The following is a 56782-nucleotide window of genomic DNA, read 5'->3' as shown; positions in this document are numbered from 1 at the left end:
TTCCAGGAGGACGGGCCGCGGCTCGCGCCCGTTGTGCAGGGCGCGGCGCAGGGGGAGGACGACGCCGCGGTGGAAGTCGGCCGGGTGGCCGTCGCGACTGTCATGGAGGCTGTCGCAGAGCGGCGCGGTGGAACGCAGGAGCTCCGTGTCGATCCGGTGCAGGCGGGCGAGCAGGGCGCGGAACGCCTCTGCGGCCGGCCGCTGAGCCGGATGTGCGAGCACGGTGGCGCGGACCAGCGCGGACGACGCGGACCGTACCCGGTAACCGTCGGCGCCCGCGCGCGGCTGCGGCATGGTGGTTGCGGTCCTCTCGTGGTGGCGTACGGACCTCCCGCCGCACGCGAGGTGCGGCGGGAGAGTCCGGCGTGCGGATGGTGGGCCTACATCGTCGGAGTGTCCGTCGTCGGCTGGGCGCAGGACGAGGAGCCTTGGCAGGAACAGGAGCCGTAGGACGCCCCGCCCTCGGGCAGCGCGACCGTGTCGCGCAACGAGGTCACGGTGAGGTCGCCGAGGTCCAGCTCCAAGTCCTGGAGGCCGAATTCGGGGGTGCGCGTTGTGTCGGACATACGTGTCTCCCGGGAGTGGAATAGAAAACCGAATGTGCACCGAACGAAACACCGCGTTCCACGGCGCCGGAAAACGCACGCCCGACCGGGTCGACCTATTTCCCGGCGACTGAAAAACGTCGGCTCGGCCCTCCCGGATCGGGACTGTGTCCGGCCCGCGGCGCGGCCAGTACCCAGGATCACCCAGAGCGCTGAAGGATCGCTAGAGCGCAATCCATCGGATTTCCGCGCTTTCCCAGGACCGCTGGAGCGGGTCCATGGAAAGCAATGACCGGCTGGCCGGATATCACCCGGCGCCTGGCGGCATATGTGCTGGCTGCGGAACTTCCGGGCATTGGCTCGCCGCCTTCGCGGCGCCTCGTGGCCGAAACCACCCACACCATTCCGCGCTCGATACGTCAGCGATTCGTCAGGATCCGGGCGCCGGGCGGCTTCCACAGCAGCAGCATCTCGCCGACGGCGCCACCGGCTCGGCCGGAGCAGGGTCGCCCACCCGCAGTGCCGGCTCCACGTCCGTAAAGACCGACGCGGATAATGGCACCACCCTGGGCCGCCCTCACGCGCGCGCCCGTGGTCGCGGTCCGGCCAGGCGGACAGCACGCACCGATCTGAGGATGAAGACGCAATGACGCTGAAAGAAGGCCAGCGGGTAAAGCTGGCAGCGGACATCAGGCTGAGCGATACGGTCGCGACGACGGGCGACTCCTCGACCTCGACCGTGGTCGTCGCCGGGTTCCTGTCTCTGGGAGCGGGCACCGAGGGCACCGTCGAGCGGGTGGTCGAGAACCGGCATCAGAGCCCGGGGGTCGGCGAGTACGAGCGGCTCAAGTCGCTTCTCGATTCCTTCGGCCATGAGATGCCCACGGAGAGCAGGAGGCAGCTCGAAGAGAAGGTCAGCTCCCTGGAGCCCGAATGGCTGGCTTACCAGGAACAGAGATTGCGCGTCATGGTCCGCGTCCGCTTCCACAACGGTTTCATCCTCGACGACGCACACGAAGACACCTTCACGCCCGCCTGATCAGCCACTCCCCCGAACGGGCGCGGCCTGGTCTCGACGAGCTGCGCGCCTGCTTGTTCCACGAACTGCTCCTGCGGGGTGTCGACATGCAGTCCTCACGGCCGCTGCGCAGCCGGCCCCTGGTGCGGCCCGGCCGGCATGGGTTGTCATGGCTCCCGGTGGACCTCCGGCCGTTCGAGGCCGGTTCGCCTTTCCCGAGCCGGTCGATCAACGGCGGCGCGGGCGGAGCGTGGACGGGGCTCACCGCCGGGGGCCGCCTGGACCCGCCGACGCCCCGTACCACCGAACGCTCACCGCTGCGGGACATCGCGACCGCCGAGGTGCACGACACCATCGTCGCGGCGCCCAGCACCGGCGCTCCGCCCGCTGTCGGACATCTGGCAGATGCTCTTCAGCACCGCTCCGATGGGCGGCACGTACGGCCACGGGGCGCAGGGCGCGTTCGGCCGATGGGCGGCCTGGCGATCACTGGCGGGGCTCGGCGGCGCCCCTCTCGGCGCGAGCGCGGAGGAGGTGGAGCGCTGTGCGGTGGAGAGCACGTGGTTCCACTTCGAGTGTGACTCGGACTGGTTCCACAACGAGATCCACGACTACGGGATCGCCACCCTCTTCCCGGACCGCCGCCGGATCGCGGTGCTGGCGGCGGCGGACACCGACTAGAAGACTGATGCGGACCGTGTCCGAGGGCTGTCCGGCCGCGTCGAGCTGTGGCGGGCGTCACCGGTGCGTGAGGATGGGTGTCTCGTCGGCCGTCCAGCCCCGCGCTGACGGCAGAAGGAACCACCGAGACAGGAAGAAGGACGGACGTGTCCGGCAGCGAAAGCGAGAACCCGGCAATCCCCTCCCCGACCCCCACGCCGACTCGCCCCAGGACGAATCGGGACTGGTGGCCGAATCAACTCGACCTTCAGGTTCTCCACCAGCCCTCGCCCCGGTCCAATCCGATGGGCGAGGACTTCGACTACGCGGAAGAGTTCACGACCCTCGACCTCGACGCGCTGAAGCGGGACGTCTTCGAGGTGATGACGACGTCGCAGGACTGGTGGCCTGCCGACTACGGCCACTACGGCCCGCTCTTCATCCGGATGAGTTGGCACGCCGCGGGAACGTACCGCATCGCCGACGGCCGGGGCGGTGGCGGCAGCGGCGCCCAGCGCTTCGCCCCCCTCAACAGCTGGCCGGACAACGCGAGCCTCGACAAGGCGCGCCGTCTGCTCTGGCCGGTCAAGCAGAAGTACGGCCGGAAGATCTCCTGGGCCGACCTGCTGGTCTTCGCCGGCAACTGTGCCATGGAATCGATGGGGTTCAAGACGTTCGGGTTCGGCTTCGGCCGCCAGGACATCTGGGAACCTGAGGAAATCTTCTGGGGGCCCGAGGACACGTGGCTCGGGGACGAGCGCTACAGCGGCGACAGGGAGCTCACCGGTCCTTTCGGTGCCGTGCAGATGGGACTGATCTACGTCAATCCGGAGGGGCCCAACGGCAACCCGGATCCGATCGCCGCCGCCAGGGACATTCGCGAGACGTTCGGGCGGATGGCGATGAATGACGAGGAGACGGTCGCGCTCATCGTCGGCGGCCACACGTTCGGCAAGTGCCATGGTGCGGTCGACCCCGCGTACATCGGTCCGGAACCCGAGGCCTGCCCCATCGAGCAGCAGGGCCTCGGCTGGAAGAACACGTACGGCAGCGGCAAGGGCGCCGACACGCTCACCAGCGGGCTGGAGGGCGCATGGACCTCCGAGCCGACGAAGTGGGACAACGGGTACCTGGACAACTTGTTCAGGTACGACTGGGAGATGACGACGAGCCCCGCCGGCGCGAAGCAATGGACGCCCAAGGACCCCTCCGCCCAGGGGACCGTTCCTGATGCTCACGACCCGTCGAAGAGGCACGCTCCCATGATGCTGACGACGGACCTCGCGCTGAAGGTGGATCCGGTCTACGGGCCGATCACGAAGAGCTTCCACGAGAACCCGGACAAGCTCGCGGACGCGTTCGCCAAGGCGTGGTACAAGCTGTTGCACCGTGACATGGGACCCCTCTCGCGTTACCTCGGCCCGTGGATTCCCGAGCCGCAGCTGTGGCAGGACCCCGTCCCCGCGGTCGATCACGAGCTGGTCGCGGACGCGGACATCGCTGCCCTCAAGGGCAGGATCCTCGCCTCGGGCCTGTCCGTATCCCAGCTGGTCACCACCGCTTGGGCGTCGGCGGCAAGCTTCCGCGGCACCGACAAGCGCGGCGGGGCCAACGGGGCACGGATCCGGCTCGCGCCGCAAAGGGACTGGGAGGTCAATGACCTGCCCGAGGTGGCCGAGGTGCTGCGGACCCTCGAGCAGATCCGGCAGGACTTCAACCTCTCACAGGCCGGCGGTACGAAGGTTTCGCTCGCCGACCTGATCGTCCTCGGCGGGTGTGCGGCCGTCGAGCAAGCCGCGACTAACGCCGGGCACGACATCACGGTTCCGTTCGCACCGGGGCGCACGGACGCCTCGCAGGAGCAGACCGACGTGGAGTCGTTCGCCGTGCTCGAACCCAGGGCGGACGCGTTCCGCAACTACCTCCGGGCGGGCGAGAAGTTGTCGCCGGAGACTCTCATGCTGGACCGCGCCAACCTGTTGACACTGACATCTCCCGAGATGACGGTGCTGATCGGCGGCATGCGGGCCCTGAACGGCAACTTCGGGCGGTCCCCACACGGTGTCTTCACCCACCGGCCGGAGACGTTGACCAACGACTTCTTCGTCAACCTGCTCGACATGAGCACGGAGTGGAAGGCGTCGACCTCGGCCGAGAACGTTTTCGAAGGTCGGGACCGCGCCACGGGCGAGGTCAAGTGGACCGCCACCGCCGTCGACCTCATCTTCGGTTCGCACTCCCAGCTCCGAGCCGCCTCGGAGGTCTACGCGTCCGAGGACGCGGGAGAGAAGTTCGTGCGTGACTTCGTGGCCGCCTGGGACAAGGTCATGAATCTCGATCGGTTCGACCTCGCCTGAGTCCGACGTCCCGGTCGGCCGCCCATCGGCCGACCGGACATCCTCGGTATCTCCCCGGACCGGACTCGGCACCGAGCCGTGTGACGGCCGAGCCGATCTCAAAGACAGCATGAACGTTTCAGCGGCCGGTGAGCTGGTCGAGACCTACCGCTGCCGGTGCGGCAGCACCTGGACCAAGACCTACCGGGCCGAGGGCCGGGAGCCGGACCCGGTGACGGGCGGCTGAAGCGCCCGCCACCCGATCCTCCCGGCCCGAGCGGTCAGCGTGACGGACTACGCCACGTCCCCCGTGAGGCCTGTGGACCAACTCCGCTGGAGCAGCACGTTCCGGTTCCGCGCGCTACGGGAGCTGCCCGTCACCACCCTCCCCTGACCACCGTGCGCGCCCCCGTGCGCCGCGCAGTCCTGGGCGACGTCAGGAACTCGTGAGGATGACGAGTTGCTGGGTCGCTCTGGTCATCGCGACGTAGCGGTCGACCGCTCCTTCGATGCCCTTGCCGTACGTCTCCGGGTCGATGAGGACGACCAGGTCGAACTCGAGCCCCTTCGACAGCTCCGGGGTCAGCGACCGGACGCGGGACGTCGCCCGGAAGGTGGCGCCCTTGATCTCACCAGCGCTGATGACGCAGGCGATCCCGTCGGCATGCGCAACGAGCCAGGCGTCGAGGATCGAGTCCAGATCCGCAACGGATCCGTGTACGACGGGGACCTCGCCGCTGCGGACGGAGGTCGGCACATTGGCGTCCGGGAGCGCGGCTCGGATGACCAGCTCGGCTTCCGCCATGACCTCTTGGGGCGTCCGGTAGTTGATGCTCAGGGAGGTCACGTTGATCCGGTCGAGCCCGATCCGCTCGAGCCGCTCCTGCCACGATTCCGTGAACCCGTGCCTGGCCTGGGCACGGTCCCCGACGATGGTGAAGCTCCGGGACGGGCAGCGGAGCAGCAGCATCTGCCACTCCGCGTCGGTCAGTTCCTGCGCCTCGTCCACGACGATGTGCGCGAACGGGCCGGCGAGCAGGTCCGGCTCGGTGCCGGACCGTGCGCTCTCGTCGATCAGGCTGTCCTGCAGGTCCCGTCCACGCAGCATCGTCACCGCGCCTTCACCGTCGTCATCGGCCTCGAGCAGGTTGCCGATGACGTCCGCCCTGTGGGCGCGTTCGGCGGCGACAGAGGCGTCGTGCCGGCGCTTGCGTCGTGACGCCTCCGGGTCTCCGAGCCGCTGGCGTGCTGCGTCGAGGAGCGGCAGGTCGGACACCGTCCAGGCCCGGGCGTCCTTGCGCTGCAGCTTCGACACGTCATCGGGACTCAGCCAGGGAGCGGACATCCGCAGGTAGGCGCGTACCGACCACAGGTCTGCGACGAGGTCAGTCGCTTCGAGCAGCGGCCACGCGCGGTTGAGGGTCCCGACCAGCTCACGGTCGTGCAGCAGCGCCCTGCGGAACAGGTCGGGCGAGACGTCGCCGTCGTGCTTGTCCATCAGGATCGCGAGCAGTTCCTCCCAGATCTGGTCGCGCGCTTCGTTGTGAGGAGTGCCCGGTCCCGGCGCCGCGAACGCCTCGGCCCAATCGTCGGCGCTCAGCCAGATGTCGGACCAGGGGGTCGTCACCGTCATCCCCTGGGCGAGCGGCTCTTCGTAGAACCTGACGGCCGTCTCGATCGCCTTCACCATGTCCGCGGACGACTTCAGGAGGGCGACGTCCGGGTCCGCCTCGATCGCCGCTCGGGCTCCTTCGGGGACGAGGTCCCGCAGGGTGCAGGTCTGCACGCCCTCCTCTCCGAGGCTGGGCAGGACGTCGGCGACATAGGCCAGGTAGGGCTGGTGCGGACCGACGAACAGCACGCCGCCCCGACGGTGACCGAGGCGGGGGTCGGAGTAGAGGAGGTAGGCGGAGCGGTGCAGAGCGACGACGGTCTTGCCCGTACCCGGACCGCCGTCGACGACGAGAGCACCGCGGGATCCCGCCCGGATGACGGCGTCCTGGTCGGCCTGGATGGTGGCGAGCACGTCTCGCATCCGGGGCGACCGGTTGCTGCCCAGGCTGGCGATGAAGGCTGACTGGTCGTCGAGGGCGGCGTGCCGTTCAAGCCCGTCAGCGGTGAACACTTCGTCCCAGTAGTCGCTGATCCGGCCGCGGGTCCAGCGATACCTGCGGCGGCTTGCCAGGCCCATCGGGTTGGCGTGGGTGGCCGCGAAGAACGGCTCAGCGGCGGGAGAGCGCCAGTCGATCAGCAGCCGACGGCCCGCGCTGTCGGTGAGGCCGAGCCGTCCGACGTACAGGGGCTCGGAGTTCTCCGCGCTGACGATGTGTCCGAGACACAGGTCCAGACCGAAGCGACGCAAGGAGCGCAGCCGACCGGTCAGTCGGTGGATCTCCATGTCCCGCTCCATCGCCTCCCGGCCAATGCCGCCGGGCGCCTTGCGCTCGGCATCGAGGCGGTCGGACAGTTCGGCGATCGCCTGCTCGAGGCTCTCCGCGATGGCCGCGAAGTGCTGCTGGTCGCCGGCGATCAGCATCGGGTCGGCCTTGGGGGACAGGTGGTCGGGAAGGTCGAACACGCTGGTGGTCAGGGGGTTCATGTCACCAACTCCGATCCGAGGTCGTGCCCGCGAGGTCCGGCGGCGCGCACACCCGCACCTCAGCGCCGAGTGCCCGCGACCGCGGCGCGAGTCCCCCCGCAGGCTCGACGCCACCGCACGACCCGTAAACCGACAACAACACACGCACCTTGTGAATCTCCCGTTTCCGCAGGTTCTGGCCTTGGGCCAGTGATTCTGTGGCACGACCCGGGTCTTGCCGCAAGCCCCCCGGTGCGCTATAAGTTGAGAGTGGCAAGGGGTGGGCACTGTCCCCCGATGTCACCATCTCCCTAGTAACCGGTGCGGCCGCCGAAGGTGCCGAGGCGCGAGCAGACCGGGTACGAGGCCCTCACCGGGCGCTCGCGCAGGATCTGGCGGGCTCGGTACTCGCCCAGGCTCATCGCGTACCAGGGGACATCGCCCGCCGCGGAGATCTCGTCGTTGATCCCGAGCAGGGCGCAGGAACGTTGGGGCTCGGGCAGAGCGTCCAGGGCGGGCACGGCGTCCGCCGACAGGGACTGGAAGTAGGCCAGGTCGATCTTGCGGTCCGCCTCGAAGCGGTCCGCGTTCCGCTCGGCGACCATCCCGTCCGGGGACAGCAGGCCGAAGGCGAACACACCCGCCGCCACGCTCCCCGTGACGGCGCGCGGCAGCCAGCGTGCTCCGAACACCCCGGCCGCCATGATCAGCACGATGACCAGCCCGAGCCAGAGCTCCATCGCCGCCACCGAAACGCGCAGCCGCGTCAGCCCGTAGGCGTCCACGTAGAGGTCCATCCGGCGCAGCGCGGAGGCGACGACGACCAGCGTCAGCGCGCACAGCACTCCGAGCACGACGCGGACGAAGCGGCGGTCGCCGGCGTCGGCGCGCGGGGCCCAGCGCAAGGCGAGCGCGATCACGGCGAGGGTGAGCAGGGTGGCCCAGAGCAGCTGCCAGAAACCCTGCTGGGCGTACTCGGCATAGGTGAGGCCGGTACTGCGCAGGACCTTGTCGTAGCCGCCGAACAGCACGGCCAGCTGGACGGCGTTGAAACCGGCGAACAGCAGGTTCAGCAGGACGAGCGGAAGGGCCCATTCGACGCGGGAACGCGGCTTGCCCGGGGCCACCTTGATCCGGTCCCAGCGCAGCGGGGCCGCGGCGGTGCGGGCGGCGGCGAGCGCGAGGACGGCGCCGAGGAGGAAGAGCAGGGTCCGGACGGGGCCGTCGCCGATGGAGACGTCGGGCGTCAACCCGCCCAGCAGATCGGCGAAGGCGGCGTCGGCGGAGGCGAACAGCGTGCCGAAGAGCACGAGCAGGGCCACCGCCACCGCGACCGCCTTGGCCACGGGCAGCCAGCGGTCCTTTCGAACCCCGCCCCGCGAGCGCAGGCCGGTCCAGGCCCAGCCGACGCCGGACACGGCGGAGGCGAAGAAGCCGAGCGGGCTGAGCAGGACGCCCGGCCAGGTACGGCTGCCGTGCAGAGCCAGGGCCCCCAGCAGGACGGCGGAGAGGATCGCGAGCGTGGACGGCCACGCGGAGTCGCGCAGGGCGGGTACGACGAGCAGGGCGATACAGCCGATCGCCCAGACGACGGTCCAAGGGCGGGCCGTACGACGGGCCGTGCGGGCGGCGACGTACGCGGCGGCGACGGCGGGCGCCACCGCGAGCAGTAGACCGGGACCCATGCCGTCGCCGAGGAGCAGGGCGGAGGCGAGGCCGGCGGTGAGGGCCGCGACGAGCGTCGCGGTCCGGATCGGGGCGGCCTCGGCGGGCCGCACCCGTACGACCCAGGGCGGCGGCGCGGCGGCCTGGGCGCGGGAGGCGGCCCGTTCACGCTGCTGGTACGCATGCCAGGCGGCGGCGTCGAGGGGCGCCCCTGGTGCACCAGGCCCTCGCCCGGCGGCCCCGGGAGCCGGTGGCGAACCCGGCCCGGCGCCCCCGGCGCCGCCCCCTGCGGCGGGTCTGGCATCGGCCGCCGCCGGATTTACCGGCTCCGCAGCGCGTGCACCGGCTGCGTCCTTGGCCATGGCTTTGGCCTCGTCCTGGGCCTCAGGCCCATCCACCCCATCGGTGTTCCCGGTCATCGGGTCCCCTCCTCTGTCGGCCGCGCCCGGTGTTCCATCGGGGCGGCGAAGCGACAGAGTAGGCCGATGACAGGATGTTTTGAACAGGATCAAAAACTCCTGTGGCAGTACCGTGACAATCGGAAGGGGTATTTCCCCCTCCACTTGGACCCGCACTCAGCGCGCCACGGCCTCGGGCAGCCACTCCGGCAGGGCCTCGGTGCGCTCTCCCGCCACGCGGTCGCCGACACGCACGACGCCCATGCCTGACGGCTCGTCCGGCTCACGAGGCCGCGCAGGGCCGGATGGCGACGAATTCGGCGTAGTGGTCGCGGTAGGTCTCGGTGAACGTCAGAGGAGGGCACAGCTGCGCGCGCCGGCGCATGTCGTCGGCGTCCTCGGGCAGGATGTAGCGGGCCTTCTGGTAGGCGCGGACCTTGGCGGCGAAGGCCCGGGTGTACGCGTCGTGGGTGCTGAAGCCGAGTTGCTGCACCGACCGCACGTTCTCGTAACTGCCGACGAAGCCGGCGATGTAGCGCGCCTCTCCGAGTTCGACGAACGGCAGCCGCGGCACGCGTCGGCCGGTGCGGTCCTCGGTGATCGCGTTGCCGACGGCGTCGCGGACGATGGCGCCGTTCCGCGTGCGCAGCTGGGTGCTCGTCGGCGGGTGCGATCCCTTACGGACCCAGTCGTGGCCCTGCAGGAAATGCGCGCGAAGCGCGGGTACGAAGGAGGCCGGGGTCGTCCGCCTCACCGGGAACGGCAGATCCAGCGGCGCCTCCAGCGGATCCGGGATGTGCGGACTGCCCGCGACGACGTAGAAGCGGTAGCGGTTCCGGGCGACGCCCCGGTCGGTCAGGTTCGTGGAATCGTCGGCTTCCGAGTTCACGATGACGATCTTGCCGTCGAAGCGGCCGGCCACCAGGTCGGCCTGGGGGTCGAAGCCCTCCGTGGTGATCGGAACCGCCAGGTCGAACACGCCTGCGGCGGCGCCGGAACGGACCAGGCGGAGGATGGGGTACGAGCTGTCGGAGAAGCCCGTGACGTACGTCCGGGCGACCTTGCCGACCATTGAGCGACCGCCCGAGGAGAGCGCCTTGGCGAAGTCGGTGATGATCTCGTCGTCGACCCTCGCTCCCTCCTCCTCGACACCTCCCTCGACGAACGTGCCGGGGACGGACGGGTCGAGGATGCGGTTGCCGAGCGTGCTCCAGCCGACGCCCGCGTGGACGAATCCACGGCGGAACACGAAGTCCCTGCCGAGGTAGACGTTGAGCGTGCCGAGGCCCACCACGAAGTGCGGCGGCTCCACCAGCACGGTGCCGTTGGAACGGTGCGGTTCGGCCGGTGCGCTGATCCGGTAGGGCACCCGGAACCGCCCGGTGGAGGTCCGTCCTTCGAACACGCCGTCGTACTGGACGTAGCGGATGCCGCCGAACGATCCGAGCGGCGTGGCCCTGGGACGGCTGAGCCGGTCCCGGGTCCCGTCCTGCGGCGGGTCGGCGGCGTCGTGGGGGGCCACGAGCGGCTGAGGGTGACCGGGGGCGGCCTGGGCTCCCGTTGCCGGGAGGACCGGCATCAGCGCCGCCAGCAGCAGGGCCCACAGCCCGAGCCGCCTTCGGCGAAAGACCCCCCAACGCGTCAGCGTGACGGGGCCCGTGTATCGGAAACACTGCCTGAACATCGGGTGCTCCTCCTTCTCGCCGGGAAGCACTCATCCGGTGCTCTGGCGCTGGAGCCAGCCGACCACTCCCTGGCCCTGTCGGCCTTCCGGCTGGCCCAACGGAGCGAGCGGTCTGAGCTGTACGGGGGCGTGGCGTCCCGGGCGAGGGCCGACTCACGGCGCTGTTCCCCCCTCCGGCCGGCTACGGAAATCCGACACGGTGCCGTCGGCACGGGCCGACGGCGGCACGGCCGCCTTTCCCCCCTCCGCTCGTGCAACCGTGGGGCTCCGGCGAGTGTCTCTACAGGTGACAGCACTGTCCCCGTCTCTGGAGAATCTGGGGAAAGTCATGAACCACTCGCGTTCACGTCTACGCCGTCGGCAGGCCACAGCCCTGGCCACGGGCGCTCTTCTCACCGCCGCCATCGCGCTCGCCGCACCGGCTTCCGCCGCCGCCACCAGCACCAAAACCACCACGCAGACCCAGACCCCCCTGGTCGTCAATGCCCGCTGGGGCGGGCACTGCACCTTCGACCGCATCGTCATCGACCTGCAGGGATACGTCCCGGGGTATACCGTCACGCCCGTCTCGCAACTGGTCTACGACGGATCCGGCAAGCCCGTCCCGCTGGCCGGGTCGCACTTCCTGGAGATCCGCCTGAATCCGGCCGCCGCACACAACGAGGACGGGCAAAGCGTCTACCAGGGCCCCCACCTGCAGAAGATCTACCTGAGCAAGCTCAAGGGCCTTGCCCTGACCGGTGACTTCGAGGGGTACGTGACCTTCGGCGCCGCCTTCGACACCAAGCCGTACTACAACACCTTCGTCCTGCACTCCCCCGAGCGGCTGGTCGTGGACATCGCGCACCCGAACGTGTGCTGAGGTCCCTGGCCGCGCGCTCGGCGGTGCTCGGGATCCGCGAGCGCCGGTTTCCAGCGGACGGGCATCCCGCCCGCCCGCTGGAGGCGCGCGGCCCGGTGCCTGAGGTCAGGTGCGTGAGGTTCCACCAGGCCATCTGGCGGACAGCGAGACATACGAAGCCAAGTACAGGGAAGAGGAACTCCACACACCGAAAGCGACATGGCGGACATCGGGATGGAGTGACCACTTTGGACGGGATCGTGCTCCCGCGCGAGGACCACAGGACGGTCGAGCAGCAGGCCAAGGCCGACGCCCCTCGTGATCCGCTCGATGCCCCCAGCGCCACCGATGCGTAGGACGGGCCACGAAGAACAGCGGGACGGTGAGCACGCGTCCGTCGTATCCCTCCGTGTCAACGGGACGACGCACACGCTCGCCCTCGACAACCGCACCACCGTCCTGGACGCCCTTCGGGAACACCTGGATCTCACCGGCGCGAAGAAGGGGTGCGACCACGGGCAGTGCGGCGCGTGCACCGTCCTTGTCGGCGGCCGGCGCGCCAACAGCTGTCTCCTGCTCGCCGCCGCCTGCGACGGCGAGCGCATCACCACCGTGGAGGGCCTTCTCGACGGCGAGCGGCTCCACCCGGTTCAGGAGGCGTTCGTCGCCCGGGACGCCCTGCAGTGCGGCTATTGCACTCCGGGTCAGATCTGTTCGGCCGTCGGCATGCTCGCCGAGGCCGCCGAGGGGCATCCCTCGCACGTGACACCGCCCGACGCCGCAGACCGCGGCAGCCCTGCGGCCCTCACCCCTCGGGAGATCCGGGAGCGCATGAGCGGGAACATCTGCCGGTGCGGCGCCTACCCGAACATCGTGGACGCGATCGAGGAGGCGACACGGTGAAACCCTTCGCATATCTCCGTGCCGCACGGACCGAAGAGGCGATCGAAGCCTTCGCCGCACATCCCCGTGCCCAGTTCCTCGGCGGCGGCACCAACCTCGTGGACCTGATGAAGCTCGGGGTCGCCACCCCGGAGTTCCTCATCGACGTCAGCCGGCTCCCCCTGGACGGCATCGGCGAGACGCCCGAGGGCGGCCTGCACATCGGCGCGACCGCGCGCAACAGTGACGTGGCCGCCCACCCGGTCGTACGTACCCGCTACACAGCCCTGTCGCAGGCCCTGCTCTCCGGAGCCTCGGGACAGTTGCGCAACACGGCGACGACCGGCGGAAACCTGCTCCAGCGCACCCGTTGCCCCTACTTCCAGGACACCTCCAAGCCCTGCAACAAACGCGAGCCCGGCACCGGCTGCCCCGCCCGCGAAGGCGTCCATCGCGAGCTCGCGGTGCTCGGCCACTCCGCGCACTGCGTCGCCACCCACCCGTCGGACATGGCCGTCGCTCTGGCCGCGCTCGACGCGACGGTCCACCTGCGCGGGCCGCAGGGCGAGCGCACGGTCGCCGTCACGGACTTCCACCGGCTGCCCGGCGACCGCCCCGACCTGGACACCGTCATCCGTCCGGGGGAACTGATCACCGAAGTGGCCCTGCCGCCCTCTTCACCGGCGGCCCACAGCGGCTACCGCAAGGCTCGCGACCGCGCCTCCTTCGCATTCGCCCTCGCTTCCGTCGCCGCCGTCCTGCGCGTCGAGGACGGCGTCGTCACCGAGGCGGCGCTGGCCTTCGGCGGGCTCGCCCACAAACCCTGGCGCGCCCGCGCGGCCGAGGAGGTCCTGCGCCGTGCGCCCGCCACCGAGGAGACGTACAGGCGGGCGGCGGACGCTGAACTCGCGGCCGCCGAACCGCTGCGCGACAACGCCTTCAAGGTGGACCTCACCCGCAACCTCACCATCGGCGTGCTGACCGAACTCGCCTCCCGTGCCCGAGGAGGGGCGTCCACGACATGACCAGCACACAGACCGTGCAGCACAGCGCCGCCGCCATCCGACGTGAGGCCCGGGAGAAGGTCACGGGGGCGGCGCGCTACGCCGCCGACCACACCCCGCCCGGCCTCGCCCACGCCTCGCCCGTGCCCGCCACCGTCGCGCGGGGCAGGGTCATCGCCGTGCACGCCGACGAGGTGCTGCGGCGGCCCGGCGTGCACGCCGTGCTCAGCCATGCGAACGCACCGCGCCTGGGCGACGCCGAGGACCGGACGCTCGCCCTGCTCCAGAACGACCGCGTTCCGCACCGCGGCTGGTACGTCGCCCTCGTGGTGGCCGACACGCCGGAGAACGCCCGCGCCGCCGCCGACGACCTGCGGATCGAGTACGCGGTCGAGGAGCACGACGCGGGACTGACCGCCGACCATCCGGATCTCTACACCCCCGAGGAGGCCAACGGCGGCTATCCAGCGGTCCGGGAACGGGGTGACTTCGACACCGCCTACGCCGCGGCCGCCGTCCGCGTCGACGCGACGTACACCATGAGCGCGCTCCACAACCATCCGATGGAGCCGCACGCCTCCACCGCCTGGTGGGACGACGACCGTCTGACGGTCATCGACTCGAGTCAGGGCTCGTCCACGGTACGGGACACCCTCGCTCAGCTCTTCGGGCTGCCGGCGCGGCGCATCACGGTCGTCTCCGAGCACGTCGGCGGGGGCTTCGGCTCCAAGGGCACTCCCCGGCCGCACGTCGTCCTCGCCGCGATGGCCGCCCGGCACACCGGACGGCCGGTCAAGCTGGCGCTCCCCCGTCACCAGTTGGCCGCCACCGTCGGTCACCGCGCCCCCACCATCCAGCGCGTACGCCTCGGCGCGGGCAGCGACGGTGTCATCAGCGCGCTCGCCCACGACGTCGTCACCCAGACGTCCAAGGTCATGGAGTTCGTCGAGCAGGCCGCCGTCCCCGCCCGCATCATGTACGTCTCGCCGCACAGCCGCACCGGCCACCGGGTGGTGGCGCTGGACGTGCCGACCCCCTCGTGGATGCGTGCTCCGGGCGAAGCACCCGGCATGTACGCCTTGGAGTCGGCCATGGACGAACTCGCCGTCGCCACCGGGATCGACCCGGTGGAACTGCGGCTGCGCAACGAACCGGACACCGAACCCGACAGCGGCAGACCCTTCAGCAGCAGGCACCTCACCGACTGCCTGCTCGAGGGAGCGCGGCGCTTCGGCTGGCAGCGGCGCGACCCCAGGCCCGGCGTCCGCCGTGACGGCGACCTGCTGCTGGGTACGGGAGTGGCCGCGGCCACCTACCCCGTATACGTCAGCCCGTCCACCGCCACCGCGCACGCCGCACCGGACGGCACCTACGTCGTACGGGTCAACGCCACCGACATCGGCACCGGCGCCCGCACCGTCCTCGCGCAGATCGCCGCCGACGTGCTCGCGTGCCCCCTGGAATCGGTACGCGTGGACATCGGCAGCAGCGCGCTGCCCGAGGCCCCGCTCGCGGGCGGGTCCTCGGGCACCGCGTCCTGGGGCTGGGCCGTGCACAAGGCCTGCACGGCCCTCGACGGGCAACTGCGCGGCCACGTCGGCGTGCTGCCGCCCGAGGGCATCAGCGTCTCGGCGGACACCGCACAGGAGGCCGGGCAGAAGTCCTCCTACGCACGCCACGCGTTCGGGGCGCACTTCGCCGAGGTACAGGTGGACACCCTGACCGGGGAGGTACGCGTGCGCCGCCTCCTCGGTGTCTACGCCGCGGGCCGCATCCTGAACTCCCGTACCGCGCGCTCTCAGTTCATCGGCGGCATGACCATGGGACTCGGGATGGCCCTGACCGAGGGAAGCACCATGGACCAGGCGTTCGGCGACTACGCGGAGCACGATCTGGCCTCCTACCACGTCCCCGTCTGCGCGGACGTGCCCGCCATCGAGGCACACTGGCTCGACGAGGACGACCCTCACCTGAACCCCATGGGCAGCAAGGGAATCGGCGAGATCGGCATCGTCGGCACGGCCGCGGCGATCGCGAACGCCGTCCACCACGCGGTGGGCGCACGGCTGCGTGACCTGCCCCTGACCCCGGACCGGCTGCTGCCCCATCTCCCACGCTGAACCGGGCGCCCGGACAGCCTCATGCCGAGGGTCAGGGGTGCATCCGGGCACCCTTGAGCACCTTGTCGACCGCGTTGCGCGGCCCGTAGACGGCGAGACCCACCAGGTCCAGCCGGTCCTTCGGCACGGCCCGTACCGCAGCGCGATTGTCCCGATCGTTGCCAGTGGCGAAGAGGTCGGACGTGAACACCGCCCGCGGAAGCGAGCGGGACAGGGCGCGGCTGTGCGCTGCGGTCAGCGTCTCCATCGCCGCCTCGAAGACCAGGACGGGCTGGCGGAGCATCGGCAGGTACGCGGTGCCGTCGGCGTCGGCGTACGGTTCGCCGATCACCTCGGGCTGCTCCGAGCCTAGGCCGCTGACCAGGAACGCGGTCACGTTCAGCCGCTGCCAGGTCTCCAGGTCCTCGCGCAGCAGTACGGCGATCTTGGTGTCAAAGCGTGCGGGAGCAGTCTCGGTCGTCATGGTCCGAGACTGCCGACCGTCCTACGGCACCGTCTTGTACGTTCCTGACACGACGGAGGCGCTACGTGGGTCGCCGCGGGCGGTCATGTGGTGCCCACCCCACCGCGGGCCAGCGCGAACACGCCGGTCACGATCAGGGCCACGCCCAGCAGCTCCGGGGCCAGCCACCAGCCCGCGCGGACGTGTTCCTCGTACAGCAGGACGCCCAGCAGCAGGCTGATGCCCGCGTCCCCGAGGGTCAGGGCGGGCTGCGAGGCGATCAGCGGTCCACCCTGCATGGCGTGTTCGAACAGCAGCAGGGCGCAGATACCGGTCGCGGCGAAGGCGTACGTCTGCCAGCTGGTCAGGAACGCCCCGATGCCGCCCTCGTCGAGGATGTGCATCGCGGACTTCATGAGGGCAGCGGTCAACGCGTAGCAGACGGCGGTGCCGGCGCCCAGGCATCCGGCGCGGATCCGGCCGGGCGGCTGCCGCAGTCCCGCCACCGTCAGAGCCACCACGGCGCAGGCGCAGGCGGCGAGTGCCGCACCCCACCGGTCCAGCGGCACGTGCGTCCGGTTCCCTGTGGGCGAGGCGGCCGCCAGTGCCACGCCGAGGCCGCCCACGACCGCCGCGACGGCCCACCACAGCGGTCCGGGCAGCCGTTGCCGTGCCATCAGCGAGGCGATCAGCAGCGCCGACGGCAGTTCGAGCACGAAGAGGGGCTGCACGAGGGACAGCGCGCCGGTTGCCAGCGCCACCGCCTGCCCCACTCCGGCGGCGATCACCGCCAGGATCCCCGCGAGCCAGACGGGCCGGCGCAGCAGGTCGAGGATCAGCCCGAGCCGGAAGCCGGGGACTTGTGGCACGGTGAGCGCGGCACGGCGCTGCAGCACCGTGCCCAGCGCGTTGCTGACCGCGGCGAGGAGCGCGCAGAGGACCGGCAGGACAATGCCCATGCCCCGATCCTCGCTCCTGGACCGTCCGGGCGGCGGCGCGCCCCGCGTTCGTGACCCGTGCGGCCCCCGGTCGGGCGAAAGTCCGGCCGACCGCGTGGCAGAACCGCTCTTCTCCTGTGGTGGCGGCCGTGGTGATCGCGCTGATCGTGGTCATCGGCCAGGTCGAGGGGCACCTGCTGCATCCGCTGGTGATGAGCTGGGCGGTACGGCTGCATCCGCTGGTAGTGGCGATCGCGGGGGCCACCGCGGCGGGCATCGTGGGCGCGGTGGTCGCGGTACCGCTGGTGTCGGTGGTGTGGTCGGTGCACACGTCGCTGGGCGAGGCCCGCCGCGCCACCGAAGCGGTCGCGGAGAACGCCTAGCTGTCGTTCTGCGCCCGGTGGCGCGAAGCCCGGCCACAGTTGCTTCGGAATCTAGGGCCTGCGGCCCGTAGCCGAGGCGAAGCCGAGCCACGTGTGCCGGTTGCCCGCCCAGCACCAGCCGACCTTGGGCGCGTTGCGTCGCTCGCGGCCGTCCCGCCCCGTTCCGTTGCTGATCCAGATCGCCGGGGTACGGGCGTCCAGGGCGCCGTTCGCCTTGCGCAGCCGGGAGCCGATGGTCATGAAGCAGTGATTGCGCTCCAGGACCGCGGGCTGCTGGAGCACCCAGTGGATGCCCTCGGTGAGCAGCAGCGGGGTGCGGTCCTTCTCGGTGAGGGCGGTCAATGCCTCCTCCGGGCTCCAGTCGGCCATGAGGTCGCCGCGGTCGAGGCCGGTGACGAGGTAGAAGGGGGCGTCGGGCAGGTCGACGGTGTCGAGCGGGGCGAAGCGGTCGACGTCGGGCATGTCGATGACGACGAAGCCGGGCTTGCCGTCGTGGCGGAGCAGCGGTGCGAGGGCGGAGGCGGGGGCGCGGTCCGGGTGGACGGCGAGCAGGACGTCGCCGTCGCCGGCGCCGGCGCCGGCGCCCGCGGCGAAGGCGCGCAGCTCGGTGGCGGTCAGCCCCGCGAGCTCGTGCACGCCGAGCTCGATCAGGCGTTCGGCCTGGGTGGTGAGCGGCGGGAGAGTGGTCGCGGTGGCGGTGGGCTGCGTTTTTTCGGGCACGGCACTTCCCTCGGTTCGCGGTTCGCGGTTCGCGGTTCGCAGGAGCGGGCCCGGGATCAAACGAGGCGGCCTGCCGAAATGTTCCCGGGACGGCGCCGGGCCCGCGCCGACTCCGGCTCGTCGCTTCCCGGCCCGCCGCCCGGGCGCCCCTGGACCGAGGCCGGCCGGCGGCACCGGTCGGTGGTGAGGAGTTCACGGCCCGGGAGGCCGGCGGTGAAGTTGCCGCCGCGCTGGACTGGAGCGACTGCGCCGTGGCGGGCGGTACGAGGGGCCGCCACGGCGGTGCGGGGCTCCGGCCGGCGGTAGCGGTCACCGAGTCCGCAGCCCAGAGTAAGCCAGTGGAGTCAGTGGCCGGAAGCCTCCGCCATCACTTCTTGCACAGGGCGGTGTCGAGGAGGGCATCGGCGTTTGTGAAGCCCCTCGCGCTGGGTGCCGGGTCGGCGGTGACGGCGATCGTGGCGGCGCGGCCGTCATCGGTGACACCGGGGACCGTGTGGTAACCGGGAGTGTCCCCGCCGTGCCCCCACATCACGCCGCCGCAGCTCAGCGGCGTGCTCCACAGCCCCAGCCCGGCCCGGATCCCGGATGCCGTAGCGGGACTGTCGGGGATCTCGACGGTGGTGCGCATCTGGGCGAGCTGGGCGGGCTCCAGGAGCTTGCCGCCGACGAGGGCCGAGAAGAAGCGGTTCAGGTCGCCGGGGGTGGAGATCAGCTGCCCGGCGGCCCACCCCCAGGAGGGGTCCAACTCCGTGACGTCCTCCAGGGGTTCTCCGGGCTTCGGCGCGTGGTAGCCCTTGGGATGGGCTTCGCGGATGCCCTCCTCTCCCACACCGGGGAAGTAGGTGTGGCGCAGCCCGATGCGGTCGATGATCCGCTTCGTGATCTGCTCCGCGACCGGGCGGCCCGTGACCTTCTCGATGAGCAGACCGGCCAGGACGTAATTGGTGTTGCTGTACGACCAGCCGGTCCCGGGAGCGAAGAGGGCCTTGCGCGACAGCCCCAGGTCGAGCAGCTCGCGGGGCTGGTAGTAGGTGTGGCGGCTCTTGCCGAAGACGGCATCGATCAGGGAGTCGGTGTAATTGGGCAGTCCGCTGGTGTGCTGGAGGAGCTGGCGCACCTTGATCTGGCGCCCGTCGATGCCCTCGCCCCGCACCAGGTTGGGCAGGTACTCCTCGATGGGGGCGTCGAGAGCTATCTTGCCCTCGCCGACCAGTTGAAGGACGACGGTGGCGGTGAACGTCTTGGTGTTGCTGCCGGCCCGCACCTGTCCGTCGACGGGGACTTTCGCCCCGGTCCGCAAGTCCGCGACGCCGGCGGTGTAGTTGCGGGTGCGCCCGTCACGGCCGACGGTGGCTGCCAGAGCGGCGGGGAACCAGTCGTCGTTCACGAGCCGCTCCAGTCCCCTGCCTACGGCATCACGCGGGCCGTGGGACTGCGCCGCCGACGCGGGCAGCGTGCCGGCCACGGCCAGGGCGGCGGCCATCATTGCCACCGCCGCGACTGCCCGCCGCCGCCCGGACCGTGATGTCGCGCGAACACGCCGAAGTCGGCGGGAAAAACGATCGGCCATGGAAGACGCTCCTTGTGCACTGTGCCGCGAGGGGCCGGGACGGACGGATCGAGGCGGACTCACGGCGTCTCGCAACGCGGGTGAACCCTGTGATCGCATGCCCCGAGACTAGGAAGCGGACCTGCTCCGGAGCATCGCCCGTGGGCACGAGGACCCGGGTCCCGCCCCGCACCCACGACCAGTACCCCGGTCCTCCTTCCGGTCACAGCACTAGGGGCCCGCGTGGACCTGGCAGGCCCACAGGCTCGGGGTCCGGGGGTACTTGTCGCGCAGCGCGCACACGGTGGAGTGCAGGGCCTCGGCTGTCCGGTCGACGTCCAGCGTGCCGTCGCCCGTACTCAGGGCCTCGTACACGCCCTGGGCGACACCGGCTCCGATCGTGTCGTCGACGTGCCAGAGCGAGCCGACGACATGGGGGAAGCCCGCGATCTGGAGGGCGCTGACGATGTGGACGGCCTCGTCGGCGAGTTCGGGGCTGGTCCGCAGGGTGTCGCAGGCGGAGAGGTAGGCGAGCCGGACCGACGGCAGCCGGAGCCGGGCGAGGTCGCGGACGGTCAGCGGACGTTCGGTGTGATCGTGCAGGACGAGCCGGCTGCCGGACGGCCGCTCCAGATCTCCCAGGGCGTGGCAGGCGAAGTGCGCGTACGCGTGCCGGGGCAGGGCGGAGACCACCGCGGAGTGGGTGGCGGACGCGCCGGTCAGCACCTCGGAGCGGGGCAGTAGCCGGGCAAGGTGTTCGGCCTCACGGCGCGCGGCGGGCAGTGGTGCGAGGCCGGCGGCCTCGCTGACGGAGACGACGAGCGCACCGGTGCCCGCCGGGCGGGCAGCGCGTTGTCTGGCGTGGTGCAGCGCCCGCAGAGTGGGTGTGTACGAGGAGACCACCCGGTCCAGCGCGCCGGACGCGCCGTCGGCGGGGGCCGCCGCGTGCAGCGGCAGCGTGCCCAGGGCTCCGGCGGGCGACCACCACACGCGGGGCCGCGGTCCGGCGGATGCGGCCGGGACGGCCAGGTGGTCGAGGACGGGGCCGGTGACCGCCTGCCACAGCCAGACGAGCGTTTCCCGCACGACCTGCTGGGCACGCTGCGACTGCTTGCGGGAGGTTCCGGGCGCCTCGATGCGCAGCAACGCGTCCTGAAAGGTCTGCCGGCGCGCTGCCGTCGTCTCCGGATCGAGCTCCGGGAGCGGCACGGCGTCGATCGAGCGCTCGGTGACGACGAGTGCGCTGCTGCCGTACGGGGAGACGATGACCAGGACCACGGGGCCCGCCGCGGCCGTCGCGAGCAGTTCCCGCTCGTGCCACTCCCGCACCGGACGCAGCAGGCCGAGCCCGGGATGCTCGGCGCGGATCCGGTCCGTGAGTTCGCGCCATTCGGTGGCCAGTCGCTGGCGTCGGTCGGCTCGGGCGTCGGACGCCTGCGATGTGTTCCAGGCGCCGCCTTCGCCATGGAACTCCGCACTCGACGGATCCTGGCTGTCCGTCGCCGTGTCGAGAGCCTCGCGTAGTTCCTCGAAGCGGACGGCGAGGTGCGGGGCGGTCTCCCGGAGCCGGGCCAGGTCGCTGTCGGCGTCGAAGGCGTGGGACAGCAGCACACCTCTGGCCTGTTCGAGGAGCCCCACGGCCAGCTCTGGCCGGCCGCAGCGCACCGCGCAGGCCGCTGCGGCGGCACCCAGACCGACGGTCCGGCTCAGCAGGAACTCCTGGTCGTCGCGGACGAGATGGCGGGGCGCGACGGAGTGCAGTAGGTCGACCGCCGTCACGTAGCCGTCCAGGGCGCGGTCCCAGACGCCGAGTTCCGCCCAGGTGTCGCCCCAGGCCCGTGCGGCGTCCAGGCGCTCGGAGGGCGCGCACTGCTGCTCCAGGGCAGCGGCCCGGAACAGGTCGGCTGCCTCGGCCAGATCGGCTCGGCGGCCGCGACCGCGGCCACGGGCGGTGCCCGGGTCCCGCAGGATGTCGCCGAGGAGCGTCAGGCGCGACGTGCGCCTCGCGTGGCCGGGCGGGGTGACGTCGACGGCCCGGCGGGACAACGCGATCGCCTCGTTCCGGACCGCCGACGACCATACGGCGCCGAAGCTCGCCATGCGGGCGCCGGCGGCCACCACCAGCGCGCCGGGCAGCTCGGGCGAGTCCGCGGGCAGCGCCGCGACCACCGCGTCGGCCAGCTCGCGTGCCTCGCGCGCGTCACCGAGTCGTTGCGTCGCCCCACAGCGGACGAGAAGGGCCATGGCCAGGTTGTGGCGCCGACGCGGCAACAGTGGGTCGTCCGCCGGGGTGAGGGCGAGGGCTTCCCTGAAGTGCCGGATCGCTTCGCCGAGTTGGGCGACCGGGTCGGCGGCACGCTCGAATCCGCTCATGTGGCTGATCGCCGTCGAGCCGAGCATCATCGCATGGTGCGCGCGGCCGAGACCGGGCAGTTCCGCGGCCCGGCGCCGGCACTCCTGGGCCTCCCGCAGGTCCTCGCCGTCCTCGGTCAGTCGGTGGCGCAGGCCCAAGGCCATCCCGAGGTTGAGCAGCCGCACGCCGAGGATCTCGTGCCCTTCGGAGGTGAGCGCCACCGCCTCCCGAAGAGCCAGGATCGCCTCGTTCAACTCCTCAGCGTCTCCCGTGTGTTGGAAACTGGTGCTCAGCACCATCCCGAGATCGCTGAGCGTCACGGGCCTCCCGGGGCTGCCCGGCGGCAGGAGCGGCTCGGCCTGCCGGAGGAGCCGCAGGGCCTCGGGCAGGTCCGCGCCGTTCCCTTCCGGATCGAGGCCGTACCGGGCGTGCAGGGCCATCGCGGGGCCGAGCAGCCGCGTCGCGGTGCGGGACGTCGGTTCCGCGGACGCGGCGAGCACGGCGGACAGGTGGGTGATCGCCGCGTCCAGATCGGCCGGATCGCCGGTCATTGCGAAGCGGGCGCGCAGCGCGTTGCCCAGGACATTGCGGACGCCGGTGCGCTGCTCCGGGTCCTGGGACGCGTCCAGTGCCTCGGTCAGTACGCCGATCGCCTCGTGCAGATCGTGTGGCCGGCCGGTGCGTTGGTGCCGCAGGGTGAGCCCGAGCGCCAGGTTGAGACCCGCCGCCGTCGGACCGTTCGGATCGTCGGGAGCGGCCCGGCGGAGCAGGTCCACCACCTCGTCGCACTCCTCGGGCGTGCCGCCGTCCCGCTGCCGCAGCGCCAGCAGCGCGCTGGCCAGGGTGCCGAGGTAGTGAGCCGGATACGGGCCTTGTGCGGGCACTTGGGCCAGTACGTCGCGGGCGATGCTGACCGCCTCGTACAGGTCGTCCGGGTCGTACGACTGCCGGAACCGATCCAGCAACTGGATGCTCAGGTTGCTGAGCGTGAGAAGCCGGTCGGGGGAGTCGGCGGGAATGCGTTTGAGGGTGCGGTGGGTGAGATGGAGTTCGGCATCCGAGCCTCCGTCGGCGCTCGGCCCGTGCTGCCCGGCGAGGGACAGCACGTGGGTCAGAACGGTGGTCCGGGTCGCGTACGCCGGGTCGTGCTCCGGCGTCGCGAGGACGGCGAGGTTGCCCAGCGCCACCGCCACCCCCAGCAGTGCCTCACGCGTGGGAAGGGCGGCACTGGCCCGCACGGTCGCCTCGTACAGCCTGAGAACGTCTTCGGGGGCGTCCCGCGGCGGATGGTCCTGTGGGTCCTGCGCTGCGATCACGATCGCGGCACACTCGGACAACCACTCGGCGGGACCGTCCGCGTGCGCCGGGTCGGGGCGGTCCGCGGGGTCGGTGACCTCGTAGCCGGCCGCCAACTCCGGCGGTACCGCCCCGGGATAGGCCATCCATACGGGGAAGAGCAATGTTCCGGCCATGGCTCTGTGGACGCCGCCTTGCGCACCGGGGGCGGCCGCCGCGCGAGCGAGGCAGAGCCAGCCGGCCGCATGCCGGGCCTCCAGGTCGGTCCTGGTGTCGGCGGTCCGGAGCAGTGCCCGGAGTTCGGCATCCGCCTCGGGGCCGAACACCACGTCCCCGTGCGGAACGCCGTCCGCGGCCCCGGCCCGTATGAGGCGTGCACGGATCGTCCGCACCAGCCGGTCCCGGTCATCCCTCACCTCGTCGCCCACCTCGTCCCTCACCTCGTCGCTCCCTGTTGTCGACTCCGGCAGTACGGCGACTCACTGTCAACTCTGCCGCCCTCCGCCATACTTGGAGCATGACCGTATCGCCTGATCGCTCCGAACTCGCCCACCACACAGCGGCGTTGTGCTCCCTGCTCGGCTCGCCGGACGACATGCGGCAAACCGGGATCCGGGAGACCGCCGAGCGCGCGCGGGACCTGCTGCGGTCCGGTGCGGGCGCCGACGAGCTCGTGGAGTGCTACGACGCCCTCGACGACGCGTTGCGCCGGGCCGGGGCCGCGGGCGGGCTGGTCAACGGGTCCCGAAGCGCCACGACCCCCGGTGTCGCGACGCACGTCAAGGTGGCCGTGTGCCCGGGACTGGTCCGCTGCAGCCGGCTCGAACGGGCCCGCGACCTGCTGCCCGCCCCCCACTGCGCAGTCAACGGCGCACGTATGCACAAGACCCGACTGGCGCCCGGTCAGTGACCGCCTTCGGCCTGTTCGCGGTGGCGGTGCGTCCCACCTCATGAACCCACTCCTCGCCACTCTGGGCAGCAAACTCACCGAACGCTGGCTGAACCTGTTGGTGCTGCCCGGCGCCCTCTTCCTCGCCGCCACAGCCGTCGGCACCACCCTGGGCCACCGCCACTGGCACGACATCGGCCGGCTGCGCGCCACCCTGGTCGACCTCGCCGCGCGCCCCGCACTCGGCCAGACCGGCACCGCCGTACTCCTGGTGGCGCTCATCCTGCTCACCGCGACCGCGGCCTCACTCGCCGCGCAGTCCCTCGGCGGTGCGATCGAGCGGTACTGGCTGCGCTTCGGCCGGGACCCGTTCTCGCGCGCCCTCACCGCACGGCGCGAGCGCCGATGGAAGGTAAGGGACGGGAAGGTCGAGGACGCCGTCGCGCACGCCGACCCGACCGGTGTCGGAGCCAACGGTGCGGTGACGATCCCGCGAAGCGCATGGGCGCGTATCCAAGCCCGCATCGCGGCCCGCGACCGCATCGCGCTGCGCGCACCGACACGCCCCGCCTGGTACGGCGACCGAATGCAGGCGACGGCGGACCGCGTCGAGGCCACCTACGGCGTGGACCTCGCCGCCCTGTGGCCGCGACTGTGGCTGATCCTCCCCGAACCCGCCGTGCGGCAGATCCAGTCGGCCCGCACCTCCTTCGGCGCCGCGGCCCGCCTCGCCGCCTGGGCCGTGGGCTATGCCCTGCTCGCCTACTGGTGGTGGCCGGCCGCGCTGGTCGCCGTCGGCTGCGCGGCCGTGGCCCGTTCCCGCGCCCGGACCGCGCTGGACTCGCTCGCGGGCCTCATCGAGGCGGCCGTCGACGTACACGGGCGGGAACTGGCCACTCGCATCGGCCTGATCGCGCCGGACGCGACGGGGCTGCTGGCCCATGACACGGGGGACGGGATGTCGGAGGTGTTCAGGAAGTCCGACTGATGCCCGCGTACGTCACGGTGCCGTCACGTGCCGACGCGAGGGGGGACGCGTCGGCCCACGGGGTCGAGGACGTGCGGAGCCCTTCGCCGAAAGCCGGTCGAGGCTCGGGCGCTGTTTCGCCGGCGACTCGGTGAGGGCGGGAGCGTCGGGCCGTGGCGCGGGCCTGTGGTCTGGGCAGCGGTGCGGCCTGGCGGTGTGGTTGGCTACGCCGTATGGGTCTCAGGCGAGTGTTTCCCGGGTGCACGTGGGTGCGGACGAGCTGTTCCAGCGGGGATGCCGGGCGGTATCCCGCCGTCCGACCGGGGGGTGGGTCATGAGTGTCCGCCGCGCGCGGTCGGAGTCCGGTCGTGTCCCGACACCGAGGGCAGCGCCCCCCTTCGACCCCGAACTGAGCGTCGTACTGGCCGCCATGGGCAAGGAGTCGAGGGAGCCGGTCACCCCGGACAATCTCGAAGCCCGGCAACAGCGGGACGCCGCGACCCGGCCGAGGCCGACGGCCGGGGACCTTCGCGCCGACGGCCGTTTCGAGGTGACGGAGTTGTGTGTGCCGGGACCGCCGGACGGACCGGACGTCACGCTCGTGAGCGCGCGGCCTTCCGGGCTCGTCGGGCCGCTGCCCCTGCTGTACTACATGCACGGCGGCGCGATGATCATGGGCAACGCGTGGTCCGTGCTTCCGCGGATCCTTCGCGAGTGGGCCCTGCCGCTGGAAATGGCCGTGATCTCGGTCGAGTACCGGTTGGCGCCGCGGGCGCGGTACCCGGGACCGCTGGAGGACTGCTACGCCGGACTCGCCTGGGCGGCCGGGCACGCGGCCGAACTCGGCATCGACGCGGACCGCATCATCATCGGAGGGAAGAGCGCCGGCGGCGGGCTCGCCGCGGCCCTCGCGCTGCTGGCCCGTGACCGCGGCGGTCCCGGGGCACTGGGGCAGCTGCTGCTGTGCCCGATGCTCGACGACCGCGACAGCACCTTCTCCAGTCACCAGATGACAGGCCTCGGCGTGTGGGACCTCATCTCCAACGCGACCGCGTGGAAGGCACTGCTCGGTGACCGCTACGGTGCCGCGGACCTGCCGCCCTACGCGGCCCCCTCACGCGCCACCGACCTTTCCGGACTGCCCCCGGCCTACATCGAGGTCGGGTCGGCCGAGATGTTCCGGGACGAGGACGTGGCCTACGCGAACGCGATCTGGCAGGCCGGCGGCCAGGCCGAACTGCACGTATGGCCCGGTGCCTACCACGGCTTCGACGGCTCGGCCCCCCGGGCGGCCCTCAGCCAGGACGCACGCGACGCCCGTACCCGCTGGCTCCGACGCCTCCTCGCGCAGTCCCGTACGAGCAACCGGCCCCGCATCGACACCCCCGCCGCACACGCCGCCGAGCGCGATCCGGCCGCCCCGCCGCCGTAGGTGAACCCGTGACCGCGCTCGACCCAAAGCGGTGTTGGCCAGCGCCTCGATCGCGGAGGTGGCGCTCGGTGCCAGGACGCGTGGCCGGTCAGCGCGAAAACTCAACCGACAGGTACGGGGTCAGCGCCCGGAGGAAGTCCGCCGCGTCGAACATCGCGCCGGCCGAGGCTACGCCCGTCGTCCGCGTGTGCCCGGCAAGGATGCGCTGGACGGCCTCCACCACCAGTGGTGCGGTGACCGCGTAGATGTCCTGGCCACGGGCCGTGGAACGTCGCTCGACGCCACCGGCGCGGACCAGGACGTCGACGACGAATGTCTGGTTCGACCGCCCCAGAGCGTCGACCGGTTCCGGCGCCGGCGTGTCCTCCTTGGCCAGGTCCCCCGCGGCTTCGACGGTCATGTAGGTGCGGACCGAGGGCACGGTCAAGTGGCTGGGAACGGTGATGACATCGGTCATGGTGAACTCCGCGATCACCGCTCGGCGGCCCAGTGGCTCCGGAAAGTGCCATTCCTGCTCCGACGGCTTGTCGTCGTGGTACTGCAGCGCGCCGTCCGCGAACCGCACGCGTCGGCCCGCGCGACGCTGGTGGGACACCTGACCGGCCGCCCGGGTGCCCGGTGTGGGATGCCAGCTGTTCAACCCGTACGCGACGTGCGCCTCCTCCGCGGCAGTCCACTCCCCCATCGCCGCGGTCACCAACAGGTCGCCCAGTCCACCGTAGAAAGCCATCGCCGGCACCACGGGTACGTCTGCCTTCCGGGCCGCTTCCGCATAGTCGGCGAACATCGCGGCATTCGCCTCGATCTCCGCCGCGACGTCGACGTACGGGATCCCCGCGCGCAACGCGGCCTCGACGACCGGGCCTCCCGTCACCGCGAACGGTCCGGCGCAGTTGACGACGGCCGCCGCGCCGGCGAGAGCACGGTCCAGTGAGCTCGCGTCGTCCACCGTGGCGGGCCGCGCGACCACGTCCGGCCACTCGGCCGCCAGCGTCTCCAACTGGGCCGCGTTGCGGCCGGAGATGACAGTGGCGATGCCGCGCCTTCGTAGTTCGGCGACGACGAAGCGACCGGTGTGCCCTGTCGCCCCGTACACCACCACTGCGGCTGTCGTGTTCATCGTTCCCCGATCCCGATCCGATCTCGATGCGCTGATGAGTCCCAGTCTCGCCGCGGGCGGAACCCGACCGTGATGGTCCGCAAGGACATCACCCGTACACTTTCGGACATGCCCACTGTCGCGCTGCTGGCAGCCGGTCACCTGCTGCATTTCGAGCTGGCGGTGGCCTACGAGATCTTCGGCAATCCCCCGCGCGAAGCCGCGGAGGGCTGGTACGACGTACTGCTCTGCGGGCCGGGTCCGGTGCGGGTCGGTCCGTTCATGGTCGAGCCCGACCACGGGCTGGAGCGCGCGGTCGGCGCCGACACCGTGATCGTGCCCGCGTGCGCCGACATCGACGATCCGCCGCCGCCGGAGCTGATCGAGGCCGTGCGTGCGGCCCACGAGTCGGGTGCCCGGGTCGCCTCCCTCTGCACCGGGGCGTTCGTGCTCGGCGCCGCGGGCCTGCTGGACGGCCGGCGGGCCACCACCCACTGGGCTCATGCCGCGGAGTTGAGCGCACGCCATCCACGGGCCGTGGTCGACCCGGACGTGCTGTACACGGACAACGGCAGCGTGCTCACGGCTGCGGGCAAGGCCGCCGCCGTGGATCTCTGCCTCCACCTGATCCACCTCGACCACGGCGCCACCATCGCCAACTCCGTCGCGCGTCGCCTCGTCATGCCGCCGCATCGGCCCGGCGGTCAGGCCCAGTTCGTGGCTACGCCGATGCAGGTCACGGGCGACCACATGCTTGCCCACGTGCTCGCCTGGGTCCAGCAGCGGCTGGACCAGCCGCTGACCGTGACCGACATGGCCAGGAGGGCGAACACGAGCCCGCGCAATCTCGGACGGCAGTTCCGGGCGGTGATCGGGCAGACGCCGATCCAGTGGCTCCTGACCCAGCGCGTACGTCGCGCCCAGGAGCTGCTGGAGGCCACCGACGAGAGCATCGAGGCGGTCGCCCTCGCTTCCGGCATGGGTACCGCCACGACGCTTCGGCGCCAGTTCAAACGGATCGTAGGGGTCCCGCCCGACAGCTACCGGCGCTCGTTTCGCAGCGCGAAGATCTGACGTGCTGACTCAGCGGTCGGTCCGCCGGGACAGCCCTCGGCTCAGGCACTCGGTGAGGCGGGCCGCCATGGTGCCTTCGCGGTCGAGGCGGGGGTTGAAGATCGTGACGTCGAGTCCCAGGGCTCGGTCGTCCGACAGTGCCGTCTCCAGCACGCTCTCGAGTTCTGGCCAGGTCAGTCCGCCAGGAAGTCGGTAGTCGACGGCCGGCATGATGGCATCGTCCAGAACATCGACGTCGAGGTGGACCCAGAACCCGGCGCTCGGAGCGACGCTGAGCCGGTCGACCGCCTGGCGTGCGGCCGCGGCAGCGCCGAGTGAGCGTACGCCGTCGAGGTCGATCGCGTGCAGCCACGGCGGCAGGGGCTGCATCCCCGCGGCGGCGGACTCGGCGGAATCGCGAAAGGCGAAGGCGACGATGTCCTCGTCGCGCAACAGGGGCCCCCGGCCTTCGAGGTCGGTCAGCAGGCGAGGGCCACGGCCCGTGGCCAGGGCGAGTTCCATCGAGGCGGCCTCACCGGTGGGCTCCGCCGACGGCTGGTAGAAGTCGGTGTGACCGTCGATGAACAGCAACCCATGGCGTCCCCGACGGCGCAGGGCGAGCAGGTTTCCGAGCAGGATGCTGCAGTCACCGCCGAGGACGACAGGGAAGTCGCCTCGGTCGAGGACGCCGCCGACCGCGTCTGCCAGCCTGATGGAGTACTGGGCGATACCGAGCGGGTTGAGGATTCCCGTGTCGCCGTCCCGCCTCGGATCGTACTCCGGCGCCTCGACGCGGCCGGCCCACACCGCCTCGAGATGGACCAGCAGACCGGCGTCGAGGAGCGCCGCCGGCAAGTCCTGCACGCCGGAGGGCCGCAGCCCGAGTACCGAAGGCGCCTCGATCACGGCCAATCGCCGCACGTCCGGACCTCTTTCCTACCACGAGGGCGCCTGAGGGTGCCGCCGTACCGGAAGGCCATAGTGCCGCGTTCCGGGGCGCGGAGCGCGCAGCGCCGTGGATCTCCCCTACGGGGCGACGGGCAGACGGCGCTTGTGGTCGGTGAGGCGGTAGCGGCGGACGATCGTTTCGAAGGCCCGCTCGTCCACCGGCTTGCCCTCGAGGAAGTCGTCGATGTCGTCGTAGGTGACCCCGAGCGCGTCCTCGTCGGCCTTGCCCGGGTCGAGGGTCTCCAGGTCGGCCGTCGGGGTCTTCCACACCAGCTCGGCGGGCGCGCCCAGCGCGTCCGCGACGGCGCGCACCCGGCGCTTGGTCAGGCCGGTCAGCGGGACCAGGTCGGCGGCGCCGTCGCCGAACTTGGTGAAGAAGCCGGAGACCGCCTCGGCGGCGTGGTCGGTGCCGACGACCAGGCCGTCGCGCGCGCCGGCCACCGCGTACTGGGCGATCATGCGCTGCCGGGCCTTGATGTTGCCGTGCACGAAGTCCTGGTGGTGGGCGTCGCGGAAGCTCACGACGGCGGCCAGCGAGGCCTCGAGCGCGGCGTCGCTCGCGGGCTTGATGTCCACGGTCAGCACGTGGTCGGCCCGGATGAAGGAGAGCGCGAGCTGGGCGTCGTGCTCGTCGGCCTGGACCCCGTAGGGCAGCCGCATCGCGTAGAACCGCGCCTCGTGCCCGGCGGCCCGGGCCCGCTCGACGGCGAGCTGGCACAGCCGGCCGGTGGCGGTGGAGTCGACGCCCCCGCTGATGCCGAGCACGAGGGAGCGCAGACCGGTGGAGGTCAGCCGCTCGGCGAGGAAGGCCACCCGGCGTTCGATCTCCCGCTCGGCCTCGAAGGTCTCGGCGACCTGGAGTTCCCGGGCGATCTCCTGCTGCAGGGCGATGGACGCCGGCTCTCTCACGTCTGCTCCTTGTTCCGCTTCACGATGTGCTGTCGAGCGAACCCTACCCAGTCGTGCTTTGTGCGAGGTGGCGCCGTGAGTCCATCGCGCAGCACACCACCGCCGCGGCGTGTGGCCGTCCTTCGCCGTGTTCGTGGGCGCGAGTTCCTGACCGGCCGGCGGGTGAAGGGCGCCGCAGTGGTTCTTGACCTCAACCGCACTTGATGGTTGAGGCTCAGGGCACGGCCATTGGAGAGTCCGTTGGCCCGACCGGAGGATGAGTGCCATGCGCGCGACACAGGTGATCGGGTTCGGCGGTCCGGAGGTACTGGTTCCGGTGGAGGTGTCGGAGCCGGTAGTGGGGCCGGGTCAGGTGCTGGTCGCCGTAGCCGCTGTGGACACGATCTATGTGGAGACCCAGGTGCGCAGGGGCTGGGGCCGGGCGTTCTTCCCGGTCACTCCGCCCTACGTGCCGGGCGGCGGCATCGCCGGTACCGTCCTCGCGACCGGCGAGGGCGTGGACCCGGCGTGGACCGCCCTGCGGGTCGTCGCCTCCATCGGCTTCACCGGCGGCTACGCGGAGCTGGCCGTGGCCCCGGCCGAGGCGCTGGCCGTGGTGCCGGACGAGGTCTCCTTCACCGACGCCGCGGCCCTGGTGCACGACGGCGCGACGGCGGCCAAGCTGCTGGCCACCACGGGCGTCCGGCCCGGCGAGCAGGTGCTGATCGTCGGCGCGTCGGGCGGCATGGGCACCGTGCTCGTCCAGTTGGCGAAGGCCGCGGGCGCAAGGGTCGTCGGCGTGGCGCGCGGCGACCGCAAGACCGCTCTGGTCCGGGAGTTGGGCGCGGATGCCGTCATCGACGCGGCCCACCCCGCCTGGGTGGATCAGGCCCGCGAGGCACTCGGCGGCGCGGGCGCGGATGTCGTTCTGGACGGGGTGGGCGGCGAGGTCGGCCTGGCCGCGTTCGCCCTGGTCGCGAACGGCGGCCGGTTCTCGGCCCACGGCGCGCCGACGGGCGGCTTCGCTGCGGTGGATCCGGTGGATGCGGCGGCCCGGGGAGTCCGCCTGCTCGGTATCGGAGACATCCAGCTGACGGACTCCGAGCACGCCGAACTCGCCACGCAGGCCCTCCACGCGGCAGCGAAGGGCACCCTGCGCCCGGTGATCGGCGGCACGTTTCCCCTGGAGCGCGCGGCATCGGCGCACGAGGCGATCGAGTCCCGGGAGCTGCTGGGCAAGACGGTGATCACCATCTGACGTGCGAGAGGCCGACTCGATCGACCTGGCCGACTCGGTCGAGGAAACACGGGTACGGGGTCGGAGGGGACCCCCTTCCACCCAACGGGCACGGACGCAGCGAGCCGCCACCTGCGGCATCGGCGTGCTCCCAGCGCCGGCCCGCGAGTCCCTTTCCGGCTCCCCGGAGCCGTGCTGTCGTGCGCGACCGTCCCCCTGTCTGTCAGGCACCGCAAATGAACGTCCGGGAGGGAGCTCGCGCTGGGGACCTGGCTGCGGCTCGCCCGGACGGCCCGCAGGCGCGGCCGCAGCCTCTCGGCGATGCGTTCGGAGCCCGTTGGGATGTCCGGGCCGTGCCGTGTGCGAGACGCGGGAGGGCTGGGGAATGAGCGAATCCGCGGCGGCGTCGTCCCGTGATCGGCAGGATGGGGGCATGGACCGTGGGGATGTGGGGCCGGGCAGGTCGCGGCCGATGGTAGTGCGGGTGCCGGTGGAGCCGGTGGAAGCCGCGGTGGAAGCCGACGCGGTCGACGCCGTGGCGCGGGCGGGCGATGTGGTGGTGCGCGGCCCGTTGTTCGGGGTGGCGGCGCAGAGCGCCGGGGACGGGCAACGGTGGCGGGTGGTGGCCGCGGTGACGGCCGGCTGCCCGCAGCAGGCGCGCGACGAGCTGAACTCGCGGTTGTGGTTCCGCGCGAAGGACGAGGCGCACGACAGGGCCGAACGGCGCACACTGCTGGCGGCGGTCGCCCGGCTGGAGAGCGAGCGGGTCGACGAACTGGCCGTGGCCGGGACCCGGTACCGGGTCGTGCGCGCCGAGGAGTACGCGGGCGCGGGCCCGGACGGCATGGAACAGCCGCGCCCGACCGATCCGGAGCCGCCCGTCCCCGACTGGGACCGCGCCGCCAAGGGACCGGAGATCGATGACGGCCTGGTCCTGGACCCTGACGCGCCGGTCACCCCCACCCAGGCCCTTGAACAGCTGGCGCTGCGCGGCCTGTGCTACACCGGTGAACGGTTCCCCGAGGACGTGCGCGCCGACGCGCGGCGGGCACTCGACACCCACCCGGACGTCCTGCTCCTGCCCCCGACGTTCGGGGTCGTGGAACGGACCGCGAGCGGCTGGAAGCCGATCAGCGGCCCGCACGCGACCGCACACGCCGCCCGCAAGTCGCTGGACTTCGCCCTGACGTGGATGTGGCCGCGTATGCAGGGCCACATCCCCCACGACGCCGACCCGCACACCGACGCCCGCACCTGGACAGCGGGCGACGGGGCGTCGGCCGGCCCGCGGGGCACGGAGCTGGCCGCGTACGCCGAGGCCGCCGACGCGCTCCGGGCCGGGCGCGTCAACCGGCTGGAGTTCCAAGGCGCCGTGTACCAGATCGTCCGCACCCGCCGCCTGCTGCGCTGGGGCCCCGACGGGCCCGAGGGCCCGCGCCCGTCCGACGTCAACAGCCAGGACCCCACACGAATCCACCTCACGCTCGACGAGGACGGCCGCGTCCTCCCCGAAGACTGACCCGGGACAGTGACGCCCGTGGTCGAACGCGACAGGCCGAGCCGCCGACCGATCACGAGGGCGGCCGGGCGCTGGGTGGAGGCGGCGTGAGAGGTGGCAGGCGAGGGTGTCGGCCCCGGCCGTCAGGATTGTCCAAGGGGACGTTCGTCGAAGATGCGTGAGGAAGATGCGTGAGAGCGTGGCTGACATGGCGTCGTAGCTGCCGTCGCACGGGCGGTGCAGCACGCGTACGCCGAACTCGCGGGCGCGTCGGCGCAGCCCGTGCTCGGCGAATCCGGTGTGCCGCTCGTACACCGCGGCTGCCTCCCCGACCACCGCGACCTCCCGGTGCCCCAGCTCCGCGAGGTGCTCCACGCACAGCGCACCCGTCGCGGTGAAGTCGAGATCGATGCGGGTCAGTCCGGTGGCGTCGGCCGGGAGGCCGATGAGGACGGCGGGCCGGCCGGTCTCACGGATCAACGGCAACCGCTCGTCGTGGAGTTCCACGTCCATGAGGATCATCGCGTCGGCGAGCGCGCGGGCACCGGCGTTCGGGTGATAGCCGAGCTGCCGGATGGAGCCCAGCACCCGCTCCCGGGTGGAAGCGGAGATCGACCTCTTGCCGCTGAGGACGTAACTCACCGTGCTGGCCGAGACTCCGGCGTGCTTCGCGACCTCGGCGAGAGTGACCATTCGGCTCTCCGGAACAGGCTCTTGGCAGCGTGGTGAAGCGCTTCGACTCCTTTGCTTTTGACCTTGGACATCCTGCCAGGAAGGTATCCATAAGTCCGTCGAAGCGCTTCGACACACCCGCCCCAGGTCGGCCGCTCGACGCCACGGTACGGCAGGGGAAGGCGCGGGGCGGACCGTTCGTCCGGGGGAGCCCGGAAGCGCCGTCGTGGTCCGGGCCGCCGCGCGGCGGGTGCGCCCGGGTGTGGCGACACGCCCCTCATCCGACCAATGGCGGCCATTGAGGCAACGGCAGGGGTGTGATCGTGGTCCGTCCCGCCTCAACACCTGGGAGAGACATGCGCATCCGTATCGCCATCGCCGCAACGCTTCTGGCCGTCGGCACCCTCGCGGCCACCGGTGTAGCCGCCGCCGACTCCGATGCCCTGGGCGTCGTCGCCAACTCGCCCGGCGTCCTCTCCGGCAACCTCGTCCAAGTCCCCGTCCACGTTCCCGTCAACGCCTGCGGAAACAGCATCAACGTCATCGGCCTCGTCAACCCGGCTGCCGGTACCTGCGTCAACGCCTGAACGCCCCGCGCAACCGCCTGAGCCCGCCCTCGAATCGCGCCTCGGGCAGTGCCATCCGCCCGCGCCGACTGCCACGGGCTCGGCACACTCCGGCCTCCGCGCATACCCGCGCGGGGGCCGGCCTGTGTGACCTCCCGGCCGGTGCCCGCGCGTCAAATCCACGATGCACACCGCGATTGATCACCTGATCAGCCCAATTGAATCTAATCTTCTTCCATGTCGGTCAACATCGAATTCAGCCTTACCGTCACCGGACTCAGGGACGACGACGAGGCGCACGAGGTCCTGCACACCCTCGTCGAGGTCATGCACGACGAGCGGATCCACGACCAGGTCAACCTGGGCATCGCATGGGAGGACGGCCAGCCCTTCGTGGCCGGGGAGACCGGCTTCCCGCTGAGCATCTCCCGCTTCCACCTCTGGCAGCCCGAGTTCGAAGGCATGGTCGTCTACGCCGTGAAGGAGGTGGCGCGGACCGCGAACGTCGCGCTGGACTGGGGTTACCCGGACGAGCGGGGTCCGGAGTGCTGACGACGTGTACAACCGCGGTAGTGGACGGGGAGCCGGACCCCGTCTGAGCGCACCGTCCGGCAGGGTGGCGGACGCCTGCCCCGGATCAGCCGATCGGGCGCCGGACCTCCTCACGTACCTTGAGAGTCGTCTTGGCGGCTTCGTCGAGGTCGACGGACCGTGGGTCCTGCAGCGAGGTCTCGGGCGTGATGATCGCGACCGAAGCCCCCGTGTTCTCGTCGGCCCAGGAACACATCGGCAGGGTGGCCGTGGCGCCCTCCTGTGCCGAGGTCAGCACTTGGCAGGTCAACGTCATGCCGGAGCCGGCAGGCGTGATGTCCCTGGCGGGGACCGCCAGAGTGGCGCCGTCGGCGTCGGCGGCGCCGGCCATCATCTTGCGGCGGACACTCGCGGGGTCCTTGAACTGGCCGTACATTCCCGAGAAGACAAGGACGCTCGTTCCCGTCGGGGAGTCGGACGTGTACTGGCCGACAGCCGGCTTCGGATTGCGGACCTTCGCGTCGTAGGCGCCGTCCAGCGCTTCCTGGCCCTTGGTCTGCGACAGGTCCTGGGCCAGCTCGAACGTGCCGTCGAGGACGGTCTCGGGCACCGTGAGCTGGTACGCGGCGTCAGGAAAGCCCGCTCCGCTCGACCGGGACCCGGCCTCGGCCAGCCGGTTCACCACGATCCCGATGAGGGTGAGCCCCACCAGCGAGGCCGCTACGATACCTATCACCATGCCGGTCCGGTTCTTGAGCGGCGGCGGCCCGATCGGCGGTTGCCCCCAGGGCCCCGGCCCTTGGCCCGGGTACGGCTGAGGCGCGTAGGGGCCCGGGTGCGGCGGCTGATGCTGTGAATGAGGCGAGGGCTGCGGGGCATACCCCTGTCCGCCGTACGGCTGGGGACGCTGCGGGGGCCCGTACGGACCGGGGGTGTGAGGAGGCGGGGGCATGGTCATGATCAAACGCTACGTCAGGCGTACGGGCGCCGTTCGACCGGCGTGCCCTTCGCCGCGCAGGCGGGAGAGTCCGGTCCCGCCCGGTGCGCCGTACCGCCCGGGTACGACGCACGGGGGTGGGCCGGGGGCTACTTCGGTGTGACCCAGACCTGGCGCTTGTTCGTGTTCGCCGTGTACAGCTGGACCACGGTGCCGTTGGCGGTCGCGCCGCCCGTCACGTCGAGGACCTTGCCCGACGCCACGTGGACGATCTGGCCCTTGGCATTGACCGACCAGCGCTGCGCGGGCGAGCCGTTGCAGTCGTAGAGGCTGATCTTGTTGCCGTTGGTGCTCGCGTTGCGCGCGTTGTCCAGGCACTTGCCGAACGCGCGGAACGTACCGTCCTTGCCCAGGATCCACGACTGCGCCGCGGAGCCGTTGCACGTGTAGAGCTGGATCTGCGTGCCGTTGGCCGGCTTCCCGCCCTTGACGTCAAGGCACTTGGCGCCGAGCCCGCTCACCTTGCCCTGGGGGGACAGCACGGCGCCGGCGCCCGCCGCGAGGTGGCGCAGGCCCTGTACGTCGAACTGCTGGACGTAGGTGCCCGCGCGCTTGTCCTGGTAGGCGTACGCGGGTGAGCACATGACCGGGAACTGGCCGGAGTCGGTCCCCTTGACGCAGTCGCTCTTGTTCAGGCTGCGGTTGGCGTGCGCCAGGCCCAGCGTGTGGCCGAGCTCGTGGCTGATGTGGTTGCGCATGTACGTCTCGCCCATGGCGGCCGTCGGCTTGCCGGCCGAGGTGAAGAACTCGCTGTCTATGTAGGCGTGTCCGCTGGTCACGGTGGCGGCCACGGAAGAGCTGGTGAAACCGCAGCTGAGGTTCGCGCTGCCGGACCCGTCGCGGACCACCTTCCAGCCCGTGCTGCCCATGCTGCCTTCTCCGGCCGGCGGGAGGCACGGGCGGTGCAGGACCCCCATGACGACTTCGCCCTTGGGCCTGGCGTAGTCCCAGCCGACCGGCTTCGTGTCGACGGTGACCGGCAGGTTCGTGATGCGCTGGAGGTCCGCGGCGGAAGCCCGTACGTACGGGCCCAGCCAGTCCGCGGACTTCTGGTCGTAGAACTTGATCGTGTAGCCGGTCTGCAGCCACTTGGTCGCACCGGCCAGCTTCCACCCCGCGCCCTGGGGCGGTGCGGGTGCGGCGGCCATGGCCGACCGCGTCGCGGGCCGGGCCTCCGCGCCGAGCGACATGACGCCGTTCTTGAAGGCCGTGCTGTCGCTGCTGTAGATGGCGGAGTGCTCCGCGTGGGAGTCGGGTGCCTCCGCGGTCGGCGGCGCCGCCTGGGAGTTCGCGGTCTCCGGCGCTGTGTTTGCGGTGTCTTCGGTGCCGAACGCGCTGGAGGGGACCTGCAGAGTTGCCACGATCGCCGCCGCGGCCGTCGCGGCAACGATGGATATCCGGTGCTTGCCTGTCAATCGCAAGTGCTCGTTGCCCTCTCATCAAGAATCAGTTCCCGCCGACCCTGCGATGGCAGGGGCGGCGGGAATCGAATAGATGATAGGCCAATACGCCAAACGCTCATGCAGGCAGCCGAGTTGGCGACCAGGCGCCTGTCGGCGCGGCCCCAGCGCAACGTCGGCGGGAGCGACGAGGCACGCGAGGGCCGGCCCGATGGGCGGGAAAATCGGCAGCTCGGCGGTCTTGCCCTACCGGGCCGCGGGGAGGCGTTCGGCCTCGGGCGCGGTGGGCTGGGACGGGATCAGGGGGGCGGCCTCGCGCGGCGGGGTGCCGAGGCGGATCTCCTCCATCCCCCGGCTCAGCCCCTTGCGCAACAGGCGGCCCGGGGGGCGCTCGACCAGGCGGTGGATGGCCAAGGAGACCGTCACCATGAAGGGACGAGGAATCCGATCGCGCTGATCACGTGCGCGGGCCAGGTGGGTAGCTGATCCGCCGTGCTCCGGCCGAGATCGGTGATCAGGCGCGCCCTCCCATGGCCCTGCGCGAGCGGGAACTGGAGGACGACAACGGCCCACAGGACGGCGTTCGGTTGGGTTGATCTCGACGAAGAGCGTCCAGTACGCGTCGTTCATCCCGCCCTGCAGCATCGAGAGGTTCACGATGACATCGCTGTACGACGCGATGGCGCGGACCTCGGGCCAGCCGAACAGCACGCGGGCGGTGAAGGCCACGGCGGCCCAGTAGGCGGGGAAGAGCCGCTTGCCGGCCACCGGGAAGACAGGCGCTCGCGAGGACCGCGTAGTGGTAGAAGAGCACGGCGAGCGCGCCAGGATCCGGAGACCGTCCAGTGCTGCCGGGCGGGACCCGGGCCCGGCGCCCCCTCCCGGCGAGTGGCCGTACCGCCGGGACGGCGTGGTTGATCTGCGCGTGCTCACGCCCGGGGCCACCTCAACTACGTACTGGCACTGTACATGTCACTCGCACGCAGGCCCCGGGAGGCCGGAGCTCGGGCGCCGCTACTCCTCGTCGGTGGTCTCAGCGGCCTTCGGGCAGGTCACCTTGCCGAACTTCGAGGTGACGGTGTACGTGTCGTTGGGTACCCCGGTGAATTCGAAGAAGCCGTCCTGGATCGTCATGGTCGTGTCCACGACGGCGCCGGTGGAGTTCTTCAACGTGACCGTCTCGGCCTCCGGGAATCCCCGGCCGGATACGCCGAAGGTCTGGCCCGGTCCCTGGGTCACGGTGCACTTGATCGCGGCTTCCTCATCCGACACGAACCTCGGGCAGACCGCACTGCCGGAGCTTCCATCGGCGCGGTAGGTGCCGTTCGGCAGCCCGGTGACCTCGAAGAAGCCTCCCGTGATCGCCGTGGTCACGCGCACCACGTTGCCCTGCGCGTTCCGCACACGGATCCTGTCGCCCTCCTTGAATCCTTCGCCCGACACCCCGAAGAGATCACCAGGACCTTCTGACAACATGCAGGTGGCGCTGGGTACGACCCGCACCGCCGCGTCAGCCGTTGACATGCTGACGGCGGTCAGTCCACTGAACGCCACGGCCGTCGCCACCGCGGTCGACAGGATTTTCTTCCTCATGAGCTTCTCCTTTCCTCGGCAAAGATCAGGCGAAGCCAGCGTGGCAAGGAGGGCATGACGGAAACGTGACACCGGCGTGTCGAGGACCGATGACTGCCCAGGGGTGCCCCCGGGCAGCCCGCCCCCTGGTCAGAGCACTAGCCGGCGGCCCGGTCGGTCAGTGTCCGCCGCCGCTGGGCTGCGTCGGCCAGGGCCGGCGGTCGCCAGACACCGTCCGGGTGGTAGAGATTCACACCCGGCGGCACGATCTCGTCGATCCGGTCGAGCGCCGCGTCGTCAAGGACCAGCTCGGCGCCCTTGACCAGCGACTCCATCTGCTCCATGGTCCGCGGACCGATGATCACCGAGGTGACGGCCGGGTGGGCGACGGGGAAGGCGACGGCCAGTTCCGGAAGCGTGCAGCCGATTTCCTCGGCCAGCCCCACAAGCTGCTCCACGGCCTCCAGCTTGGCCGTGTTGCCCGGGATCGCCGGGTCGAACCGCGCCGGTGTCAGCGCGGCCCGGCCGGAGGTCAGGTCGACGGGCCCGCCGAGCCGGTATTTCCCACTCAGGAAACCGGAGGCCAGAGGACTCCAGGTCAGCACACCCATTCCGTACCGGCGGGCCACCGGCAGTACACCGGCCTCGATGCCGCGCGCGAGGATCGAGTACGGCGGCTGCTCGGTCCGGAAGCGGGGCAACGCTCGCCGCTCGGCGACGTGGTGCGCCTCGACGAGTTCCTCGGCCGGGAAGGTCGAGCATCCGAAGGACCGGATCTTCCCGGACCTGACGAGGTCGCCGAGGACGGACAGCGTCTCCTCGACATCGGTCGCATGGTCCGGCCGGTGCACCTGGTAGAGGTCGATCCAGTCGGTGTCCAGCCGCCGCAGGCTGTCCTCCACCGCCCGCACGATCCAACGGCGCGAGTTTCCGCTCCGGTTGCGCCCCTCCCCCATCTGGAAGTGAACCTTCGTGGCAAGCACGACGTCGTCACGCCGGCCCTTCAGCGCCTTGCCCACGATCACCTCGGACTCGCCGGCGGAGTACATGTCGGCGGTGTCCACGAAGTTGATGCCCTGGTCGAGCGCGGCATGGATGATCCGCACGCACTCCTCGTGGTCCGGGTTCCCCACCGCACCGAACATCATCGTGCCCAGGCAGTGGGCACTCACCTCTATACCGGTCCCGCCCAGGTTTCTGTATCGCATGGTCATGCGGCCGCACTCTAGGAGTTGGAGCGCCCTCAAGGTCAAGGCCCTTCCCGTCGGCCAGACGGCGGCATCACCCAGGTGCGCGGGACAGGCTGCGGGCGTGGCGCTCCCCGCTCTCGCATAGTCGTGGCAGGCCCGTACCGGCGGGCGTCGTGGGAAGGGAGTGGCCGTGGTGGAGACGGGACGTCGCGCCGCGTTGGCATCGCTTGTGGCCGCGGGGCTGGTCCCGTGTTCCGGCGCGGTGGCGGCGGGGCGCGGAGCGGGACCCTCCGGCGGCCCTTTCGCCGGGTCCGAACGGGTGCTTGCGCCGAAGGGCCCTCGTCCGCCGGATGAACTCCTCGGCGGTGAGATCCGCCGGATCCCCACGTCCCGAAGAGTCATGGCGCTCACCTTCAACGCCGCATGGGACGAAAGCGGGATCGACTCCGTCCTGGCCGAGCTGCGGCGGCGGAAGGTGTCCGCCACGTTCTTCCCGACCGGCCAGTTCGCCGACGCCCACCCCGCGGCCGTTCGCGCCATGGCCGCCGCACACGGCCTCGGCAACCACTCCTACAGCCACCCGTACTTCGACGACCTCAGCACGGTGCGGCGGTCGGACGAAGTGCGTCGCGCGGACGCGGCGATCCGCAACGCGTCCGGTACGGAGCCCTTGCCGTTCTTCCGGTTTCCCTACAGCAGTACCACCGCTCGGTCGATCGCCGACATCAACGACCTCGGCTACGCGGCGATCGAGTTCACCACCGACACCAACGGCTACCTCGGCCCGAAAGGCGGCATGAGCGTGGCCAAGGCGGTCGAGCGGGCGGTCGATGCCCTCACTCCCGGAGCGATCCTGCAGATGCACGTCGGAAGCACCGGCGCCGACGGCGGCATCGTCATCGACGCCCAGGCCCTGCCCCGGATCATCGACGCGGCGCAAGCCGAAGGCTACGAGATCATCGACCTCCGCCGACTCCTGACCACGGCACCGGACTGAAGCCGGCCAGCCGGCGCCTGGTCGGCGGCCGATGCCGCTCGGCCGCCTGCCGGGAAACGGCCCGTCGCGATGCCGGGCAGGGGCCCGGTCGGGCGGCTCGAGAGGATGTGGCGGCGAAGGACCGGAATCCTTCTGTCCCCGGGCGGGCGGGAGGGGGAAGGATCGCGGCCATGACCGAGCCAGCGTTACCGGATCCCGGCACCGCCCGGAACGCCGCCGAGTTCGCCGCTCTCCTGCGGGAGCTGCGGCGCAGATCGGGGCTGACCTACCGCGAGCTGGAGAAACGCGCCGCCCAGCACGGCGAGGTACTCGCCCGCAGTACCTTGGCGGCGGCGCTCCGGCACGACCTGCTGCCGCGCCCCGAACTGCTGGTGGCCTACCTCGTCGCGTGCGGGCAGCGGCACGACATCGGGCGATGGCTGTCCGCTCGCGCGCGCATCGCGGCCGTGGCACCCGAGGAGACACTGGCGCGGGCACCGTCCGAGCCCCCGCGGCAGGTCGGGGCCGCGCCGGGGCCGAACCGGTCGGCCGCCCGGCGCAAGCGGCTGCGGCGCCCGGCCGCCATGGTGTCGCTGCTGGTCCTGGTACTCGGCTGGATCATCGCCGCCGACCAGGTCGGCGAGAGGCTCGGCGGCGCCGCGGTCGACGCCACCCCGGGGGCTCCGGCGCCGGTCGCGCCGGGCACCTACCGGATCCGCTCGACGGATTCCGGCCTCTGTCTGTCCGAGCCCGACGGCGAGGACAGCGGCGGCCGCGTCCAGCAGTCGAACTGCGACGGCAGCGTTCCGACGTACCTGCTGGAACCGGCCGGCGGCGGACAGCACCTGATCCGTACGCTCCACCCCGTCTTCGGCCGCGGCTGTCTGGGGGTGGCCGGAGGCAGTGTCCAGGACGGCACGCAGCTGATGCACGACTACTGCGGCCGCCGGGGGACCGGTGAGCGGTTCCGCCTGGAGCCTTCCGGCGCACCGCAGGGCGGCTTCCGCATCCGGCCGGTGCACACGGGCGCGTGCGTCACCGTCCCCGGCGGTACGAGGACACCGGGCGCGCGCGTCCTCCAACTCGCCTGCGCGGCCGGAACCCCCGTACCCGGCAGCGGCCAGACCTTCGCCCTCGACGCGGTCCCGGCGCCCACGCCCATCCCCGACATCACCACGAACTAGCCGGGTGCCGGGTGACCCCGGCACCCGGCAAGGCTACGTCTCGGCGCGCGCTCGTCGCAGGCTCAGCGGGCGCCGGTGTCGCGGTACTTGGCGCCCAGGCAGACGTGGACGCGGACGGTGGTGTCCACGTGGGTCCGCGCTCAGGCGCTGCGCAAGGCGCGCCAGGTGGCCGGGCCGACGATTCCGTCCGCGGCGATCCCGCCCCAGTTGCTCTGCAGGGTCCGGACCGCGGCCTTGGTCGCACTGCCGTACTGCCCGTCGACGGACACCTTCGGGCCGGGGTAGTAGGCGTGGTTGTTGACCAGGCACTGGATCTCCCGCACCCGGTTGCCGGTGGCCCCGGGGCCGACCTCGACGTTCCAGGCCCAGCTGTAGCCGGCGGTGAAGCCGGCGTAGTTCTCGGACACGCGCAAGCGGATGTCGCACACCGCGTCGGCGCTCGGCACGGTGACGGATCCGCCCGGCCGCGCCTGCGGCGCGGCGGAGGCCGTGGTGGTTCCCAGGCCGAGGATCAGCGCGGCGCCGCCCAGCGCGGCGGCGGCCCGTAATGAGATGCGCTTGGTCATCGAACTCCCCTGATGTCGTTGAGGCGTGTAGGCCTCGGTCGCCGAGGAGCCTGGTGCGCCGGCCCCCGCCGCGACAAGCGTCCTCGCTGTCCAGGACTGTCCCGGACAGGGAGGCACGCGCGGGCGGGGCAGCCGAACGGGGTCCTGCGAGCGGTGTACGACAGCAGCTCCGGGCAGTGCGGCGCACCGCCCCCGTCAGTGGTCTCCGGCAGCTTCCACGGCCTGATCGGCCCAGGCGCTTCGGGGAACGCGACGGATCCAGCGGGCGAGCACCGTCCTGTCGTCGGCCACGACCAGGGTGCGGTTGAAGTGGGACGGCAGGCAGGGCTCGGTGGGCGAGGGCTCCTCCACCTCGACCCGCATCACTCCGTTGCCGATGCCGGGCAGGTCCGCGCCGATACGCAGAGGCAATTCGGCGGCGGCGCGCACGGCCGCGGGCGACGGGGGCCGGGCACCGACAGCCGCGGCGGCGAGGACTTCGTAGGGGTCGACATCGGTGACCGCCCGGCTCAGATGCGCCATCCCTCCGGACCTGCCGTTGACCTCCAGGACGCGCAGTTCCCCCGCCTCGACAGCCAGGTCGATCTGCCACGCTCCGCGCGGTGTGATCGCACCGGTGACGTCGGCGATGAAGGTGTCGAGGCCACGCCGAGCGGCTTCCGGAAGCCCGGTGGGCATCACCCGAGTGCGCCATCCCGGTTTGCACCGCTCGTCCAGGGACCCGAACGAAGCGACCGGCCACCGGAGCGTGCGCCCTTCGTGGGTGAACAGCTCGATGCCGAACTCCTCACCCTTGCAGAAGGCCTGGACCACAACGGGGAAGTCCATGCCCTGCGTCGTGGTCAGGCCCTCGGCCTCGGTGAGGTACCAGCGTCCCTGCCACGGGACCGACCGGCCCGTCTTGACGATGACCGGCGGCCCGAGCTCGTGCAGCGCCGCGCGTACCTGCGCCCGGTTCTCGCAGATGATGCCGTCGGGCACCGGCCAGCCGCGTTCCAGTGCCAGACGGTGAAAGAGGACCTTGTCCGACACGGCCTCGGCGAACGCCCGCGAGTGGACATGAACGTGCAGGTCAGCACCGTTCGCCTGATGTCCCGCCACGGCGAGCGCGTGCAGGAGCTGTTCTTGTTCGAGCGGGTACAGACTCGGCACGACCACCTGTGCGCTGGTGTCCGCCCACAGAGCGAGGATCTCGTCGACGCCCGCCTCTGCCGCGAGGTGCCGATAGCCCACATCCGTGCCCAGGTGGGCCCGGACATCGGTGGGACCGCACAGCCAGATCCGCTGCGCGCCACGGCGCTTGAGCGCCGTGACGAGCCGGTCCGCGCGGTAGTGCCCCATGATTGCGACGTCCATCCACTCTGACTTCCCCGAACACCCGTCGCCCCGAACACCCGGCCGTCGTGGTTCGCCCTATCGAGGCAGAGGAGGAGGTCAGCGCGCCGGCCGTCGGCGGGAACGGTCCACTCGGGCGGTGACGGCACGGGCGGCGACAGTACGGCTCAGGTCGTGCCGTCGCCGTCCCCTCACCCGGGGGACTCGTCGAGGACGGACAGGACGTTGCCCGCCGGGTCCTTGAACCAGGCGATGGAACCCATGCCGTCCTCCTGGCTGACGATGCCCTTCTCGTTCGCCTCGAACCCCTCGTACCGCTCGAACCGGACTCCCCGCGCGGTGAGCTGGTCGACGGCCTCCTCGACGTCATCGACGGGGAAGTTGAGGATCGTGAAGGTGGCGGGCTGGTGGTTGTCCTTCGGATAGACCAGGACCTTGTTGTCGCCCGCGAGGTTCAGGAACAGCATGCCCTTGTCCTGCGAGACGCGAAGACCGAGCGTTTCGCCGTAGAACTCCTTGGCCTTGCCCAGGTCGTCGACCGAGAATCCGCTGAATGCCTTGGCGCCTTCCAACATGGCCACTCCTTCGACGTCCGACACGCGCGAGTACCCCGTTTCCCATGCTCCTCCCGCGCCCGACCGCCGTCGACCGGTGGCGGTCCCGCCGGCCGCCGGCGCCCCCGGTACCACAGCCGTCCGCCCGACTACGCAGAGCTCCCGTGGCAGGGGCTCGGGCCTCGGGTCGGGGCCGGCCGGAAGCGCGCGTGCTCCTTCGAGCCGGATCTGCTCCTGAAGCACCACACTGGAGCCATGAACGATCAGCGCTTTCCCCTCGACGGCACCAGCGCCGGCTTCGCCCCGACCGATGTCCGCGCACGCCACTACCGCCACAACCTCCGTTACGAGAACCCGGCGGGGAAAGCCTGGACGAGCCACGAGGGGCACACCCTGCGCGCTCTGTCCGGCCTCACCGTCGTCACGTGCGCCTGCGGCCTCGTGACCGAGGCGCTGCCGAGCGACGAGGCCCGGCTCGTCTACGAGGAACACCGCAATGTGATCCGTGACGAGACGGGATGAAGCCGACCGGTGGCCGAGCTGAGCCGTCCGTGGAAGGTTCCGGCCGACCCGGGCGTGGCGTGAGCCCACTGGGCGCCGGCCCGGCGCCCGGCCCGGGCCGTCGGGCCGCGGGGTTGCCCTCGGCCCGATGAGAGCGCGGGCACCGGCCGGCACCCGGCACGGCTTTCTGAAAATGATTGTCATTCTGTTAGGGTCTCCTCACCACCGCACTTCACATCCCGTTGGGGACCCGTTGCACCTGCCAGAAAATATCCGCATATTCCGCCGCGGTCTGCTGTCCGCGATCACCCTGGGCACCTCCTCCCTCCTGCTCACCGGCTGTTTCGTGGACGGCGGTTCGAGCGCCGACGGCTCCGGCGATGGCCGGATCCGCGTCGCGATGATGCAGCCGCCGCGCTCCGGGCTGTCGCCGCTCTCCGACGACGCCTTCAAGCTGTCGCGCTGGTCCACCGCCGAGACACTGGTCAAGCTGGATGCGGACGGCAACGCCCGGTCCGCGCTCGCCACAGCCTGGAAGCAGTCCGGAACGACCTGGACCTTCACCATGCGCGAGGGCGTGACCTTCCACGACGGCACCGCACTCACCGCCGAGTCGGTCGTGAAGTCGCTGGCCGCCGCCGCGCGTGCCATGCCCAAGCCCCGTATCCTCGACGGCGTCGACCTCTCGGTGCGGGCCACCGACGCGCACACCGTCGCCGTGACCACCGCCACCCAGGACCCTCTCGTGCCGCAGCGCCTCAGCTCGCCGCAGCTGTCGATCCTGGCCGCCAAGGCGTACCAGGGCAAGACGGTGAGCCCGGTCGGCACCGGCACCGGTCCCTTCGAACTCGTCAAGGTGGGCGGCACCGCCACGGCTACGCTCAACCGCTACGACGGTCACTGGGGCGGCAAGGCCAAGGCCGCCGGCATCGATGTGAAGTTCGTGCCGGACGGCACCGCTCGGGCGGCCGCGCTGCGCAGCGGCGAGGCCGACATCGTGGAAGCGGTGCCGGTCTCGCAGGCCAGGCTGCTCGACCAGAAACTGATCACCCAGGTGCCGATGCCCCGTACGAACACCCTCTACCTCAACACCGGGAGCGGCCCCTTCAAGGACGCGGGGCTTCGCGCGGCGGCGCGCGGAGCCATCGACGCCGACAAGATCGTGGGGAGCGTCTACGAGGGACGGGCCGACGTCGCCCACGGCCTCCTCGGGCCCGCCCTGCCGTGGGCCGCGAAGCTGCGCGAGCCCCTTCAGCGCGCCGCGGCCGGCGATCCGGGCGGAGCCGAGATCACGATCGGCACGTTCACCGACCGGGCCGAACTGCCGGAGGTCGCGCAGATCCTCCAACAGCAGCTCCAAGCCGTCGGGTTCAAGGTCAAGCTCGATGTCCGCGAGTACGCCCACATCGAAGCGGACGCGCTGGCCGGGAAGTTCGACGCGTTCATCCTGTCCCGGGCCACCGTCCTCGACTCCGGTGACGCGGCGGCATACCTCTACAGCGACTTCGCGAGCGAGGGCTCCTTCAACATCTCCCAGCTCGCCGACCCTGCCGTCGACGCGAAGCTGACCGCCGCCTCGCACGGTGTGGTGGGCGACGCGCGGCGCACGGCGATCGCCGCGGCAGAGGCGGCCGTGCTGGCCACCGACGCGGCCGTGCCGATGCTGCACGAGCGAGTCGTCCAGGGTGACGCCGCCCACGTCATCGGCGCCGCGCACGACCCGCGCGAGCGCGAACTCGTCACGATCGACACGTACGTCACGTCCGTCACATGAGAGCGGGACTGACCAGGGCGGCCGCACTGGCCGCCGTACTGACCACGGTCGGGCTCCTGCCCTGGCTGTCCGGCAGGGACCCGGCGCTCAGCCTGCTGCGCGCGAGGTCCGCCGAGCAGGAGCCGACGGCAGAGGCACTGGACGCCATCCGCGCGGACCTCGGGCTCGACGCGGGACCGCTCGGCCTGCTCGGGCAGTGGGCGGCCGGTCTGGTGCGGGGCGATCTGGGGGCTTCCTGGGTGTCCGGCACGGACGTACTGCCTTCGGTGACCGCCGGACTGCGGGTGTCACTGGCGCTGATGGCCGCGGCTCTGCTGATCGCGCTGCTGGTGGGGGCGGCGCTGGCCGCTCCCGCCCTGATCCGCGAGCGGCGCCCTTCGGGAGCGGCGGCCTCGATCGTCGCCGCCCTGCCCGAATTCCTGCTCTCCACCCTCCTGTTGATCGTGGTCGCCGTGTGGCTGGGCTGGCTGCCCACCTCGGGCTGGACCGGTCCGGCCCATCTCGTGCTGCCCGCGCTCGCGCTCGGCATCCCGGCGGGCGGCCTCCTCGGCCGGCTGGTCTGCGACGCGCTGCCCGCCGTCATGGAGGAGCGCTGGGTGGAGCTCTGGCGCGGCGCGGGCGTCGGGCGGGGCCGGGTCGCGGCCGCCGCGCTGGGGCGCGTCCTGCCGCCGCTGGTGCCGCAGTTCGGGATGGTCTCGGTCGGCCTGACCGGAGGCGCGGTCGCCGTCGAGACGATCTTCGCGATCCCGGGGCTCGGCCGCAGCGCCCTCGGCGCGGCCAAGTCCCAGGATCTGCCGCTGCTCCAGGGCTCGGTCCTGGCCCTGCTCGCACTGGGCCTCCTGGTGGGCGCCCTGTCGTCGGCGCTGCGGCGCCGCCTGCTCGGGCCCGCGCTGCGCGACGCGGCTCTCACCCTGCCCGCCGCGCATCCGGTGCGGGTGCCCCCGGCCGTCCCGGTCGTCCTCGGTGTGGTCCTCGTCGGAGTCGTCGGCTGGGGACTGCTGCGGGATCCGTTCGCCATCGACACCGCCGCCCGCCTCGCCGCGCCCTCCCCGGGGCACCCGCTCGGCACCGACGCTCTGGGCCGCGACGTGCTGGGCCGGCTGGGGCACGGGGCCGCCTCCACGGTCGGCACGGCCGCCGCCGTCTGCCTGCTCAGCTACGTGGCCGCGCTCGCCCTGGGCTTCCTGCCGAACGTCGCCGCCGGGCTGTCCGACATCGCCAATGCGCTCCCCCCGGTGATCGTCGGCATTCTGGTGGCCGCCGCGACCGGACCGGGCACCGGTGGCGCGGCGCTCGCCGTGGCGCTGATCTCCTGGCCTCCGCTCGCCGCACACGCCGCCGCGCTGGCCCAGGAGGTGCGGGCCTCGGGCTTCCTGCCGGCCCAGCGGGCGATCGGCGCGAGCCCGGCCTGGATCCTGACCCGGCACGTGCTGCCGGCGGTGGCCGCGCCGGTGGCCCGCCACGCGGTCCTGCGCCTGCCCGGCATCGCGCTCGCCCTGGCCTCGCTCGGCTTCCTCGGGCTCGGCGCCCAGCCCCCGTCGCCCGAGTGGGGCCTGCTGCTCGACGAGTCCGCCGACTACGTCGAGCGGGCACCGGTCGCCGCGCTTGCCCCCGTCGTCGCCCTGGCCCTGCTCGCCGCGCTCGCCGTGTCCCTGTCGGCGCGCGGGGAGGGCCGCGCCGCAGGCCCCGTACGCACACGAAAGAAGGTGACTCCCGTTGCGGTCTGATCCGCTCCTCTCGGTGCGCGATCTGCGCATCGGCTTCGGCGGCGTCGAAGCCGTCCGCGGCCTCTCGTTCGACGTGCGGCCCGGGGAGGTCCTGGCCCTGGTCGGCGAGTCGGGGGCCGGGAAATCACTGACCGCCCGCGCCCTGCTGGGCATGGCTCCGCGCGGCGCGACGGTGTCCGGCCGTGTGCTGCTGCACGGCGAGGCGGTGACCGCCGCGCACTGGGGCAGGCGCATCGCGTACGTCCCCCAGGACGCGCTGTCCGCCCTCTCCCCCGTCCACCCCGTCGGCGACCAACTCGCCCTGGCCGTACGTTCCGTACAGGGGCTGTCGAGGAGCGAGGCGCGCGGGCGGGCCAGGGCCGCCCTGGAACAGGTGGGCGTCCCGGCCGCCAGGTCCGCCGCCCATCCGCACGAACTCTCCGGCGGCATGCGCCAACGTGCCGTGATCGCCATGGCCACGGTCAACGAGCCCGAGCTCGTCGTCGCCGACGAGCCGACCACCGCCCTCGACCCCGAGACGCAGGACCGGGTTCTGCGGGTCCTGGCGGAGCGGTGCGCGGCGACCGGCGCGGCCCTCGTCCTCATCACCCACGACCTCGGCGTCGTACGGACGCACGCCGACCGCATGGCCGTCATGTACGCGGGACGGCTGGCCGAACAAGGGCCGGTGGACCAGGTCCTGGAGCGGCCCCTGGCCCCGTACACCGCGGCCCTGCTCGCCTCCCTCCCCTCCGGTGGGCAGGACCCCAAGACCCGGTTGCCCGTCATCCCCGGACAGCCTCCCGCGCCCGGCGCCCTGCCGCCGGGCTGCGCCTTCGCGCCGCGCTGCGCGCACGCCACCGCCCGCTGCCGTGCCGAACGGCCCGAACCGCGCGTACCGCACGGGCTCCGGGGCCCGCACGAACCGCACGGGCGCGAAGTCGCCTGTCACCTCGACCTGCTGGAGACCGTATGAACCCGCTGCTCGACGTCCGCGATCTGGTCGTCCGGTACGGATCGGCGACCGCCGTCGACGGGGTGTCCTTCGACGTGCGTGCCGGAGAGACGGTCGCACTGATCGGCCCGTCGGGGTGCGGCAAGTCCTCCACCGCCACCGCCGTCCTTCAGCTGCGCCGCCCCCACAGTGGCGAAGTCTGGTTCGACGGACGCGAGTTGACGACCCTGAGCGAAAGGGAACTGCGCCCCGTCCGGCCTCGGCTACAGCCCGTCTTCCAGGATCCGTACGGCTCGCTCAGCCCGCGCCGGCGCATCCGCGATCAGATCGCCGAACCGCTGCGCGTCCAGGGCCGCTGGTCCGCCGCCACCGGACCGGACCGGGTCGCCGAACTCCTCGATCTGGTCGGCCTCGACACCTCCCACGGTGAGCGGCGGCCCCACGAGCTCTCCGGCGGCCAGTGCCAGCGCGCCGGAATCGCCCGCGCCCTGGCGAGCACCCCGGACCTCCTCGTCCTCGACGAACCCGTATCCGCCCTCGACCCCTCGCTGCGCGCCGGAATCCTGAACCTCCTCCTCGACCTCCAGGAACGGCTCGGCCTCGGCTACCTCTTCATCTGCCACGACATGGCCGTCGTCCGGCACTTCTGCGACCGCGTCCTGTCGATGCGCCAAGGAAGGCTCCTCGCGTGAGGGCGACGAACCCCGCGCTCGCCCGACTGCTGATCGTCGCTTCGCGCCGAGCGGCAGGACCGCCCTCCCGTCGCGGCGCGACGTCGTGGAGGGCTGCCCCGGACGGCGTGCCTATGAGCACGGACGACGGCTCCGCGGCGAAGCGGAGATGACCACCGGCTTGCCTACCGGCGCGCGCATGTCCAGGCTCCCATGCCCTGGATCGAGGCGAGTTTCCTGGCGGTCGCGATCTGCTCCGCCTTGGTGGCGAGGTCCGCTCGTGGCGCGTACTTGCGGCCTCCGGCGGCTTTCCAGCTCGACTGTGTGAACTGCAGGCCTCCGTAATGGCCGTTACCCGTGTTGGCGCGCCAGTTTCCGCTGGACTCGCACCGGGCGATGGCGTCCCAGTCGGTGCGGGGTTTGGAATGGAAAGCGGCAGCGTGGGCGCCGGAGATGTTGAACAGTACAGCCGGGAACAAAACCACTGCGCAGAGCAGCTTCCTGACGGTGCTTCCGGTTCGCTGGCTGTCCTGGTGACGAGACATTCAGTCCTCCTTCGCTGTTCGGGCACGCCTGCCTACAACAGCGGGCGGGCCCGCGTACGACCGTCGGGCCGTGCGTCCAGAACAGCACGCACCGCATGCCCCGTCGGCTCTTTCCGACAGGCGAACGGGTCACGCCACTCGAACGGAGCCACTCCCCTACCACACGTCCGCTCACATCACGGGCACCGCCGCCGGCAACCCGAGCCGCCGGGCTCGTTCACGGCGTGAGGTCGGCTCAGGCCCCCTGCACGAGGCGGCGCGGCAGATAGGGGGAGGAGACCCTGATGCTCCAGCCCCGGCGGCGAGCGTGGCACGTCAGGGCCAGCACGTCGAGGTTGATCGCGGCGTCGGAGCCGGTGGTGCGGTCGGCGACCTGGTAGTGGTCGCGGTGTGCTTCGAGGGCGTCGGCGAGGGCCAGATTGAAACTCTCCTCGTCGCCCTCGACGAGCTGGGACAACAGGACGCCGGGCGGGGGGAAGAAGCCCCAGCCCTTGACCTTCTCGCAGTCCCGCACCGCGCGTTCCGCGGCGGGTTCGGCCTCGCCGCCCCGCAGATAGTCGTGAAGGGCCTGCCGGTACGAGGCGCAGGCCGAGCCGTCTCCCTCGAGCCGGCTCGCGCCGCTGAGGACGAGCGCGGCGAGGTCCTCGCGGCGGCCGGTGATCAGGGCGAGGTTGGTGGCGGTCTGCCACGCGCCGGGGCCGGCCTCGTCGCCGTGGTAGGCGGGGTAGGCGAGCGTGTTTCCGTCGATGGTCACCTCGGCTGTGGCGCCGGGTTCGGCGAGGGTGGCCCTGAAGAGCGCGGCGCCCAGCTGTGAGGCGAGGCGCAGGTTCTCCATCTGCGGGTCCGTGGCATCGGCCGAGTGAGAGGCGCGTGCCTGGAAGTGGATGCTCTGGTAGTTCATCGCGCTCGACAGCCGCCCGGCATCAAGCGTCTCCCCGGCCTCAGGCGTGAAGGCCTCTCTGGTGTACTGCTCGACGAGGGCTTCACTGTCCGGGTGTATGGGCTGAGGATGTTCGGGCCGCTCGACCACCAGGGGACCGGCGGCCAGTTCGGCGACCGCGTCCGCGCGCCTGTCGCGGCCGAACTCCTTGACCCGGGGACCCGCTGTTTCGAAGCCGGTGACCAGGGCGCGCGGGAGGTAGGCCGTGTCGACGGGCGGCTGCCAGCCCTCACGGCGGTACGCGAGAGCGGCCAGGGCCAGGGGCAGCAGCGGGAGCAGGGTGCGGGCCGTGGTCCCGGGTCCGGACAGGGCGCCGTACGGGAGGAGCAGCTCGGTCAGCTCGGTGCGGAAGGCGTCCTGGTCGCCGGTGGCCAGGGCTCGCAGGGCGCGCAGCGCCACGCTGTGCGGCCGGCTCAGCGCCTCCTGGTCGCCGGCGCCCGCCCGGTCGTGGATCCGGGTGAGCGCGGCGTCGAGCGCGGCGAGCTTCTCCTCCTCGGAGGGCGGGACGTTCTGCTCGTCGTCGCCGAGGTCTCCGCTGACGTACGCCATCAGGCCGTTGACGAGCTCGACGACCGGAAGCCAGGCCTTCCCCTCCTGGGCCTTCTGGCGGGCGAAGTGGAATGCCTCCCCGTGGTGTCCCGTCTTGCCGGAGAGCACGGCCAGGCAGAAGGCGTCGACCAACTGGTGGGCGGTGACGGGCTCGGGGCTGCCGTCGGCCTCGTGCTCGTACCCGATCCCCCAGTTCACGTAGTTGAGGAAGACGTGGAAGGGGGCGTACGGGTAGTACGCGGCGTATGCCACCGCGCCGGCGGCGGCCTCGGTCGCGTCCGTGAGGACCGCCTCGGCCTCGGGGGTGTGAAGGTCGGGGTTCTCGACGGAGAGCGCGCCGAGGTAGTCGAGGAACTCCTCCGAGATCATCCACCAGTCGTAGGCGGTGATCGGGCCCGCCTTCGACATGGAATGGATCTGCCGGCCGATCCTGTTGGTGAAGTCCTCACGAGCCGCCTCAAGCATGGCTCGGCCCACCCGGTGTCGCTCGATTCGCACTGTCCCGCTCCCCGTGTACACGTTCTGACCTGGCCTCACCTTATGTCCGCGGTCTGACAACCGGCTTCTGCCCCTTGGTCGTCAGGTCGTGGACAGGGGCCGGTCCGGAGTCAGGTGGTTGGCGATCGACACCAGGAACTCGGTGCTGGCGTTCTGGACGGTGCTGCCCGGGCCCTGGGTCGCCACCGTCGCGATCGCGATCTTCTTGGACGGCAGATAGGCGACGGTTCCCGCATAGCCGGCGAATGACGGGTTCTGCAGGATCCAGGTGTTCTGCACGGCCAGTCCCAGGGCGAAGGAAGTGTTCGGCGAGATGGCGGAGTCCCCGGCTCGCCGTCCGTGCTTCGCCGGGCGACCATGGGGGGTGAGACCGACCGGAGGCCAGGCGACGCTGGGAGGCGCCCGTGGCGCACACCCGCAGCACCGACGTACTGATCGTGGGCGCCGGTCCGGTCGGGCTGAGCGCGGCCGCCGAACTGCGCCGCCACGCGGTGCGGTGCCGTCTCGTCGACCGGCTGCCGGCCCGCCTCCCGTACGCCAAGGCGGTCGGCATCCAGCCGCGCACCCTGGAGATCTGGGACCGGATGGGGCTGGCCCGCACCGTTCTGGAGGCTGCCGTTCCGCTGCGTGGCCAGCTGGTCTACGTCAACGGCCGGGAGCAGGCGCGGATCGACCTCTCGCTGCCGCCCGAGGTGCCGTACGGATTCGCCGCGCTGCCGCAGTACGAGACCGAGCGCCTCCTGGAGGAGTACGTCGCGGGATGGGGCACGGCCATCGAACGCAACACCGAGCTGCTGTCGTTCACCCAGGACGCGGACGGGGTCACCGCCCGGCTGCGCACGCCGTCCGGCGCCGCCGAGGAGGTCCGTGCCCGCTACCTGATCGGCTGCGACGGCGCGCACAGCGCCGTCCGCAAGGGGCTGGGCCTCACCTTCGAGGGCGGCGCCTTCCCCGAGGAGTACATGCTGGCCGACGTCGAGGCCGACTGGGACCTGCCGCACGGATACGGCGTACGGTCGAGCCACCGCGCCGACGACGGCTCCACCGACGACGTGCTGGTCTGCATCCCGCTGCCGGGCGCGGGCCGCTACCGCATGTCGATGCTGGTCCCGCCCGAACTCTCCACCCGGGCCACGGACCGGGCGCCCGCGCAGGGCGACGGCGTCGCGCACGGCCTGGACGGCAGCCGTGGCCCAGAGCTGTCCCACATCCAGGCCGTCGTCGACCGCCTCTCGCCCAGGCCGGCCGCCCTGTCCCACATGCGCTGGTCGTCCGTCTTCCGCATCAGCCACCGGATCGTCGACCGCTACGCCGACGACCGGGTCTTCGTAGCGGGCGACGCCGCCCACATCCACCCGCCCACCGGCGCTCAGGGCATGAACACCGGCATCCAGGACGCCTGCAACCTGGCCTGGAAGCTCGCCCTCGTCGTCCGTGGAGAGGCCGGGCCCGCCCTGCTCGCCAGCTACGACGCCGAACGCCGCCCGGTCGGTGAGGAGGTCGTCGGCCGGACGGTCCGCCACGCCACCCACGGCATGGAGGTCGAGCCCGGTAACGCATCGGCCCCGCGGACCCAGATGCTCCGTGAGGCGCAACTGCTCGTCGGCTACCGGGGCGGTCCGCTCGCCGGCGCGCCGTACGGGCCGCCGGACGCGCCCCAGCCCGGCGACCGGGCCCCGGACTGCGCCGGGCTGACCTCGCCCGTCGCGACCTATCCGCTGCGCCTGCTCGACGTCCTGCGCAGCCGCACGGGGCACGTGCTGCTTCTGTACGCGGCCGACACCGCCGGCCTGGCCGGGGCTGACGGGCCCGACGGGCCCGACGGGCCCGACCTGGAGACCGTCGCCGTCCTCGCGCGCGAGGCCGCACCGAACGCCCTCGACGCCCTGACCGTCCCCGGCTACCGCGACGCCTCCGGGCAGTTCGCCCGGCTCTACCGTCCCGACGGCCCGACCGGCTTCCTCGTCCGCCCGGACGGGCAGCTCGGCGCCCGCTTCCCCCTCGCCGACACCTCGGCGGCCCTGTCCGGCTACTTCGCGGCCCTGTCCGCCCGGACGTGAACAGCCGGGTCGGCCGCGCCGCGCCGGTGCGGTGCGGTGGACGGGGTTACCGTCGGCGGCATGGACAGTGATCGCCGAGGGTGGCGCCGTTGTTTTCTCGGCGGGGCGGTGTTCGCCGTCTGCATGGCCGGCACCACGCTGCCGACCCCGCTGTACAGCCTCTACCAGGAGAAGTTCGGGTTCTCCGAGCTGATGGTGACCGTCGTGTACGCCGTGTACGCCTTCGGGGTCATCGGTGTGCTGCTCCTGGCGGGCAACGCCTCGGACGCCATCGGCAGACGGCCGGTCCTGCTGGCGGGCCTGGGGTGCGCGGCGGTGAGCGCCGTCTGCTTCCTCAGTGCCACCGGACTGGGCTGGCTGTACGCGGGGCGGCTGTTGTCGGGACTGTCCGCCGGACTGTTCACCGGGGCCGCCACGGTGTACGTGATGGAGTTGGCACCGAACGGCGGCGTCTCGCGGGCCACGTTCGTGGCGACCGCCGCCAACATGGGCGGGCTGGGCTGCGGTCCGCTGCTCGCCGGAGTGCTCGCGCAGTACGCCGTCTGGCCCCTGTACCTGCCGTTCGCCGTGCACCTCGCCCTGCTGGCCGGCTCGGCCGCCGTCCTGCTGTGGCTGCCGGAGACCGTACGCGAACGGCGGCCGCTGAGCACCGTACGGCCGCAGCGGCCCGGCCTGCCCGTGCAGGTGCGGGCGGTGTTCGGGCCCGCAGCGATCGCCTCGTTCGTGGGGTTCGCGCTGTTCGGAGTGTTCACTTCGGTCAGTCCGGCATTCCTCGCGCAGTCCCTGGACGTGGACAACCACGCCGTGAGCGGGCTGGTCGTCGCGCTCGCCTTCTTCGCCTCGACCGCGGGACAGCTGGCGGTCGGCCGGGTAGGGGTGGAGCGATCGCTGCCGCTGGGCTGCGCCGGGCTCTTCGCCGGGCTGGCGCTGCTCGCGGGCGCGCTGCGGTGGGACATGCTGGCGCTGGTGGTACTGAGCGCGCTCGTCGGCGGAGCCGGGCAGGGGCTGTCATTTCGTGGGGCGCTGGCCGCGGTGGCCGGGGCGTCTCCCCCGGACCGCCGCGCATCGGTGGTCTCGACGCTGTTCGTGGTGGCCTACGCGGGTATCTCGGTGCCGGTGATCGGTGTGGGAGTACTGGCGGACCCGATGGGCCTGGAGGGTGCGGGGCTGGTGTTCATCGCGTGCATGGCCGTGCTCGTCTCGACCGCGGCCGTGTATCTGCTCCGGCGGCCGGTTCGGGCGAGGAAGTGAGCGCGTACGCACGCGGGTGAGGCGTACGGCGCCGGCTGCCCGGGGCTTCGGCCACGCAGGCGATGTCTGGCTCTCCAGCCGTGTGAAGAGCCGATGGTCACACCGAATCATGCTGTTCTGGACCCTCGTCCCCTGGCGCTCCCGTGTCCGGTCGAGAAGGAGAGTCCCGTGCCCCGTACGGTCCGCTTGCCGCGCGTCGCTGCGCGACCCCGACCTCCTGATCGCCCGCCTCCGCACCCCCCACCGCCCTAGGGAGTGTCGTCAAAGTAGCTCCGGCCGCCCGACTGTTCTTCGGTCTGCTGATCAACTGGCTGTCGGCCGCCCTCGCGCTCGGCGCGCTCCTCTTCTACGTCGTCGTCTACACGA

49 protein-coding genes and 2 pseudogenes (1 of these 51 cut by a window edge) are annotated in these 56782 nt (G+C 71.7%); 26 read left to right on the top strand and 25 right to left on the bottom strand.

Translation table 11 applies throughout. The features are described 5' to 3' along the window. Together ACWDYJ_RS08980 and ACWDYJ_RS08975 are read right to left on the bottom strand one after the other, a co-directional pair. Nucleotides 1–294 carry the 5' end (the start) of a lantibiotic dehydratase gene (locus tag ACWDYJ_RS08980; protein ID WP_451564818.1) on the bottom strand. Its footprint begins 2391 nt before the window's first position, so 294 of the gene's 2685 nt are visible here — the first part of the coding sequence; its start codon is at nt 292–294; the stop codon falls past the left edge of the window. An 86-nt stretch (nt 295–380) separates the two neighbouring features. Beyond that, nucleotides 381–566 carry a thiazolylpeptide-type bacteriocin gene (locus ACWDYJ_RS08975; RefSeq protein ID WP_451564817.1) on the bottom strand — a complete coding sequence of 62 codons (186 nt, stop codon included), beginning with the start codon at nt 564–566 and terminating at the stop codon, nt 381–383. A gap of 625 nt (nt 567–1191) precedes the next feature. Between ACWDYJ_RS08975 and ACWDYJ_RS08970 the strand changes: the two genes are divergently transcribed. From ACWDYJ_RS08970 to katG, 4 genes and pseudogenes are all read left to right on the top strand, one after another. Further along, nucleotides 1192–1584: a hypothetical protein gene (locus ACWDYJ_RS08970; protein WP_451564816.1), complete on the top strand. Its 393-nt coding sequence runs from the start codon at nt 1192–1194 to the stop codon at nt 1582–1584. Beyond that, nucleotides 1479–1922, top strand: a pseudogene (locus tag ACWDYJ_RS08965) (DUF6183 family protein); the annotation flags it as partial. The gene ACWDYJ_RS08970 and the pseudogene ACWDYJ_RS08965, both read left to right, overlap by 106 nt. Nucleotides 1923–1950: 28 nt before the next feature. Beyond that, nucleotides 1951–2244 carry a DUF6183 family protein gene (locus ACWDYJ_RS08960; RefSeq protein ID WP_451564894.1) on the top strand — a complete coding sequence of 98 codons (294 nt, stop codon included), beginning with the start codon at nt 1951–1953 and terminating at the stop codon, nt 2242–2244. Between the two features lie 146 nt (nt 2245–2390). Beyond that, nucleotides 2391–4580 (top strand): catalase/peroxidase HPI, encoded by a 2190-nt coding sequence (gene katG / locus ACWDYJ_RS08955; RefSeq protein ID WP_451564815.1) that lies wholly within the window; start codon nt 2391–2393, stop codon nt 4578–4580. A gap of 415 nt (nt 4581–4995) precedes the next feature. Here the strand turns inward: katG and helR are convergent, their stop codons facing one another. From helR to ACWDYJ_RS08940, 3 genes are all read right to left on the bottom strand, one after another. Then, nucleotides 4996–7158 (bottom strand): RNA polymerase recycling motor ATPase HelR, encoded by a 2163-nt coding sequence (gene helR, locus ACWDYJ_RS08950; RefSeq protein WP_451564814.1) that lies wholly within the window; start codon nt 7156–7158, stop codon nt 4996–4998. Between the two features lie 290 nt (nt 7159–7448). Continuing rightward, the gene (locus ACWDYJ_RS08945; RefSeq protein WP_451564813.1) at nt 7449–9221 is read right to left on the bottom strand and encodes a DUF4153 domain-containing protein; all 1773 of its coding nucleotides are present in this window, start codon (nt 9219–9221) and stop codon (nt 7449–7451) included. Nucleotides 9222–9483: 262 nt separating this feature from the next. Then, on the bottom strand, nt 9484–10884 hold the full coding sequence (locus ACWDYJ_RS08940; protein ID WP_451564812.1) for an alpha/beta hydrolase domain-containing protein: 1401 nt from the start codon (nt 10882–10884) through the stop codon (nt 9484–9486). A 328-nt stretch (nt 10885–11212) separates the two neighbouring features. Between ACWDYJ_RS08940 and ACWDYJ_RS08935 the strand changes: the two genes are divergently transcribed. The 4 genes from ACWDYJ_RS08935 (at nt 11213) to ACWDYJ_RS08920 (ending at nt 15731) form a co-directional block, all read left to right on the top strand. Then, nucleotides 11213–11746 carry an AMIN-like domain-containing (lipo)protein gene (locus ACWDYJ_RS08935; RefSeq protein ID WP_451564811.1) on the top strand — a complete coding sequence of 178 codons (534 nt, stop codon included), beginning with the start codon at nt 11213–11215 and terminating at the stop codon, nt 11744–11746. Between the two features lie 327 nt (nt 11747–12073). Then, nucleotides 12074–12628, top strand: coding sequence for a 2Fe-2S iron-sulfur cluster-binding protein (locus ACWDYJ_RS08930; protein ID WP_451564810.1), 555 nt, complete (start codon nt 12074–12076; stop codon nt 12626–12628). Then, complete coding sequence (locus ACWDYJ_RS08925; RefSeq protein ID WP_451564809.1) at nt 12625–13632, top strand: FAD binding domain-containing protein; 1008 nt, start codon at nt 12625–12627, stop codon at nt 13630–13632. The genes ACWDYJ_RS08930 and ACWDYJ_RS08925 overlap by 4 nt, the downstream gene beginning before the upstream one ends. After that, nucleotides 13629–15731 carry a xanthine dehydrogenase family protein molybdopterin-binding subunit gene (locus ACWDYJ_RS08920; protein WP_451564808.1) on the top strand — a complete coding sequence of 701 codons (2103 nt, stop codon included), beginning with the start codon at nt 13629–13631 and terminating at the stop codon, nt 15729–15731. The genes ACWDYJ_RS08925 and ACWDYJ_RS08920 overlap by 4 nt, the downstream gene beginning before the upstream one ends. A 31-nt stretch (nt 15732–15762) precedes the next feature. Here the strand turns inward: ACWDYJ_RS08920 and ACWDYJ_RS08915 are convergent, their stop codons facing one another. Next, nucleotides 15763–16194: a DUF2000 family protein gene (locus ACWDYJ_RS08915; protein ID WP_451564807.1), complete on the bottom strand. Its 432-nt coding sequence runs from the start codon at nt 16192–16194 to the stop codon at nt 15763–15765. An 83-nt stretch (nt 16195–16277) separates the two neighbouring features. Beyond that, nucleotides 16278–17132 (bottom strand): DMT family transporter, encoded by an 855-nt coding sequence (locus ACWDYJ_RS08910; protein ID WP_451564806.1) that lies wholly within the window; start codon nt 17130–17132, stop codon nt 16278–16280. A 128-nt stretch (nt 17133–17260) separates the two neighbouring features. Between ACWDYJ_RS08910 and ACWDYJ_RS08905 the strand changes: the two genes are divergently transcribed. Beyond that, a complete protein-coding gene (locus tag ACWDYJ_RS08905) occupies nt 17261–17494 on the top strand; it encodes an AI-2E family transporter (RefSeq protein WP_451564805.1) in 234 nt (77 codons plus the stop codon). Between the two features lie 51 nt (nt 17495–17545). Here ACWDYJ_RS08905 and ACWDYJ_RS08900 read toward each other — a convergent pair whose 3' ends face one another. The 3 genes from ACWDYJ_RS08900 to ACWDYJ_RS08890 form a co-directional block, all read right to left on the bottom strand. After that, nucleotides 17546–18214, bottom strand: a complete 669-nt coding sequence (locus ACWDYJ_RS08900) for a DUF5701 family protein (protein WP_451564804.1) — start codon at nt 18212–18214, stop codon at nt 17546–17548. Nucleotides 18215–18581: 367 nt separating this feature from the next. Next, the gene (locus ACWDYJ_RS08895; RefSeq protein WP_451564893.1) at nt 18582–19700 is read right to left on the bottom strand and encodes a serine hydrolase domain-containing protein; all 1119 of its coding nucleotides are present in this window, start codon (nt 19698–19700) and stop codon (nt 18582–18584) included. A gap of 294 nt (nt 19701–19994) precedes the next feature. Beyond that, nucleotides 19995–23852 carry a CHAT domain-containing protein gene (locus tag ACWDYJ_RS08890; protein WP_451564803.1) on the bottom strand — a complete coding sequence of 1286 codons (3858 nt, stop codon included), beginning with the start codon at nt 23850–23852 and terminating at the stop codon, nt 19995–19997. A 77-nt stretch (nt 23853–23929) separates the two neighbouring features. On the opposite strand from ACWDYJ_RS08890, the gene ACWDYJ_RS08885 reads away from it, so the two are divergent. The 3 genes from ACWDYJ_RS08885 to ACWDYJ_RS08875 all read left to right on the top strand — a co-directional run bounded on the left by ACWDYJ_RS08885 (nt 23930) and on the right by ACWDYJ_RS08875 (nt 26700). After that, complete coding sequence (locus ACWDYJ_RS08885) at nt 23930–24322, top strand: hypothetical protein (RefSeq protein ID WP_451564802.1); 393 nt, start codon at nt 23930–23932, stop codon at nt 24320–24322. 40 nt (nt 24323–24362) lie between these two features. Further along, nucleotides 24363–25289, top strand: coding sequence for a hypothetical protein (locus tag ACWDYJ_RS08880; RefSeq protein WP_451564801.1), 927 nt, complete (start codon nt 24363–24365; stop codon nt 25287–25289). 313 nt (nt 25290–25602) lie between these two features. Next, nucleotides 25603–26700 (top strand): alpha/beta hydrolase, encoded by a 1098-nt coding sequence (locus ACWDYJ_RS08875; RefSeq protein WP_451564800.1) that lies wholly within the window; start codon nt 25603–25605, stop codon nt 26698–26700. 88 nt (nt 26701–26788) lie between these two features. Here the strand turns inward: ACWDYJ_RS08875 and ACWDYJ_RS08870 are convergent, their stop codons facing one another. Then, nucleotides 26789–27820, bottom strand: a complete 1032-nt coding sequence (locus ACWDYJ_RS08870; RefSeq protein ID WP_451564799.1) for a saccharopine dehydrogenase family protein — start codon at nt 27818–27820, stop codon at nt 26789–26791. A 108-nt stretch (nt 27821–27928) separates the two neighbouring features. Between ACWDYJ_RS08870 and ACWDYJ_RS08865 the strand changes: the two genes are divergently transcribed. After that, nucleotides 27929–28873 carry a helix-turn-helix domain-containing protein gene (locus ACWDYJ_RS08865; protein WP_451564798.1) on the top strand — a complete coding sequence of 315 codons (945 nt, stop codon included), beginning with the start codon at nt 27929–27931 and terminating at the stop codon, nt 28871–28873. A gap of 9 nt (nt 28874–28882) precedes the next feature. Here ACWDYJ_RS08865 and ACWDYJ_RS08860 read toward each other — a convergent pair whose 3' ends face one another. Together ACWDYJ_RS08860 and nadE are read right to left on the bottom strand one after the other, a co-directional pair. Next, entirely contained in the window at nt 28883–29773 is an 891-nt protein-coding gene (locus tag ACWDYJ_RS08860) for an arginase family protein (RefSeq protein WP_451564797.1), read from the bottom strand. Between the two features lie 105 nt (nt 29774–29878). Further along, a complete protein-coding gene (nadE, locus tag ACWDYJ_RS08855; RefSeq protein ID WP_451564796.1) occupies nt 29879–30709 on the bottom strand; it encodes an ammonia-dependent NAD(+) synthetase in 831 nt (276 codons plus the stop codon). Nucleotides 30710–30974: 265 nt separating this feature from the next. Here nadE and ACWDYJ_RS08850 point away from each other — a divergent pair, with 265 nt between their 5' ends. Both ACWDYJ_RS08850 and ACWDYJ_RS08845 read left to right on the top strand, forming a co-directional pair. Next, nucleotides 30975–31946 carry a zinc-binding dehydrogenase gene (locus ACWDYJ_RS08850; protein WP_451564795.1) on the top strand — a complete coding sequence of 324 codons (972 nt, stop codon included), beginning with the start codon at nt 30975–30977 and terminating at the stop codon, nt 31944–31946. Nucleotides 31947–32397: 451 nt separating this feature from the next. Next, the gene (locus ACWDYJ_RS08845) at nt 32398–33444 is read left to right on the top strand and encodes a DUF5954 family protein (protein ID WP_451564794.1); all 1047 of its coding nucleotides are present in this window, start codon (nt 32398–32400) and stop codon (nt 33442–33444) included. A gap of 162 nt (nt 33445–33606) precedes the next feature. Here the strand turns inward: ACWDYJ_RS08845 and ACWDYJ_RS08840 are convergent. After that, nucleotides 33607–34116, bottom strand: a pseudogene (locus tag ACWDYJ_RS08840) (LacI family DNA-binding transcriptional regulator); the annotation flags it as partial. A gap of 335 nt (nt 34117–34451) precedes the next feature. On the opposite strand from ACWDYJ_RS08840, the gene ACWDYJ_RS08835 reads away from it, so the two are divergent. Further along, nucleotides 34452–34682: a chaplin gene (locus tag ACWDYJ_RS08835; protein ID WP_451564793.1), complete on the top strand. Its 231-nt coding sequence runs from the start codon at nt 34452–34454 to the stop codon at nt 34680–34682. Between the two features lie 216 nt (nt 34683–34898). Continuing rightward, nucleotides 34899–35213: a hypothetical protein gene (locus tag ACWDYJ_RS08830; protein WP_451564792.1), complete on the top strand. Its 315-nt coding sequence runs from the start codon at nt 34899–34901 to the stop codon at nt 35211–35213. A gap of 85 nt (nt 35214–35298) precedes the next feature. Here the strand turns inward: ACWDYJ_RS08830 and ACWDYJ_RS08825 are convergent, their stop codons facing one another. From ACWDYJ_RS08825 to ACWDYJ_RS08805, 5 genes are all read right to left on the bottom strand, one after another. After that, nucleotides 35299–35931 (bottom strand): hypothetical protein, encoded by a 633-nt coding sequence (locus ACWDYJ_RS08825; protein ID WP_451564791.1) that lies wholly within the window; start codon nt 35929–35931, stop codon nt 35299–35301. A 347-nt stretch (nt 35932–36278) separates the two neighbouring features. After that, a complete protein-coding gene (locus tag ACWDYJ_RS08820; RefSeq protein WP_451564790.1) occupies nt 36279–37550 on the bottom strand; it encodes a ricin-type beta-trefoil lectin domain protein in 1272 nt (423 codons plus the stop codon). Between the two features lie 285 nt (nt 37551–37835). Beyond that, nucleotides 37836–38357, bottom strand: a complete 522-nt coding sequence (locus ACWDYJ_RS08815; RefSeq protein WP_451564789.1) for a hypothetical protein — start codon at nt 38355–38357, stop codon at nt 37836–37838. 246 nt (nt 38358–38603) lie between these two features. Continuing rightward, a complete protein-coding gene (locus ACWDYJ_RS08810; RefSeq protein WP_451564788.1) occupies nt 38604–39254 on the bottom strand; it encodes a hypothetical protein in 651 nt (216 codons plus the stop codon). A 65-nt stretch (nt 39255–39319) separates the two neighbouring features. Further along, a complete protein-coding gene (locus tag ACWDYJ_RS08805; RefSeq protein WP_451564892.1) occupies nt 39320–40369 on the bottom strand; it encodes an aldo/keto reductase in 1050 nt (349 codons plus the stop codon). Between the two features lie 166 nt (nt 40370–40535). Here ACWDYJ_RS08805 and ACWDYJ_RS08800 point away from each other — a divergent pair, with 166 nt between their 5' ends. Continuing rightward, a complete protein-coding gene (locus ACWDYJ_RS08800) occupies nt 40536–41348 on the top strand; it encodes a polysaccharide deacetylase family protein (protein WP_451564787.1) in 813 nt (270 codons plus the stop codon). A gap of 170 nt (nt 41349–41518) precedes the next feature. After that, nucleotides 41519–42511 (top strand): RICIN domain-containing protein, encoded by a 993-nt coding sequence (locus tag ACWDYJ_RS08795; RefSeq protein ID WP_451564786.1) that lies wholly within the window; start codon nt 41519–41521, stop codon nt 42509–42511. Nucleotides 42512–42651: 140 nt separating this feature from the next. On the opposite strand, the gene ACWDYJ_RS08790 is transcribed toward ACWDYJ_RS08795, so the two are convergent. From ACWDYJ_RS08790 to ACWDYJ_RS08780, 3 genes are all read right to left on the bottom strand, one after another. Next, entirely contained in the window at nt 42652–43077 is a 426-nt protein-coding gene (locus tag ACWDYJ_RS08790) for a peptidoglycan-binding domain-containing protein (RefSeq protein WP_451564785.1), read from the bottom strand. Between the two features lie 195 nt (nt 43078–43272). Then, nucleotides 43273–44433, bottom strand: coding sequence for a hypothetical protein (locus ACWDYJ_RS08785; protein ID WP_451564784.1), 1161 nt, complete (start codon nt 44431–44433; stop codon nt 43273–43275). Nucleotides 44434–44603: 170 nt separating this feature from the next. Then, nucleotides 44604–44987 carry a VOC family protein gene (locus ACWDYJ_RS08780; RefSeq protein WP_451564783.1) on the bottom strand — a complete coding sequence of 128 codons (384 nt, stop codon included), beginning with the start codon at nt 44985–44987 and terminating at the stop codon, nt 44604–44606. 234 nt (nt 44988–45221) lie between these two features. Here ACWDYJ_RS08780 and ACWDYJ_RS08775 point away from each other — a divergent pair, with 234 nt between their 5' ends. The 5 genes from ACWDYJ_RS08775 to ACWDYJ_RS08755 all read left to right on the top strand — a co-directional run bounded on the left by ACWDYJ_RS08775 (nt 45222) and on the right by ACWDYJ_RS08755 (nt 50594). Next, nucleotides 45222–45488, top strand: a complete 267-nt coding sequence (locus ACWDYJ_RS08775; protein ID WP_451564782.1) for a hypothetical protein — start codon at nt 45222–45224, stop codon at nt 45486–45488. 238 nt (nt 45489–45726) lie between these two features. Further along, nucleotides 45727–47241 (top strand): ABC transporter substrate-binding protein, encoded by a 1515-nt coding sequence (locus ACWDYJ_RS08770; protein WP_451564891.1) that lies wholly within the window; start codon nt 45727–45729, stop codon nt 47239–47241. Beyond that, on the top strand, nt 47238–48968 hold the full coding sequence (locus ACWDYJ_RS08765) for an ABC transporter permease subunit (RefSeq protein WP_451564781.1): 1731 nt from the start codon (nt 47238–47240) through the stop codon (nt 48966–48968). The genes ACWDYJ_RS08770 and ACWDYJ_RS08765 overlap by 4 nt, the downstream gene beginning before the upstream one ends. Further along, nucleotides 48958–49923 (top strand): ABC transporter ATP-binding protein, encoded by a 966-nt coding sequence (locus ACWDYJ_RS08760; protein WP_451564780.1) that lies wholly within the window; start codon nt 48958–48960, stop codon nt 49921–49923. The genes ACWDYJ_RS08765 and ACWDYJ_RS08760 overlap by 11 nt, the downstream gene beginning before the upstream one ends. Beyond that, nucleotides 49920–50594 (top strand): ATP-binding cassette domain-containing protein, encoded by a 675-nt coding sequence (locus tag ACWDYJ_RS08755; RefSeq protein WP_451564779.1) that lies wholly within the window; start codon nt 49920–49922, stop codon nt 50592–50594. The genes ACWDYJ_RS08760 and ACWDYJ_RS08755 overlap by 4 nt, the downstream gene beginning before the upstream one ends. A 164-nt stretch (nt 50595–50758) precedes the next feature. Here ACWDYJ_RS08755 and ACWDYJ_RS08750 read toward each other — a convergent pair whose 3' ends face one another. The 3 genes from ACWDYJ_RS08750 to ACWDYJ_RS08740 all read right to left on the bottom strand — a co-directional run bounded on the left by ACWDYJ_RS08750 (nt 50759) and on the right by ACWDYJ_RS08740 (nt 53384). After that, entirely contained in the window at nt 50759–51118 is a 360-nt protein-coding gene (locus ACWDYJ_RS08750) for a transglycosylase family protein (RefSeq protein ID WP_451564778.1), read from the bottom strand. Nucleotides 51119–51353: 235 nt separating this feature from the next. Next, nucleotides 51354–53072: an Imm49 family immunity protein gene (locus ACWDYJ_RS08745; protein ID WP_451564777.1), complete on the bottom strand. Its 1719-nt coding sequence runs from the start codon at nt 53070–53072 to the stop codon at nt 51354–51356. Nucleotides 53073–53186: 114 nt separating this feature from the next. Next, a complete protein-coding gene (locus ACWDYJ_RS08740) occupies nt 53187–53384 on the bottom strand; it encodes a hypothetical protein (RefSeq protein ID WP_451564776.1) in 198 nt (65 codons plus the stop codon). A 125-nt stretch (nt 53385–53509) separates the two neighbouring features. On the opposite strand from ACWDYJ_RS08740, the gene ACWDYJ_RS08735 reads away from it, so the two are divergent. Both ACWDYJ_RS08735 and ACWDYJ_RS08730 read left to right on the top strand, forming a co-directional pair. Beyond that, on the top strand, nt 53510–55165 hold the full coding sequence (locus ACWDYJ_RS08735; protein ID WP_451564775.1) for an FAD-dependent monooxygenase: 1656 nt from the start codon (nt 53510–53512) through the stop codon (nt 55163–55165). A 60-nt stretch (nt 55166–55225) separates the two neighbouring features. Next, on the top strand, nt 55226–56416 hold the full coding sequence (locus tag ACWDYJ_RS08730) for an MFS transporter (protein ID WP_451564774.1): 1191 nt from the start codon (nt 55226–55228) through the stop codon (nt 56414–56416). Nucleotides 56417–56782: the final 366 nt, after the last annotated feature.

This window comes from Streptomyces sp. NPDC003042, assembly GCF_053591315.1.
The sequence above is the reverse complement of the archived record's forward strand: the minus strand, read 5'-3'. Positions and strand labels throughout refer to the sequence as shown.

Bases quoted from the DNA above. Each gene is read 5' to 3' on its own strand.
- ACWDYJ_RS08975 (WP_451564817.1), bottom strand. From the start codon at position 566: ATGTCCGACACAACGCGCACCCCCGAATTCGGCCTCCAGGACTTGGAG.
- ACWDYJ_RS08970 (WP_451564816.1), top strand. From the start codon at position 1,192: ATGACGCTGAAAGAAGGCCAGCGGGTAAAGCTGGCAGCGGACATCAGG.
- helR (WP_451564814.1), bottom strand. From the start codon at position 7,158: ATGAACCCCCTGACCACCAGCGTGTTCGACCTTCCCGACCACCTGTCC.
- ACWDYJ_RS08945 (WP_451564813.1), bottom strand. From the start codon at position 9,221: ATGACCGGGAACACCGATGGGGTGGATGGGCCTGAGGCCCAGGACGAG.
- ACWDYJ_RS08940 (WP_451564812.1), bottom strand. From the start codon at position 10,884: ATGTTCAGGCAGTGTTTCCGATACACGGGCCCCGTCACGCTGACGCGT.
- ACWDYJ_RS08935 (WP_451564811.1), top strand. From the start codon at position 11,213: ATGAACCACTCGCGTTCACGTCTACGCCGTCGGCAGGCCACAGCCCTG.
- ACWDYJ_RS08930 (WP_451564810.1), top strand. From the start codon at position 12,074: ATGCGTAGGACGGGCCACGAAGAACAGCGGGACGGTGAGCACGCGTCC.
- ACWDYJ_RS08920 (WP_451564808.1), top strand. From the start codon at position 13,629: ATGACCAGCACACAGACCGTGCAGCACAGCGCCGCCGCCATCCGACGT.
- ACWDYJ_RS08915 (WP_451564807.1), bottom strand. From the start codon at position 16,194: ATGACGACCGAGACTGCTCCCGCACGCTTTGACACCAAGATCGCCGTA.
- ACWDYJ_RS08910 (WP_451564806.1), bottom strand. From the start codon at position 17,132: ATGGGCATTGTCCTGCCGGTCCTCTGCGCGCTCCTCGCCGCGGTCAGC.
- ACWDYJ_RS08895 (WP_451564893.1), bottom strand. From the start codon at position 19,700: ATGATGGCCGCCGCCCTGGCCGTGGCCGGCACGCTGCCCGCGTCGGCG.
- ACWDYJ_RS08885 (WP_451564802.1), top strand. From the start codon at position 23,930: ATGACCGTATCGCCTGATCGCTCCGAACTCGCCCACCACACAGCGGCG.
- ACWDYJ_RS08880 (WP_451564801.1), top strand. From the start codon at position 24,363: ATGAACCCACTCCTCGCCACTCTGGGCAGCAAACTCACCGAACGCTGG.
- ACWDYJ_RS08875 (WP_451564800.1), top strand. From the start codon at position 25,603: ATGAGTGTCCGCCGCGCGCGGTCGGAGTCCGGTCGTGTCCCGACACCG.
- ACWDYJ_RS08870 (WP_451564799.1), bottom strand. From the start codon at position 27,820: ATGAACACGACAGCCGCAGTGGTGGTGTACGGGGCGACAGGGCACACC.
- ACWDYJ_RS08865 (WP_451564798.1), top strand. From the start codon at position 27,929: ATGCCCACTGTCGCGCTGCTGGCAGCCGGTCACCTGCTGCATTTCGAG.
- ACWDYJ_RS08850 (WP_451564795.1), top strand. From the start codon at position 30,975: ATGCGCGCGACACAGGTGATCGGGTTCGGCGGTCCGGAGGTACTGGTT.
- ACWDYJ_RS08845 (WP_451564794.1), top strand. From the start codon at position 32,398: ATGGTAGTGCGGGTGCCGGTGGAGCCGGTGGAAGCCGCGGTGGAAGCC.
- ACWDYJ_RS08835 (WP_451564793.1), top strand. From the start codon at position 34,452: ATGCGCATCCGTATCGCCATCGCCGCAACGCTTCTGGCCGTCGGCACC.
- ACWDYJ_RS08830 (WP_451564792.1), top strand. From the start codon at position 34,899: ATGTCGGTCAACATCGAATTCAGCCTTACCGTCACCGGACTCAGGGAC.
- ACWDYJ_RS08825 (WP_451564791.1), bottom strand. From the start codon at position 35,931: ATGGTGATAGGTATCGTAGCGGCCTCGCTGGTGGGGCTCACCCTCATC.
- ACWDYJ_RS08805 (WP_451564892.1), bottom strand. From the start codon at position 40,369: ATGCGATACAGAAACCTGGGCGGGACCGGTATAGAGGTGAGTGCCCAC.
- ACWDYJ_RS08795 (WP_451564786.1), top strand. From the start codon at position 41,519: ATGACCGAGCCAGCGTTACCGGATCCCGGCACCGCCCGGAACGCCGCC.
- ACWDYJ_RS08790 (WP_451564785.1), bottom strand. From the start codon at position 43,077: ATGACCAAGCGCATCTCATTACGGGCCGCCGCCGCGCTGGGCGGCGCC.
- ACWDYJ_RS08785 (WP_451564784.1), bottom strand. From the start codon at position 44,433: ATGGACGTCGCAATCATGGGGCACTACCGCGCGGACCGGCTCGTCACG.
- ACWDYJ_RS08780 (WP_451564783.1), bottom strand. From the start codon at position 44,987: ATGTTGGAAGGCGCCAAGGCATTCAGCGGATTCTCGGTCGACGACCTG.
- ACWDYJ_RS08775 (WP_451564782.1), top strand. From the start codon at position 45,222: ATGAACGATCAGCGCTTTCCCCTCGACGGCACCAGCGCCGGCTTCGCC.
- ACWDYJ_RS08765 (WP_451564781.1), top strand. From the start codon at position 47,238: ATGAGAGCGGGACTGACCAGGGCGGCCGCACTGGCCGCCGTACTGACC.
- ACWDYJ_RS08755 (WP_451564779.1), top strand. From the start codon at position 49,920: ATGAACCCGCTGCTCGACGTCCGCGATCTGGTCGTCCGGTACGGATCG.
- ACWDYJ_RS08750 (WP_451564778.1), bottom strand. From the start codon at position 51,118: ATGTCTCGTCACCAGGACAGCCAGCGAACCGGAAGCACCGTCAGGAAG.
- ACWDYJ_RS08745 (WP_451564777.1), bottom strand. From the start codon at position 53,072: ATGCTTGAGGCGGCTCGTGAGGACTTCACCAACAGGATCGGCCGGCAG.
- ACWDYJ_RS08730 (WP_451564774.1), top strand. From the start codon at position 55,226: ATGGACAGTGATCGCCGAGGGTGGCGCCGTTGTTTTCTCGGCGGGGCG.